Source organism: Kribbella sp. NPDC050459 (assembly GCF_040655315.1).
Taxonomy (GTDB): Bacteria; Actinomycetota; Actinomycetes; order Propionibacteriales; family Kribbellaceae; genus Kribbella.
In genome coordinates, this window is the sequence record NZ_JBFAJQ010000023.1 from 1 (window position 1) to 57,671 (window position 57,671).

52 protein-coding genes (1 of these 52 running past the window's edge) are annotated in these 57,671 nt (G+C 69.6%); 25 read left to right on the forward strand and 27 right to left on the reverse strand.

Annotation, left to right across the window (positions count from 1 at the left end):
- Positions 1-382: 382 nt before the first annotated feature.
- Complete coding sequence (locus AB0I12_RS41525) at positions 383-1,762, reverse strand: NAD(P)H-quinone dehydrogenase (protein WP_359941678.1); 1,380 nt, start codon at positions 1,760-1,762, stop codon at positions 383-385.
- 31 nt (positions 1,763-1,793) lie between these two features.
- Between AB0I12_RS41525 and AB0I12_RS41530 the strand changes: the two genes are divergently transcribed.
- Entirely contained in the window at positions 1,794-2,255 is a 462-nt protein-coding gene (locus AB0I12_RS41530; protein ID WP_359941681.1) for a gamma-glutamylcyclotransferase, read from the forward strand.
- Between the two features lie 9 nt (positions 2,256-2,264).
- On the forward strand, positions 2,265-3,914 hold the full coding sequence (locus AB0I12_RS41535; RefSeq protein ID WP_359941684.1) for a phospho-sugar mutase: 1,650 nt from the start codon (positions 2,265-2,267) through the stop codon (positions 3,912-3,914).
- A gap of 33 nt (positions 3,915-3,947) precedes the next feature.
- Here the strand turns inward: AB0I12_RS41535 and AB0I12_RS41540 are convergent, their stop codons facing one another.
- The 4 genes from AB0I12_RS41540 to AB0I12_RS41555 form a co-directional block, all read right to left on the reverse strand.
- Positions 3,948-4,397: a hypothetical protein gene (locus AB0I12_RS41540; protein WP_359941687.1), complete on the reverse strand. Its 450-nt coding sequence runs from the start codon at positions 4,395-4,397 to the stop codon at positions 3,948-3,950.
- 178 nt (positions 4,398-4,575) lie between these two features.
- Positions 4,576-5,544: a neutral zinc metallopeptidase gene (locus AB0I12_RS41545; RefSeq protein ID WP_359941690.1), complete on the reverse strand. Its 969-nt coding sequence runs from the start codon at positions 5,542-5,544 to the stop codon at positions 4,576-4,578.
- 114 nt (positions 5,545-5,658) lie between these two features.
- Complete coding sequence (locus tag AB0I12_RS41550) at positions 5,659-6,510, reverse strand: alpha/beta hydrolase-fold protein (RefSeq protein WP_359941693.1); 852 nt, start codon at positions 6,508-6,510, stop codon at positions 5,659-5,661.
- 47 nt (positions 6,511-6,557) lie between these two features.
- Positions 6,558-7,118, reverse strand: coding sequence for a PH domain-containing protein (locus AB0I12_RS41555; RefSeq protein WP_359941695.1), 561 nt, complete (start codon positions 7,116-7,118; stop codon positions 6,558-6,560).
- A gap of 58 nt (positions 7,119-7,176) precedes the next feature.
- On the opposite strand from AB0I12_RS41555, the gene deoC reads away from it, so the two are divergent.
- The 4 genes from deoC to AB0I12_RS41575 are packed head-to-tail and all read left to right on the forward strand — an operon-like array spanning position 7,177 to position 11,453.
- Positions 7,177-8,133, forward strand: a complete 957-nt coding sequence (deoC, locus tag AB0I12_RS41560) for a deoxyribose-phosphate aldolase (protein ID WP_355696380.1) — start codon at positions 7,177-7,179, stop codon at positions 8,131-8,133.
- Positions 8,134-8,138: 5 nt separating this feature from the next.
- Positions 8,139-9,575: an aldehyde dehydrogenase family protein gene (locus AB0I12_RS41565; protein WP_359941698.1), complete on the forward strand. Its 1,437-nt coding sequence runs from the start codon at positions 8,139-8,141 to the stop codon at positions 9,573-9,575.
- A complete protein-coding gene (locus tag AB0I12_RS41570; protein ID WP_359941701.1) occupies positions 9,565-10,437 on the forward strand; it encodes an aldehyde dehydrogenase family protein in 873 nt (290 codons plus the stop codon). The genes AB0I12_RS41565 and AB0I12_RS41570 overlap by 11 nt, the downstream gene beginning before the upstream one ends.
- Before the next feature lie 2 nt (positions 10,438-10,439).
- Positions 10,440-11,453, forward strand: a complete 1,014-nt coding sequence (locus AB0I12_RS41575; protein WP_359941702.1) for a S66 peptidase family protein — start codon at positions 10,440-10,442, stop codon at positions 11,451-11,453.
- Here the strand turns inward: AB0I12_RS41575 and AB0I12_RS41580 are convergent, their stop codons facing one another.
- Both AB0I12_RS41580 and AB0I12_RS41585 read right to left on the reverse strand, forming a co-directional pair.
- Positions 11,454-12,050, reverse strand: a complete 597-nt coding sequence (locus AB0I12_RS41580; protein WP_359941705.1) for a hypothetical protein — start codon at positions 12,048-12,050, stop codon at positions 11,454-11,456.
- A 17-nt stretch (positions 12,051-12,067) separates the two neighbouring features.
- On the reverse strand, positions 12,068-13,087 hold the full coding sequence (locus tag AB0I12_RS41585) for a serine/threonine-protein kinase (protein WP_359941708.1): 1,020 nt from the start codon (positions 13,085-13,087) through the stop codon (positions 12,068-12,070).
- A 160-nt stretch (positions 13,088-13,247) separates the two neighbouring features.
- Here AB0I12_RS41585 and AB0I12_RS41590 point away from each other — a divergent pair, with 160 nt between their 5' ends.
- Positions 13,248-13,787, forward strand: coding sequence for an RNA polymerase sigma factor (locus tag AB0I12_RS41590; RefSeq protein ID WP_359941710.1), 540 nt, complete (start codon positions 13,248-13,250; stop codon positions 13,785-13,787).
- A gap of 1 nt (position 13,788) precedes the next feature.
- Here the strand turns inward: AB0I12_RS41590 and pepN are convergent, their stop codons facing one another.
- The 3 genes from pepN to AB0I12_RS41605 are packed head-to-tail and all read right to left on the reverse strand — an operon-like array spanning position 13,789 to position 17,722.
- On the reverse strand, positions 13,789-16,230 hold the full coding sequence (gene pepN, locus AB0I12_RS41595; RefSeq protein WP_359941712.1) for an aminopeptidase N: 2,442 nt from the start codon (positions 16,228-16,230) through the stop codon (positions 13,789-13,791).
- Between the two features lie 10 nt (positions 16,231-16,240).
- Positions 16,241-16,633 (reverse strand): hypothetical protein, encoded by a 393-nt coding sequence (locus AB0I12_RS41600; RefSeq protein WP_359941715.1) that lies wholly within the window; start codon positions 16,631-16,633, stop codon positions 16,241-16,243.
- Positions 16,634-16,642: 9 nt separating this feature from the next.
- Entirely contained in the window at positions 16,643-17,722 is a 1,080-nt protein-coding gene (locus AB0I12_RS41605) for an NAD(P)/FAD-dependent oxidoreductase (RefSeq protein WP_359941718.1), read from the reverse strand.
- 68 nt (positions 17,723-17,790) lie between these two features.
- On the opposite strand from AB0I12_RS41605, the gene AB0I12_RS41610 reads away from it, so the two are divergent.
- Positions 17,791-18,486, forward strand: coding sequence for a TetR/AcrR family transcriptional regulator C-terminal domain-containing protein (locus tag AB0I12_RS41610; RefSeq protein ID WP_359941721.1), 696 nt, complete (start codon positions 17,791-17,793; stop codon positions 18,484-18,486).
- Here the strand turns inward: AB0I12_RS41610 and AB0I12_RS41615 are convergent.
- On the reverse strand, positions 18,483-19,358 hold the full coding sequence (locus AB0I12_RS41615; protein ID WP_359941724.1) for a LysR family transcriptional regulator: 876 nt from the start codon (positions 19,356-19,358) through the stop codon (positions 18,483-18,485). The two genes, AB0I12_RS41610 and AB0I12_RS41615, sit on opposite strands and share 4 nt — an antisense overlap.
- Before the next feature lie 82 nt (positions 19,359-19,440).
- On the opposite strand from AB0I12_RS41615, the gene AB0I12_RS41620 reads away from it, so the two are divergent.
- Complete coding sequence (locus AB0I12_RS41620; protein ID WP_359941727.1) at positions 19,441-20,184, forward strand: sulfite exporter TauE/SafE family protein; 744 nt, start codon at positions 19,441-19,443, stop codon at positions 20,182-20,184.
- On the forward strand, positions 20,181-20,438 hold the full coding sequence (locus AB0I12_RS41625; protein ID WP_359941730.1) for a hypothetical protein: 258 nt from the start codon (positions 20,181-20,183) through the stop codon (positions 20,436-20,438). Before AB0I12_RS41620 ends, AB0I12_RS41625 begins: the two co-directional genes overlap by 4 nt.
- Here the strand turns inward: AB0I12_RS41625 and AB0I12_RS41630 are convergent.
- The 6 genes from AB0I12_RS41630 to AB0I12_RS41655 are packed head-to-tail and all read right to left on the reverse strand — an operon-like array spanning position 20,422 to position 27,057.
- Positions 20,422-20,919, reverse strand: a complete 498-nt coding sequence (locus AB0I12_RS41630) for a DUF1232 domain-containing protein (RefSeq protein ID WP_359941733.1) — start codon at positions 20,917-20,919, stop codon at positions 20,422-20,424. The genes AB0I12_RS41625 and AB0I12_RS41630 overlap by 17 nt on opposite strands.
- A 31-nt stretch (positions 20,920-20,950) precedes the next feature.
- Positions 20,951-22,408 (reverse strand): xylulokinase, encoded by a 1,458-nt coding sequence (gene xylB / locus AB0I12_RS41635; protein WP_359941736.1) that lies wholly within the window; start codon positions 22,406-22,408, stop codon positions 20,951-20,953.
- Between the two features lie 10 nt (positions 22,409-22,418).
- A complete protein-coding gene (locus AB0I12_RS41640) occupies positions 22,419-23,879 on the reverse strand; it encodes a mannitol dehydrogenase family protein (protein WP_359941738.1) in 1,461 nt (486 codons plus the stop codon).
- On the reverse strand, positions 23,876-24,721 hold the full coding sequence (locus tag AB0I12_RS41645) for a carbohydrate ABC transporter permease (RefSeq protein WP_359941741.1): 846 nt from the start codon (positions 24,719-24,721) through the stop codon (positions 23,876-23,878). The genes AB0I12_RS41640 and AB0I12_RS41645 overlap by 4 nt, the downstream gene beginning before the upstream one ends.
- The gene (locus tag AB0I12_RS41650; RefSeq protein WP_359941744.1) at positions 24,718-25,680 is read right to left on the reverse strand and encodes a sugar ABC transporter permease; all 963 of its coding nucleotides are present in this window, start codon (positions 25,678-25,680) and stop codon (positions 24,718-24,720) included. Before AB0I12_RS41650 ends, AB0I12_RS41645 begins: the two co-directional genes overlap by 4 nt.
- 12 nt (positions 25,681-25,692) lie before the next feature.
- Positions 25,693-27,057, reverse strand: a complete 1,365-nt coding sequence (locus AB0I12_RS41655; protein WP_359941745.1) for a sugar ABC transporter substrate-binding protein — start codon at positions 27,055-27,057, stop codon at positions 25,693-25,695.
- 135 nt (positions 27,058-27,192) lie between these two features.
- Between AB0I12_RS41655 and AB0I12_RS41660 the strand changes: the two genes are divergently transcribed.
- Positions 27,193-28,140, forward strand: a complete 948-nt coding sequence (locus AB0I12_RS41660; protein ID WP_359941747.1) for a sugar-binding domain-containing protein — start codon at positions 27,193-27,195, stop codon at positions 28,138-28,140.
- 82 nt (positions 28,141-28,222) lie between these two features.
- A complete protein-coding gene (locus AB0I12_RS41665; protein WP_359941750.1) occupies positions 28,223-29,098 on the forward strand; it encodes a phosphotransferase in 876 nt (291 codons plus the stop codon).
- Here the strand turns inward: AB0I12_RS41665 and AB0I12_RS41670 are convergent.
- Positions 29,055-29,486 carry a hypothetical protein gene (locus tag AB0I12_RS41670; RefSeq protein ID WP_359941753.1) on the reverse strand — a complete coding sequence of 144 codons (432 nt, stop codon included), beginning with the start codon at positions 29,484-29,486 and terminating at the stop codon, positions 29,055-29,057. The two genes, AB0I12_RS41665 and AB0I12_RS41670, sit on opposite strands and share 44 nt — an antisense overlap.
- A 59-nt stretch (positions 29,487-29,545) precedes the next feature.
- Here AB0I12_RS41670 and AB0I12_RS41675 point away from each other — a divergent pair, with 59 nt between their 5' ends.
- Both AB0I12_RS41675 and AB0I12_RS41680 read left to right on the forward strand, forming a co-directional pair.
- Complete coding sequence (locus AB0I12_RS41675) at positions 29,546-30,145, forward strand: ATP-binding protein (RefSeq protein ID WP_359941755.1); 600 nt, start codon at positions 29,546-29,548, stop codon at positions 30,143-30,145.
- Positions 30,146-30,194: 49 nt separating this feature from the next.
- On the forward strand, positions 30,195-30,857 hold the full coding sequence (locus tag AB0I12_RS41680; protein ID WP_359941758.1) for a hypothetical protein: 663 nt from the start codon (positions 30,195-30,197) through the stop codon (positions 30,855-30,857).
- Between the two features lie 109 nt (positions 30,858-30,966).
- Here AB0I12_RS41680 and AB0I12_RS41685 read toward each other — a convergent pair whose 3' ends face one another.
- The 6 genes from AB0I12_RS41685 to AB0I12_RS41710 form a co-directional block, all read right to left on the reverse strand.
- Complete coding sequence (locus tag AB0I12_RS41685) at positions 30,967-32,244, reverse strand: thymidine phosphorylase (protein WP_359941761.1); 1,278 nt, start codon at positions 32,242-32,244, stop codon at positions 30,967-30,969.
- Entirely contained in the window at positions 32,244-32,651 is a 408-nt protein-coding gene (locus tag AB0I12_RS41690) for a cytidine deaminase (protein WP_359941764.1), read from the reverse strand. The genes AB0I12_RS41685 and AB0I12_RS41690 overlap by 1 nt, the downstream gene beginning before the upstream one ends.
- Positions 32,629-33,918: an ABC transporter permease gene (locus AB0I12_RS41695; protein WP_359941767.1), complete on the reverse strand. Its 1,290-nt coding sequence runs from the start codon at positions 33,916-33,918 to the stop codon at positions 32,629-32,631. Before AB0I12_RS41695 ends, AB0I12_RS41690 begins: the two co-directional genes overlap by 23 nt.
- Complete coding sequence (locus AB0I12_RS41700) at positions 33,915-35,111, reverse strand: ABC transporter permease (RefSeq protein ID WP_359941770.1); 1,197 nt, start codon at positions 35,109-35,111, stop codon at positions 33,915-33,917. The genes AB0I12_RS41695 and AB0I12_RS41700 overlap by 4 nt, the downstream gene beginning before the upstream one ends.
- Positions 35,111-36,661, reverse strand: a complete 1,551-nt coding sequence (locus AB0I12_RS41705; RefSeq protein ID WP_359941773.1) for an ABC transporter ATP-binding protein — start codon at positions 36,659-36,661, stop codon at positions 35,111-35,113. Before AB0I12_RS41705 ends, AB0I12_RS41700 begins: the two co-directional genes overlap by 1 nt.
- Positions 36,662-36,757: 96 nt before the next feature.
- Positions 36,758-37,834, reverse strand: a complete 1,077-nt coding sequence (locus AB0I12_RS41710) for a BMP family ABC transporter substrate-binding protein (RefSeq protein ID WP_355473744.1) — start codon at positions 37,832-37,834, stop codon at positions 36,758-36,760.
- Between the two features lie 298 nt (positions 37,835-38,132).
- Here AB0I12_RS41710 and AB0I12_RS41715 point away from each other — a divergent pair, with 298 nt between their 5' ends.
- Positions 38,133-39,314: an amidohydrolase gene (locus AB0I12_RS41715; protein WP_359941776.1), complete on the forward strand. Its 1,182-nt coding sequence runs from the start codon at positions 38,133-38,135 to the stop codon at positions 39,312-39,314.
- A gap of 196 nt (positions 39,315-39,510) precedes the next feature.
- Positions 39,511-40,302, forward strand: coding sequence for an alpha/beta hydrolase (locus AB0I12_RS41720; RefSeq protein ID WP_359941779.1), 792 nt, complete (start codon positions 39,511-39,513; stop codon positions 40,300-40,302).
- 12 nt (positions 40,303-40,314) lie between these two features.
- Here the strand turns inward: AB0I12_RS41720 and AB0I12_RS41725 are convergent, their stop codons facing one another.
- Both AB0I12_RS41725 and AB0I12_RS41730 read right to left on the reverse strand, forming a co-directional pair.
- Positions 40,315-41,097, reverse strand: coding sequence for a type IV toxin-antitoxin system AbiEi family antitoxin domain-containing protein (locus tag AB0I12_RS41725; protein WP_359941782.1), 783 nt, complete (start codon positions 41,095-41,097; stop codon positions 40,315-40,317).
- 812 nt (positions 41,098-41,909) lie between these two features.
- Positions 41,910-43,484: a methylmalonyl-CoA mutase family protein gene (locus AB0I12_RS41730; protein ID WP_359941785.1), complete on the reverse strand. Its 1,575-nt coding sequence runs from the start codon at positions 43,482-43,484 to the stop codon at positions 41,910-41,912.
- Positions 43,485-43,622: 138 nt separating this feature from the next.
- Between AB0I12_RS41730 and AB0I12_RS41735 the strand changes: the two genes are divergently transcribed.
- The 4 genes from AB0I12_RS41735 to AB0I12_RS41750 all read left to right on the forward strand — a co-directional run bounded on the left by AB0I12_RS41735 (position 43,623) and on the right by AB0I12_RS41750 (position 52,411).
- Entirely contained in the window at positions 43,623-46,721 is a 3,099-nt protein-coding gene (locus AB0I12_RS41735; protein WP_359941788.1) for a M14 family zinc carboxypeptidase, read from the forward strand.
- 195 nt (positions 46,722-46,916) lie between these two features.
- A complete protein-coding gene (locus AB0I12_RS41740; protein ID WP_359941791.1) occupies positions 46,917-48,041 on the forward strand; it encodes a glycosyltransferase family 1 protein in 1,125 nt (374 codons plus the stop codon).
- Complete coding sequence (locus AB0I12_RS41745; protein WP_359941793.1) at positions 48,038-49,237, forward strand: glycosyltransferase; 1,200 nt, start codon at positions 48,038-48,040, stop codon at positions 49,235-49,237. Before AB0I12_RS41740 ends, AB0I12_RS41745 begins: the two co-directional genes overlap by 4 nt.
- A 117-nt stretch (positions 49,238-49,354) precedes the next feature.
- Positions 49,355-52,411 carry a hypothetical protein gene (locus AB0I12_RS41750; RefSeq protein WP_359941795.1) on the forward strand — a complete coding sequence of 1,019 codons (3,057 nt, stop codon included), beginning with the start codon at positions 49,355-49,357 and terminating at the stop codon, positions 52,409-52,411.
- A 46-nt stretch (positions 52,412-52,457) separates the two neighbouring features.
- On the opposite strand, the gene AB0I12_RS41755 is transcribed toward AB0I12_RS41750, so the two are convergent.
- Positions 52,458-53,273 (reverse strand): MBL fold metallo-hydrolase, encoded by an 816-nt coding sequence (locus AB0I12_RS41755; RefSeq protein WP_359941797.1) that lies wholly within the window; start codon positions 53,271-53,273, stop codon positions 52,458-52,460.
- A gap of 223 nt (positions 53,274-53,496) precedes the next feature.
- Here AB0I12_RS41755 and sdhC point away from each other — a divergent pair, with 223 nt between their 5' ends.
- The 5 genes from sdhC to AB0I12_RS41780 form a co-directional block, all read left to right on the forward strand.
- The gene (gene sdhC / locus AB0I12_RS41760) at positions 53,497-53,874 is read left to right on the forward strand and encodes a succinate dehydrogenase, cytochrome b556 subunit (RefSeq protein ID WP_359941799.1); all 378 of its coding nucleotides are present in this window, start codon (positions 53,497-53,499) and stop codon (positions 53,872-53,874) included.
- Position 53,875: 1 nt separating this feature from the next.
- Positions 53,876-54,331, forward strand: a complete 456-nt coding sequence (locus AB0I12_RS41765) for a succinate dehydrogenase hydrophobic membrane anchor subunit (RefSeq protein ID WP_359941802.1) — start codon at positions 53,876-53,878, stop codon at positions 54,329-54,331.
- A gap of 8 nt (positions 54,332-54,339) precedes the next feature.
- Positions 54,340-56,082, forward strand: a complete 1,743-nt coding sequence (gene sdhA / locus AB0I12_RS41770) for a succinate dehydrogenase flavoprotein subunit (RefSeq protein WP_359941805.1) — start codon at positions 54,340-54,342, stop codon at positions 56,080-56,082.
- Positions 56,082-56,786 (forward strand): succinate dehydrogenase iron-sulfur subunit, encoded by a 705-nt coding sequence (locus tag AB0I12_RS41775; RefSeq protein WP_359941808.1) that lies wholly within the window; start codon positions 56,082-56,084, stop codon positions 56,784-56,786. The genes sdhA and AB0I12_RS41775 overlap by 1 nt, the downstream gene beginning before the upstream one ends.
- Before the next feature lie 74 nt (positions 56,787-56,860).
- Positions 56,861-57,671: the 5' portion of a hypothetical protein gene (locus AB0I12_RS41780; protein WP_359941811.1), read on the forward strand. Its footprint extends 356 nt past the window's final position; the window shows 811 of its 1,167 coding nt (coding positions 1-811); the start codon lies at positions 56,861-56,863; the stop codon falls past the right edge of the window.

Sequence of the window (57,671 nt, forward strand, 5' to 3'; positions counted from 1 at the left end):
CGCCTGGCGTGGCCCTCGCGTTCGACCGCGGACCGCGCTGGCACGGGACGGCGGCGGTGGTGCCGAAGTAGGCGGCGTCGGCGTACCAGGTGTGCAGGTCCAGGATGCGTTCCCAGCCGCATCCGGTGATCGCCGTAGCGGCCACCCGGGACCGGTGCCGAGACGCCGTTACGTCAGCACCAGCGTCAGCTGCCGTTACAACCCCAAGCTCGGCGGTCGTCCGGACACCTTCAGCTGGCCGTCCAGCACCTGAAGACCCGCCCGACCACTTCCCTACCGCGGTAGGTCGATGCCTACTCTGGTGCGCTGACTGTCGCTGGCCCGGCAAACCCGGCCACGCAGCCAACTCCCACTCTTTGCATTGTCTTTCCTTGTTCTCGCCTCAGTTTCTGAGGTGGAGTCTTCGGGCTGCTTCGGCTACTGAGCCGGAGATGGAGGGGTAGACGGTGAAGGACTGAGCCACCTGGTCGACGGTGAGGCGGGCGGCTACGGCCAGGGAGATGGGGTGGATGAGTTCGCTGGCGCGGGGGGCGACCACGACGCCGCCGACGACGATGCCGGTGTTGGGCAGGCAGAAGAGTTTGACGAAGCCGTCGCGGACACCCTGCATCTTGGCGCGGGCGTTGTCGGCGAGCGGGACCTTGACGACCAGGGCGGTGCTTCCTCCGGCGTCGACGACTGCCTGGGTCAGGCCGACGGTGGCGATCTCGGGCGCGGTGAAGACGTTCGCCGAGACGGTCGACTGGTCCAGCGGTGCGACGGCGTCGCCGAGCGCGTGCGCCATCGCGATCCGGCCTTGCATCGCGGCCACCGACGCCAGCATCAGGACGCCGGTGCAGTCGCCGGCCGCATAGACGCCGCGGGCGGTGGTCCGCGAGACCCGGTCGACCTGCACGAACCCGCCGTCGGTGAGCGACACGCCCGACTCGACGAGATTCATGTCGTCGGTGTTCGGCAGCGATCCGACCGCGAGCAGCGCATGCGACCCCTCGACCTTCCGGCCGTCGGTGAGCGTCACCACGACCCCGTCGCCCTGCCGCTTCACCGACTCGGCCCGCGACTTGCTCAGCACGGTCAGACCGCGCCGCTTGAACACGTCCTCCAGCACCGCTGCCGCGTCGGCGTCCTCGCCCGGCAGCACCCGGTCCCGGGACGACACCAGGACGACGTCGCTCCCGAGCGCGTCGTACGCGCTGGCGAACTCGGCGCCGGTCACACCCGACCCGACCACGATCAGCCGCTCGGGCAGCTCGGAGAGCTCGTAGACCTCCTCCCAGGTCAGGATCCGCTCGCCGTCCGGCTCGGAGCCCTTGAGCACGCGAGGCCTTGCACCAGTGGCGATCAGCACCACATCGGCGTCCAGCCGCTCGTCTCCGGCCACGACCTTCTCCGGGCCGTCCAGCCGGCCCCGGCCCTGGATCACCCGGACCTTGTCCCGGTCCAGCCGGCGGCTGATACCCGCCGACTGGGCGGCGGCCAGCGCCTTCACCCGTTTGTTGACGACGGAGAGATCGACACGCACGGAGTTCGCCGGATCGTCGTCCCCGTCGTCCAGCCGGACGCCGAGCTCGCCGGCCTCCTCGACCTCGGTCATCACTTCCGCCGTGGCGATCAGGGTCTTGCTCGGCACCGCGTCCGTGCGCACGCCGGAACCGCCGATCCCGTCGGAATCGACGACCGTCACCTCCGCCCCTAGCTGGGCGGCCGCACTGGCCGCTTCGTACCCGCCTGGACCGCCTCCGATGATCACAACTCGCGCCACGGGAGGCCATTCTTCCGTATCCTCTGATTCCGTGACCCTGTACGCCGCGTTTGCGTCGAATCTGGACCCGAACCTGATGGCCGAGCGGTGCCCGTACTCGCCCCTGCGCGGGACCGGCTGGATCACCGGCTGGCGCCTCACCTTCGGCGGCGAGGAGCTCGGTTGGGAGGGTGCGATGGCGACTGTGGTCGAGGACCCGGCCGACCCCGCCAACCAGGTCTTCGTGGCGCTGTACGACATCCATCCCAAGGACGTCGAGCGGCTCGACGAGTGGGAGTGGATCGACCAGGGCGTCTACCGCAAGATCCAGGTCCGGGTGCAGACCCTGGACGGCGAGCAGCTGGCCTGGATGTACGTGCTGAACGCCTACGAGGGCGGCCTGCCGTCGGCCCGCTACCTGGGCATCCTGGCCGAGGCCGCCGAGGCAGCCGGGGCCCCCGACGACTACGTGGCGGACCTCCGAACCCGGCCTTGTCAGTCGTCGGGTCACTAGAGTGCCCATGTGACCGATGATCTGAAGGCCGCCGCCGAAGCCTGGCTGAGCGAGGACCCCGACCCCGACACGCGCGCCGAGCTGCGGACGCTCCTGGACGCCGGAGCTCTGCCAGATTCCAACAGCGCCGCAGAGCTGGCCGACCGCTTCGCCGGCACCCTGGAGTTCGGTACGGCGGGTCTGCGCGGCGCCGTCGGCGCCGGGCCGAACCGGATGAACCGGGTCGTGGTGATCCGCGCCGCCGCCGGACTCGCGGCGTACCTGAAGGCGAAGGGCCTCACCGACGGCCCGGTCCTGATCGGGTACGACGCCCGCCACAAGTCCGACGTCTTCGCGCAGGACACCGCGGCAGTGATCCGGGGCGCCGGCCTGGACGCCGTCCTGCTGGACCGGCCGGCCCCGACACCAGTGGTCGCCTTCGGGATCAGGCATCTGCACGCGGTCGCCGGCGTGGTCGTGACCGCGTCCCACAATCCGCCGCAGGACAACGGCTACAAGGTCTATCTGGGGGACGGCTCGCAGATCGTGCCGCCGGCCGACGCCGAGATCGCGGCCGCCATCGCCGCGGTCGGCCCGCTGGCCGAGGTGCCGCGGGGCGACGACTGGCAGCTGGCCGGTGACGACCTGCTGAACGCGTACCTGGATCGGATCGCCGAGCTGGTGCCCGCCGACGCGCCGCGGGACCTGAACGTCGCCTACACGCCGCTGCACGGCGTCGGGCGGACCCTGGTCGAGGCAGCTGTCGCCCGTGCGGGGTTCGCCGTACCGCGGGTGGTCGCGTCGCAGGCCGACCCGGACCCGGACTTCCCGACCGTCTCGTTCCCGAACCCGGAGGAGCCAGGCGCGATCGACGCGGCGCTGGACCTGGCCCGCGAGATGAACGCAGACATCGCGGTGGCGAACGACCCGGACGCGGACCGCTGCGCGGTGGCGGTCCCGGACGCTGCGGCGGACGGGGGCTGGCGGATGCTTCGCGGCGACGAGCTGGGCAGCCTCCTCGGCGAGTTCCTGCTCCCGGGATCAGCCGGCGTCGCCGCGTGCTCGATCGTGTCGTCGTCGCTGCTCGGCAAGATCGCGGCCTCGTACGGCGTCCGGTACGTCGAGACGCTGACCGGGTTCAAGTGGATCGGGCGGGTGCCGGACCTGGTGTTCGGCTACGAGGAGGCGCTCGGGTACTGCGTGGACCCGGCGGCCGTGAAGGACAAGGACGGCGTGTCGACGCTGGTCCGGGTGCTGCAGCTGGCGGCGCAGGCGAAGGCGGCGGGGCGCACGCTGGTCGACCTGCTGGACGACCTTGCGGTCAAGCACGGGCTGCACGCGACCGACCAGCTGTCGGTGCGGGTCGACGACCTGTCGCTGATCGCGCAGGCGATGGACCGGCTGCGCGCGACACCGCCCACGACGCTCGGGTCGTACGCCGTCGAGCGGATCGACGACCTGAGCCAGGGGTCGGAGGCGCTGCCGCCGACGGACGGGCTGCGGTACACGCTGTCCGACGGCGCACGCGTGGTCGTGCGCCCGTCGGGTACGGAGCCCAAGCTGAAGTGCTACCTCGAGGTGGTCGTCCCGGTCACGACGGACGTCCCCTCGGCACGCGCTCAGGCGGCAACCGCGTTGGCAGCCGTCAAGACGGACCTGGCTGCCGCGGCAGGTATCTGACTCCGGAACACCTGGCGGGTGGTTCCGGGAGCCTCAGCGGGTGGCTGCGGCCGCTTCGGCCTGCTCGGCACGCAGAGAGCTCTGCAGCGAGGAGTGCAGGATGCGGAGCGTGCTTGTGGACTGCATCAGCGCGTCCCGCTCGTCCGGGTTCCGGTTCGCCAGCGCGGTGATGTCGTTGATGGCGGCCTCGATCCGGGCGATCCGGTCAGCGACCGAACCCTCTTGACTGCTGGCCTTACGGATCGCATCGGACGTGACCGTCCAGATGTCCTCCTTGTCGTTGGTCCTGCGGGACATGTCCACCATCTGGCTCAGCGCGGCGAGGTCGTGATCGACCTGGGTGCGCTCCACCGGCACCGTGATCCCCACGGTCGCCTGCCGCAGCCGGGTGACGTGCCCGGACAGCTCCGACCAGGTGGACCGCCCGCTCTTGATCTTGTCCAGCACCTTCGCGTACTCGGTGTTGAACTCGTCGTAGTTCACTGTCCTTGACTCCTGCCGTTCGACGCTCGACTCAGAACTCTAGGGCGTGCGCACCCGAAACAAGTAACCACACAATCGCAGATCGTGCAGGTGTCGCCAAAACGAAACAGCCGCCCGGTACGCCAACGCGTACCGGGCGGCTGAGTTACGTGCTGCGAGTCGTCAGCTCACGTCGCGATCAGGCGACGTAGGTGGACGAGGCGTTGAAGGTGTTGCAGTTGCCCGCGACGGTGTAGCTGTGCTTCGCGTTGAAGCCGGCGGTCACCCAGAACGCGTGGTTCTTCAGCGAACCGTGGTCCCGGACCCCGCCCGGCTGGTCGCCGCTGTTGGAGACGATCCAGTTGTACTGGGTCATGAAGCCGCCGCTGAACGGGTAGTTGCGCTTGTTCGCGCCGTCCACGGCACCGCCCAGGCAGGACGCCTGCAGCTCACGACGGCGGCTCTCCTCGAGCTGCGCGGCGTAGGTGCTGAAGGCGCGCTGACGCTGCCAGGACGCGCCCAGGATGCCGGTCAGCCACTGGACGTGGTGGCCGTACTCGTGGGACAGCGTGAAGGTGGCGTACGCCTGCGCGAACGTCGGGCTCTGGTTCCAGTAGTTGATGATCTGGTAGGCCGGGATGTAGATCCACGCCTTGCCGTTGTAACCGCAGAAGAACGCGGTGTCGGTGACGGCGCCGCAGTACGAGTTGACCGTCCGGCTGTTGTGGACGACCAGCGTCGGGGCGACCTTGTACGCCGCGCCGGCCTGCTTCAGCGGCAGCGCCCAGGACCCGTAGAGGCACTTGAACAGGTTGTTCTCGTACGCCACCACGCCGTTGAAGGTGCGCAGCGAGACGTTCAGCTGCTTGCAGCCCGACGACGGGATCGCGCCGGTCTTGTACAGACTGTTGTAGCGCACGACGTTCGTCAGCGACGACTTCGTGGTGAGGCCGTCACCAGCCGGCGGGTTGCCGATCGCGTACGCGACGCCGTCGACCGGCGGCGCGGTCGCGGCGACCGCCGTGGCGGCGGTGTTCGCGGTGTTCGCGGCGCTGGTGGCGCCAGAGTCCTGCGCAGCCTGGGCGTTCGGCATCACCGCGGCCGCGAAGCCGGCCAGGGCGCCGACCGTGGCCACGCCACGCAGGGTGTAGCGGGAGAGGTTGACCATGAGCTCCACTCTCGATGTGTGTCTGGGGACCTGTCGGACCAATCCTGAGGTGCACAGGGGTTCACTCGGGGCTGGACACGGGTTCGGACGCGGCGATTCGCGCCACAGTTCCACTCATCGGCCGACTTTTTCGCCCAGGAATCGCAGCTGGTCAGGCAGCATGCGCCGCCAGTAGCCGGGAGTGTGTACGCCGGCCTGTTGCCCGCCGGCCGCCTGCAGTTGTTCGCGGAGCTCCCGGGCGGCGTCGGCGAACGGGTCGTCCCGCCCGCAGTCGATGCGGACGGCAACGTCCCGGAAACCGCTCGGCCGGTCGAACACCTGACTGCGCTCGAAGTCCGCGGCGTCGTCGAACGCGCCGGGCTGTACGTCGGCGTACGTCCGCCACAGCGCCGGGCTGAGCGCGCCGACCGCGACCGCCCGCGAGGACGGCCCGACCCGCCGCTGCCAGTAGTGCAGAGCGACCCACAGCAACGCGCCGTACCCGCCCATCGACCAGCCGAGGACGCCGAACCTGCTGGTCCGCAGGCCGCGCCTGGCCAGCAGGGGAAGGAATTCCTGGTCGAGCATGAACCCCGGATCGTTGCCGTCGGCGCGGCGGTGCCAGTAGCTGTCCCGGCCGCCGTCGACGGTCGCCAGCGCGAACGGCGGCGTCCCCGCCTGGACCGCGGCGGTCAGGTAGCGGTCGATGCCGAGGTCATTGACCGCGGAGGTGTGATCGCCGCCGCGGCCGTGCAGGACGAGGACGACGGGCAGCTCGGCCGCCGCGTCGTACCCGTGCGGATAGAGGATGCTGTAGCCGACCTTCGTCCGGCGGCCGAACGAGTCGAAGCTGCCGGACACCGCCGGGCCCGCGGGGACGTCGGGGACGACGCCGTCCGGACCGGTGAGGCCGAGCAGGTCGTGCACCCGGGCCCGGCCGGGGACGACCCCGGTCTCCAGGGCGGCGACCGCGGCGACTCCCGTCACCCCTGCCGCGACTCCGGTTCGGAGCAACGCGCGACGGGTGAGCACGCTCAGCGGACCACGGCCGCCACGACGGCGATCACGGCCAGCGCTCCGAAGATCGCCAGCTCCGGCACCGCCCAGGTGTTCTCGATCTCGCCGCCGGACGTCGCGGCGTACTGCTCCTGGTGGGTCTCGATCCGGTTCACGACGAACTCGGCCTTGGAGATCGAGCTCTCCGCGTTGGCCTTGCGACTGCCGACCCGCTGCTTGCGGAGGTCGCGCATGACCAGCTGGACGCCGGGGGCGCGGAACCGGCCGCCGTCGACGTGCACCCGGAGGATGTCGGTCACGTCGACGCCGGTCACCTTCGACCACGGGATCCGGTGGTCGCGCAGGTGGTTACGCAGCAGCACGTTCTCCGGGCTGAGGGTGACCGAGGGGCGGATCAGGCCGACGTAGGCCAGCACCATGAACATCCCGATGATCGCGGACACCATCAGGCCGGTCGTGGTCCGCCACTCCAGCAGCACGTCGAGCAGGCCGAGCGCCCCGATCACCAGCACGATGGCCCCGGTGATCCGGTTCGACGCGGACAGGTACTGCTCGCTCTCGGGCGATTTCGACTTCACCCGCACAAAGTAACCGGCCCGCGGTACCGGCACTAGGATCGGCACTAGACTCCCAGGGGTGACCACACTCGACAGCGGCGTCGACACACTGGCCGACGTGACCTCGTCCGAGGACCGGCTGCGCCGGTTCCTGCTCGGGCTGCCGGGCGTCGACCAGGTCGGCGCGGAGGCCCGCGCCGCCACCCTGAGCACCCGGTCGATCAAGACCACCGCGAAGCAGTACGCGCTGGACCTGGCGATCCGGATGATCGACCTGACCACGCTCGAAGGCCAGGACACCCCCGGCAAGGTGCGGGCCCTGTGCGCCAAGGCGAAGCGGCCCGACCCGTCCGACCCGTCCACCCCGCAGGTGGCCGCGGTCTGTGTGTACCCGGACCTGGTCGCCACCGCGAAGCGGGAGCTGAACGGCTCCGGGATCAACGTCGCGAGTGTCGCCACCGCCTTCCCCAGCGGGCGATCCAGCCTCGCGATCAAGATCCAGGACACCAAGGACGCGGTGGCGGCCGGCGCCGACGAGGTCGACATGGTGATCGACCGCGGCGCCTTCCTGTCGGGCCGCTACGGGATGGTGTTCGACGAGATCGCCGCGATCCGCGAGGCGGCCGGCGACGCGCACCTGAAGGTGATCCTGGAGACCGGTGAGCTGGTCACCTACGACAACGTCCGGCGGGCGTCCTGGCTGGCGATGCTGGCCGGTGCGGACTTCATCAAGACCTCCACCGGCAAGGTGTCCCCCGCGGCCACGTTGCCGGTCACCCTGGTGATGCTGGAGGCGGTCCGCGACTACCACGAGACCACCGGCCTGCACATCGGCGTCAAGCCGGCCGGCGGGATCCGGACCGCGAAGGACGCGATCAAGTACCTGGTCACCGTCAACGAGACGGCCGGACCGGACTGGCTGGACCCGGAGCTCTTCCGCTTCGGCGCCTCCAGCCTGCTGAACGACCTGCTGATGCAACGCACCAAGCTGGCCACCGGGCACTACCCGGGCCCCGACTACTTCACCTTGGACTGACAGGCATGAGCAGATTCGAGTACGCACCCGCGCCCGAGTCGCGCGCGATCGTGGACATCAAGTCGTCGTACGGGCTGTTCGTCAACGGCCAGTTCGTCGAGGCGACCGACGGCAAGCCGTTCAAGACCGTTTCGCCGGCCTCCGAGGAGGTCCTGGCCGAGGTCAGCGAGGCCGGTCCCGCCGACGTCGACAAGGCGGTTCGCGCCGCCCGCAAGGCGTTCGACAAGGTCTGGGGCCCGATGAGCGGCAGGGACCGGGCGAAGTACCTGTTCCGGATCGCCCGGCTGATCCAGGAGCGTGCGCGTGAGCTCGCGGTGCTGGAGTCGCTGGACAACGGCAAGCCGATCCGCGAGTCCCGCGATGTCGACATCCCGTTGGTGGCCGCGCACTTCTTCTACTACGCGGGCTGGGCCGACAAGCTCGAGTACGCCGGTGTCGGCGACGACCCGCGGCCGTGGGGCGTCGCCGGTCAGGTGATCCCGTGGAACTTCCCGATGCTGATGCTGGCCTGGAAGATCGCGCCCGCGCTGGCGGCCGGCAACACCGTCGTGCTGAAGCCGGCCGAGACCACCCCGCTGACCGCGCTGGCGTTCGCGGAGATCTGTCAGCAGGCTGACCTGCCGCCGGGCGTGGTGAACATCGTCACCGGCGCCGGCCGCACCGGTCAGGCCCTGGTGGAGCACCCGGATGTCGACAAGGTCGCGTTCACCGGCTCCACCGAGGTCGGCCGGGCGATCGCGAAGTCGGTGGCCGGCACCCACAAGGCGGTCACGCTCGAGCTCGGCGGCAAGGCGGCGAACATCGTCTTCGAGGACGCGCCGATCGACCAGACGATCGAGGGCATCGTCAACGGCATCTTCTTCAACCAGGGCCACGTCTGCTGCGCGGGTTCGCGGCTGCTGGTCCAGGAGAGCGTGTACGACGAGGTGCTCGGCCGGCTGAAGCGCCGGATGGAGACGCTGCGGGTCGGCGACCCGCTGGACAAGAACACCGACATCGGCGCGATCAACTCGGCGGCCCAGCTGGCGAAGATTCGCGAGCTGTCGCAGATCGGCGAGGACGAGGGCGCCGAGCGCTGGTCGCCGGAGTGCGAGCTGCCGGCCAACGGCTACTGGTTCCCGCCGACGGTGTTCACCGGCGTCTCGCAGGCGCACCGGATCGCCCGCGAGGAGATCTTCGGCCCGGTGCTGTCGGTGCTGACCTTCCGTACCCCGGCCGAGGCGGTCGAGAAGGCGAACAACACCCCGTTCGGGCTGTCCGCCGGGATCTGGACCGAGAAGGGCTCCCGGATCCTCTGGATGGCCAACCAGCTGCGCGCCGGCGTGGTCTGGGCGAACACGTTCAACCGCTTCGACCCGGCGTCGCCGTTCGGCGGCTACAAGGAGTCGGGCTACGGCCGCGAGGGCGGTCGCCACGGTCTGGAGGCCTACCTTGCCCACTGAGACTCAGCGGCTCGAAGTGCGTAAGACCTACAAGCTGTACATCGGCGGCGCCTTCCCGCGCAGCGAATCCGGCCGGTCCTACGTCGTGTCCAATGCCAAGGGCAAGTTCCTCGCCAACGCGTCGCAGGCCTCCCGGAAGGACGCTCGCGACGCCGTGGTGGCGGCCCGCAAGGCGTTCGGCGGCTGGCACGCGCGGACGGCGTACAACCGCGGTCAGGTGCTCTACCGGATCGCCGAGGTGATGGAGGGCCGGCACCAGCAGTTCAGTGCCGAGGTCTCCGCGTCCGAAGGGTTGTCGATCTCCAAGGCCCGCGCGGTCGTGGACGCGGCGATCGACCGCTGGGTCTGGTACGCGGGCTGGGCCGACAAGCTCGCCCAGGTGGTCGGCTCCAGCAACCCGGTGGCCGGGCCGTACTTCGACTTCTCGTTGCCCGAGGCAACCGGCGTGGTCGCGGTGCTCGCGCCGCAGGATTCCAGCCTGCTCGGCCTGACCAGCGTGATCGCGCCCGCGATCGTGTCCGGCAACACGGTCGTCGCCGTCTCGTCGTTCGAGCGGCCGCTGCCGGCCGTCACGCTGGGCGAGGTGATGGCGACCTCCGACGTACCGGGCGGCGTGGTCAACATCCTCACCGGGTCGGCGTCCGAGATTGGGCCGTGGCTGGCGTCGCACCAGGACGTGAACGCGATCGACCTGTGCGGCATCGAGTCCGAGGACGAGGCCCGCGACCTGGAGATCGCCGCGGCCGGCAACCTCAAGCGGGTCCGCCGTCCCGCCGAGGAGGACTGGACCGCGGACCAGGGCCTGTCGCGCCTCACGCAGTACCTCGAACTGAAGACCGTCTGGCACCCGATCGGAGTCTGACAGTGCTGAAGCGTGGTGACCGGGTCGCGGTCGTCTCGCCGTCCGGTGGGTTGCCGGAGATCTTCCCGGGTCCGTACGAGCTCGGCCTGCGCCGGATGCGGGAGGACTTCGGGCTCGAGCCGGTCGAGTACCCGACCACCCGGAAGCTGCGGACCTCCCCCGCGGAGCGCGCCGCCGACCTGCACGCGGCCTGGTCGGACCCGTCGATCCGTGCGGTCTTCGCATCGATCGGCGGCTCCGACCAGCTCACCGTGCTGAAGCATCTGGACCCGGCGGTCTTCGCGGCCGATCCCAAGCCGTTCTTCGGGTACAGCGACAACACCAACCTGCTGAACTTCCTGTATTCGCTGGGCCTGCCGGGCTACTACGGCGGCAGCGTCATGGTGCAGTTCGGCCGCGGCGGCGCGATGCACCCGGACACCGAACGGGCGTTGCGTGCGGCGATCTTCGGCGGCGGCGAGTTCGAGCTGACACCTGCCGCGGGCTGGACCGACGTCGACCACGACTGGAGCGTCCCGGCGAACCTCGAGACCGAGCCGCCGTTGTTCCCCGGCACCGGCTGGACCTGGAGCGGCACGCGCGAGGTCACCGGGAAGCTCTGGGGCGGTTGCATCGAGATTCTCGACTGGCAACTCGCCGCGAACCGCTGGATGCAGCCGACCGAGTCGTACGGCGGGGTGCTGTTCGGTGAGACCAGCGAGGAGCTGCCGTCGTCGGAGCACGTCTACAGGATGCTCCGCAACCTCGGCGAACGCGGTCTGCTGGAACGCTTCGACGCGGTGCTCTGGGGGCGCCCGAAATCCCGGGCGCTGGATCGGACGATGACGCCGGAGCAGTCGGTCGCATACGTCGCCGACCAGTACATCGCCGTCGACCGCGCACTCGCGGAGTACAACCCGGACGCGGTGGTCGTGAAGGGCCTCGACATCGGTCACACCGACCCGATGCTCGTCCTCCCGTACGGCGGACCCGTGCGCGTCGACCCGGCCGCGCAGCGGATCACGGTCACCTACTGACTACCGCACTGCTGTGCGGGTCAGAGCCGGGTTCGGGTCCGGGTAGCAGGCGACCGGTGCGGATGTGGTGACGAACTTCCACTTGATCTTGGCCTGCAAGGTGAGGCCGGGGTCGTCGTAACTGGTGCCCTTGAGCTTGGTCTCGATGGTGGTGCCGGCGTGGCCGGACTTCAGGCGGACGCTCAGCGCCGGGAGTTCGTAGCTCGCGCCGCCCGGGATCGGACCGGCGACCTTGACGACCGCGGTGTTTCCCTCGAGCTGCACAGTGGGAGTGGAGTTGAGGCCGGAGCCGCCGGTGAGGCGGGCGCTGAGGTAGGACGAGTTCGCCGGCACCGGGATGCGCAGCGCGAGGTCGCGGACCTCCTTCAGCTTGAAGCCCTTCACCTCGCTCGGGAGGGTGCCGGGTTGCAGGTGGACGGCGACGGTGAAGCGCGAGTTGGCGGGGACGACGACCGGCGCCTGCGCGTCGACGGCCTGCCGGAGCGAGACGGTGTGCCGGCCGAACTTGGTGTCGGCGCGACAGGCATAAGTGGCGGCAGGCGGCGCTGCCGGGGTCAACAAGGCAAGAGTCACCGCAATACTGCAGTAAGTAGCCATGTGACTACTCTATGCAGTCACATCCCGAAGAGGAACCATCCGCCGACGCCTGCCGCGACGAACACCACGGGCAGCGCGAGGAGGAACCATGCGCGCCGCCGGCGCCGTCGCCGGACCGGCGGGTCGGCCGCGACGGTCGTGTCGGTCGTGTCGATGGCGTCGTCGGTGATCGTGGTCCGCTCGGAGGCCCGCAGCGGCGCCTCCTGCTCCAGCCGGTACGCCTCCGCCTCCAGGCGCTCGGCCAGCGTGTCCGCACGCTCCCAGCGGTCCGTTACGCGGTAGGCGAGCGTCCGCGCGAAGATGTCGTCGAGCTGCCCGACCGACTCGTGCAGCATTGGGCGCAGGCTCGGCGGCGGCAGGTCCGGGTCACGGTTCAGCACGTCGCCGATCGAGCCGGCGGAGTACGGCGGATGGCCGGTGACCAGTGCGTACGTGACCGCGCCGACCGCGTAGATGTCCGCGCGCTCGTCGAATCCGCCGTCACCGCGGCCCTGCTCGGGCGCCATGTACGACGGCGTACCGACGGCCTGGGTGAGTCCGGACGCCTCGGCGGCCCGTTTCGCCAGGCCGAGGTCGGCGAGCACGATCCGGTGCGTGCCGCCGCCGACCTCGTCGCCCGGCCGGAGCAGCAGGTTCGCCGGGGTGACGTCGCGGTGCACGACACCCTCACTGTGCAATGCGGCCACCGCGCGCGCCAGGTCCGCGCCCCACCAGAGCGCGTCCACCGCGTCGAGCGGCCCGCGCTTCAGGACATCCCCGATGGTGCCGCCGCCGACGTAGTCCATCACGAAGTACGGACGGCCGTCCGGGAGCTTGCCGAGGTCGAACACCCGGACCACGCGGTCGCTGGAGATCCGCCGCATCAGCCGCGCCTCGGACAGGAAGCGCTCGCGGACGTCGGCGCGCGACGCCCAGTTGTCCGCGAGCACCTTGACGGCGACTTCAACGTCCAGGTCGTCGTCGTACCCGCGCCAGACGGTCGCGAACGCGCCCGCGCCGATCTTGTCCCGTAACCGGTACCGCCCGATGACATCCATCCCGGCTATTGTCGGTCACAACCAAGCTCAAGAGGGGGAGCATGACGGTATTAATGCCACGCCTCCGGCGCGGCGGGTCATGGGGCTGGAACTCCCGGTCTTCCCTCGTCGCTCCGGTCGCTTCGCTCCCTCCGCTCCTCAGTCCAGACCGGGAGGCCCCATGACCGAGGAGTTGGAAGAACTCGCGGCTCGGGCTGCGGCCGGGGACCAGACGGTGCTTCCACAACTTCTTCAGGCCATCCGGCCGCAGGTGCAGCGCCGGGTGGCCAAGTTCCTGCCGTACCGGGAGGACGCCGAGGAGGCGGTCCAGGACACCCTGCTGCAGGTGGCGAACAAGGTGCACACCTTCAAGGGCACCGGGAGCTTCGCGGGCTGGGTGACGATCGTGGCCACCAACCAGGCGCGGCAGACCTACCGGTCGCTGAAGCGCCGCTCGGTCGAGCAGTCCGCCGAGGTGCTGCCGGAATCGGTCGACCCGCGGACCACCTCCGTCATCGCCGGGTCGCGGCTCGACCTCCTCGAGGCGCTGGAGGCCCTCGAGTCGAGTCACCCGCAGCTCGTCCAGCCGCTCGTCCTGCGCGACCTCGGCGCCCTGTCGTACGCCGAGATCGCCGATGAGCTGGACGTTCCGCTCGGCACCGTGAAGGCCCGGATCCACCAGGCCCGCAAGGCCGTCGCGGAACGTCTCACCGTCCGCTGACTCAGCCGAAGGTACGCCGTACCTCGACGGCGCGGCGCAGGTCGTCGAGGAAGTCCGCGGTCTGCCGGCGGATGCCGGACACCACGGACTCGTCCGCGATCAGGGCCTCGGCCGGGGCGATCAGCTCCGGGTCGACGCTGAAGCGCGGCGCGATGCGGTGAGCGGTGAGCCCGAGGACCATGCCGGACCGGATCTCGCCGGTGTGCGCGATGTCGGTGAAGTAGCGGCGCTCGTACGGCGCTGTCGCGGCGGCCTGGATCGGGTGCCAGAAACCCTCCGCCGCGGCGAGGAGTTCCTTCACGCCGACGGTCGGGTCGGTCATGATCCGCGTCCAGGCCGCTTCCTTGCCGTCGGGCAGCGCGGCGCGGCAGCGGGCCGCCTGGTTCACGCCTTCGGTGGAGCGGTCGCGTGCCAGTTCGGCGTCGATCTCCGCGGCGCCGTACGCCCCGAGCCGCACCAGCCGCAGGACGATCGCCCAGCGCAGGTCCGCGTCGATCTCCAACCCGTCCGGGCCGGCGGTGCCCTGCAACCAGGAGGTCAGCAGGCCGGCGTCGTCCGTGGTCGCGATCAGGCCCCGCACGGTCACCAGTTGCAGGCTGCTCCCCGGCGCGGTCCGCGCCAGCTTGTCGCGCAACGCGTCGGCCGCCACACCGTGGTACTCGTCGTAGTCCAGGTACCGCCCGAGCAGCCGGTTCTCGAGCCACTGCACGAGAGATCCGACCGCGATATCGCTCGTCTCCTGCGGAAGCGCCGCCACGAACAACTCGAGCGCCCGCCGCGGATCCAGCTCCGCATCCGCGACCGAGTCCCGCACCGAGTTCCACACCACCGCCCGCGTGGTCCCGTCGCCGATCGTCGGCAGCACCACCGGCAGATTGGCCAGACTGGTCGCGTCGAGCCGGACCTTCGCCCAGGTGTCGTCCTCGGCGTCCGGCACGACCACGGCGACATCGTTGCCTAACGCAACTTCGACCGAGCCTTCGTCGAGAACCACGTCGACCGGGGTCCCCGATCCGTCCGCGGCGTACCCGCCGACGCTCAGCTTGTGCAACCGCCGCGACTCGTCCGGGCTCGAACGGTGCAGTACGGCTCCGGCCGCCGTCCGCTCAGCGGAAATCGTGTCCAGCCCGGACGTCCGCAACCATTGGCCGGACCAAGCATCCAGGTCGCGCGCTCCAGCCTCGGTGAGCTTGTCGATGAACTCGGCCAGATCCGCGTTCCCGTACTCGTGCGCCTCCAGATGCGCGTTCACCCCCTTGAGGAACACGTCGTCGCCCAGGTACTTGGCGAGCTGCTTCAGCACCGCCGCGCCCTTCGCGTAGGAGATCCCGTCGAAGTCGTCGAGCGACTGCCGCGCATCCTTCAGACTGTCCGGCGCCACGGGATGGGTGGAGCTGGTCTGGTCCGTGTGCAGCCCCCACCACTTCCGCACGAACGCGAAGTCGGTCCAGTTGCCGGCGTAGCTGGTCGCGTCCTCCGACACCCGGTGCGCCATGTACTCGGCGAACGACTCGTTCAGCCACATGTCGTTCCACCACTTCATCGTGACCAGGTCGCCGAACCACATGTGCGCCATCTCGTGCACGACGATCCGGGCCCGGGTACTGCGCTCCGCCTCGGTCGCCTGCCCGCGGTACACGAGGCCGTCCGCGAACGTCACGCACCCGGGGTTCTCCATGGCGCCGAGGTTGAAGTCCGGCACGAACGCCTGCCAGTACTCGCCGAACGGGTACCGCTGCCGGAACAGCCGGTGATACTCGTCGAACGCCTCACGCGTGGTCCGGAACAGATCCTCGGCGTCGCGCTCGAGGTGCTCCTTCAACGACTGCCGGCAGGCAAGGCCGAGCGGGATCCCGTCGTGCTCGGAGCGGATCTGGTGGTACGGCCCGGCCACGACCGTGACGAAGTACGTCGACAGCGGCTTGGTCTCGGCGAGCGCCCACTCGCCGGGCGCGGTGCGGGTGGCGGCGCCGTTGCCGAGGACCACCCAGTCCTCGGGGCACTTCACGGTCACGGTGTACGGCGCTTTGAGGTCGGGCTGGTCGAAGCACGGGAAGTACCGCGGCGCGGACTCCAGCGAGGACATGCCGTACGTATAGACGCGGCCGTCCGCGGCATCGACGGACCGGACGAGGCCCTCGCCGTCGGCGGAGTACTTCAGCTCCGCGGTGACCACGAGCTCGTTCTCCGCCTGGAGGTCGCTCAACGGATACCGGCCGCCGTCCAGCAGCAGCGGGTCCAGGACCTGCCCGTTGAGCTCGACGCCGAGCAGCCGCTCGGGTTTCACGTCCACCCAGCTGCCGGCGCTCGTCGCCCCGAACCGGATCCGGCTGGTCGTCACGAACGTGTCCCCGGCGCCGGTCAGGTCGAACGCAATCTCGTACGACCGTAGGGCCAGGTCTGCCGCCCGTTGCCGGGCCTCTTCAACTGTCAGCGCGCGCATGCACAGCACGCTATCCCGCCGCGCCGGTTGCCCTCCTCCGCGCGGTGTCTGCTGCCAGCGAAGCAACCGCGCGGATCTGTTCGTCCGTCGTCCGCTCCAGCACTCCCGAGAGCAGCTCGGCGTCGTCGGGCTCGGCCAACGTCGTCAGTACATTCAGGGCGCTCAGGTGGTCGAAGCCGGCCTTGATGTCCTCGCTCGCCTCCACCGGCGGTCGGGACAGGATCTCGAGCGCGACCTGGCGGACGTCGCCGGCCAGCGGTTCGAGCGGGTTGCCGCCGCTCAACCGCGTGTACGCCGCGGCCACCTGGTACATGTTCAGCGCCCGGCAGACGGTCGGCACGTTGGGGCTGTGCAGCAACGCGTCGAACGCCTGCAGGGGGATGCCGACCTCGTCCGCACTCATGCCTGAAGGCTAGTCGGCGGGCTCGGGTGTGAAGAACCGCAGTACCTTCTCGCCGGCGTCCGGGCCGGTCAGCAGCTCGGCGGCCGCTGCCGAGCGGCGCGCGGTCTCGGCGGCGCGAGCGAACATGGCCGGCTCGTATTCGTCGAGCGCCGCCTCCACGTCACCTGGGTGCGCCGCGATGGCCCGGGCGAGTTCGGCGCCGTCGAGCATGGCGTGATTCGCCCCCTCGCCGACCGGTGGCATCAGATGGGCGGCGTCACCGAGCAGCGTGACGCCTGGCCGGCGCGGCCACGTCAGACCGATCGGCAGGACGGACAGCGGACGCACCACGAACGGCTCATCGCACGCAGCGAGCAGTCGCTGGAACTGCGGCGCCCAACCGTCGAGCAGTTCGCCGACCGCGGGCGGATCGAAGTCGGGCGGGCCCTGCAGCGAGACCCCGACCGTGATGGTGCCGTTCCCGTTGCGTTGCGCGGCGAGCCGCCGATCCGGCCCGAAGGCCCAGAAGTTGCCCCGGCCGACCATGGCCGCCAGCTCGGGCTGGGTGCGGTCGGCGTCGTGGATCGCGCTCAGGATCGAGATGCTGCCGGTGTGCTCGGGCCGGACGTCGGTCAGCAGCGGGCGGACACGCGAGTTGGCACCGTCGGCGCCGACGAGCAGGTCGCAGGTCGCCGTACTGCCGTCGGCGAAGTGCAGGGTGTGGCCGTCGGCGTGCTGGAACGCGCTGCCCCAGCGGACGGTGCCCGCCGGCAGCGATCGCAGCAGCAGGTCCCGCAGGTCGGCACGGTCGATCTCCGGCCGCGCCATCGGCGCGTCGTCGGGGGTGTCCTCCTGGAGCAGCAGGGCACCCGTGAAGTCGAACATGCGCATGTCCTGCCCCTCGCGGCGGGCGTGGCGCAAGAACTCCTGCTCCAAACCGGCCGCGCGCAGGGCGGCCTGGCCGGTGTCGGTGTGCAGGTCGAGCATGCTGCCCTGGTCGCGGGCGTCGCGCGAGGCGTCCCGCTCGTACACCACCGCGGCGATGCCGTGGACGTGCAGCACCCGGGCGAGCGTGAGTCCACCAGGACCCCCGCCGATGATCGCGATCATGCTTCTCCTCTCGATACACCGTATGAGTCGATACACTGTATCGACAAAGCCAGTGTATCGTTCACCGCGTGCCGAACGAATCCGTGATCTGGGAACGGCCGGAGCCTCCCGAGCGACAGGCCCCGAGCCCGCTCAGCCGGGAGCGGATCGTCCGCGCCGCCATCACACTCGCGGACGCGGACGGCCTGGACGCCGTGTCGCTGCGGAAGGTCGCCGCCGCGCTCGACGCCGGCCCGATGCGCCTCTACCGGTACGTCGACACCAAGGACGAGTTGCTCGCGCTGATGGCCGACGCGGTGTACGCCGAGATCCCCGCGCCCACCGGATCGACAGCGGGCGACGTCCTGCGCTCGATCGCCCACGGGATCCGCGACGCCGCCCTACGGCATGAGTGGTTCGCGGACCTGCACGGCGGCCGGCCACACCTCGGTCCGGCGACCCTGGCCCACGCCGAGGCGTGCCACGCCGCGCTGCACGCATCCGGCGTGGACGACCTCGACGCGAGGGCCGGCGCGATGGAGACGCTGAGCGTCTACCTGGTCGGCGCCGTCCGCAAGGAAGTCGCGGAGCGCCGCGCCGAGCGGGCGAGTGGGCTGGACAAAGAGCAATGGCAGCACACGTTCGGGCCGTACCTCCAGCGAATGCTTGCCACCGGCCACTATCCGCGGCTGGGCGAGTCGGTCCGCGGCGCCCGGCACCTGACCGCGTCCGAGGTGTTCGAGCTCGGCCTGGACTACCTCGTCGAAGGCATGGCGTCGCGCTAGCCGTCCGCCGCCGCGTGCAGGTGGGACGCGAGCAGGTGGGTGGCTTCCGGTGCGTCGGCGGCGTAGCACAGCAGATGGGCCCGGCGTGACCAGGAATCCTGGAGCGGGCAGATTTCCGCGGCGGCCGTGGCGTTCACGGCTCGGCGCGGTACGACGGCGAGCCCGGCGCCGGCGGTGGCGAGCGTGATCAAGGCGTGCAGGGTCGGCACCAGCGTTCGGTAGCGCGGGGCCGGCGCGTGCGGGCCGAGGCGGTCGTCCATCCACTGGCTGAGCGGCGAGTGCCGGTCGAGACCGACGAGCGGATGCTCGGCCACCTCGGCGTACGCGATCGAGGCCCGCCCGGCGAGGATGCCGCCGGCCTGCCCGATCACCACCAGCGAGTCGTCGGCCAGCGGTTCGGTCCGAAGCTGGGTCGGCTCGTCGTCGAGGATCACGCCGAGATCCGCCTCGCCGGCCGCGAGCAGGCGGACGCTGCGGATCGTCCGGCGCTCGCTCACGTTCACGTCGTACTCCGGATGGTCGCGGAGGAACGTGGCCAGTGCGAGCGGGACCAGCTGGTGCATCGCGGACCCGCCCGCGACCAGGCGGATCGGCGCCGCGCGCGACCCGGCGTACGACGCGACCGCACTGTCCAGCCGGATCGTCTCGGCGAGCACCTCACGGGCGTGCCGGGCGAGCGTGGCGCCGGCGGGCGTCAGCCGGACGCCGCGTCGCTCGCGCACCAGCAGCGGTACGCCGGCCTGCGCTTCGAGTGCTCTGACCCGCGCACTGGCCGAAGGCAGACTGAGGTGCATCAGGCGCGCGCCGCCGGTGATCGAGCCTTCCACCGCGACGTGGGTGAACAGCCGGAGATCGTCCAGGTCGTACCGCATGTCATTAGCCTACGTCTCTGACTAAGGCTGGCTATGGGGATCGCGCATTGTGGAGTGCGCGCCGGACCCGGATCCTCGAAGGGTGCTGCTGATCCTCCTGGCCGGTGTCGCCGCCGGCGCGCTCAACGCCGTCGGCGGTGGCGGGAGCTTCGTAGCACTGGCTGCCCTGGTGGCCGCCGGCATGCCGCCGGTCACCGCGAACGCGACCACGACCGTCGCCCTGCTGCCCGGGAACGCGACCAGCGCGTGGGTCTACCGGCGAGAGATCGAGGGACTCACCCAGCCGTCGCCTGCCCGGCTCACCCTCGCCAGCGTCGCCGGCGGGGCGATCGGAGCGGGCTTGCTGCTGTTGCTGCCGTCGGCCTCTTTCGACGCGGCGGTCCCCTGGCTGCTGGCGTTCGCGACAGTCGTTCTCGCGTTCGGCAAGCATCTGACGGCCGCGCTGCGACTCGGGCGACCCGGCCCGGCCGCGATCCTGGCCGGCCAGTTCCTGCTGGCGATCTACGGCGGGTACTTCGGCGGCGCGGTCGGCCTGATGATGCTCGCGTTCTGGACCGCGACGACATCGCTCGACCCGGCGCGCGGCAACCCGCTGCGGGTCATCCAGGTCGCGGCGGTCTACCTGACCGCGGCGGTGATCTTCGTGTTCGCGGCCGACGTACTCGCGCAGCCGCTGCATCTGGTCGCTCTGCTGGCGGGCGCAGTGCTCGGCGGGTACGGCGGGGCGCATGTCGTCCGCCGGCTGCCACCGACGATGCTCCGCGGGCTGGTCCTCGGTACGGCGGTCCTGATGACCGGCCTGTTCTTCGTCCGGGCGTTCGGATGAATCGGGCGCAGCTGGCCATGGCGTACCAGGCCTGCGAGGTCGCGGACCTGGCGGCCGCGGCGGTCGGGCTGGACGATCCGGTGGAGGCGGCTGCCCAGGCGGCGCGGGTCCTCGCGGCTGCTCGGCAACTGGTCGCCGCCGCGGACCGGCTCGGCTCGTGCGAGCCGCCCGCGGATCCGCTGCAACGCTTCGCCTACGAGTACCCGGAGGAAGCCGCCGGGGACGTGGCCGACTGGGTCAGGCGCCGCCTGTAGACCGGCGACCGCTCGGCGACTGGTGCGGGAGTTGCTCGCGCTCCTTGCGCAGATACAGGCCCGCTGCGGTCGACACGCTGGTGAGCAGCCAGACCGCGACCCCCGCGTCGTCGGTGACGCCAATGATCGGCAGCAGGTCCGGCAGGATGTCGATGGGCGACACCAGGTACACGAGCGCGAGCACCCACAGGAACGTCCGGCTCTTCGGCAGATCGGCGTACGTCCCTCGGCGGACGTCCCGGAGCAGCCGCGGCAGCGCCTTCGCCCGGTCGAACACAGTGCCGACCGGGACCGGCTCGCCGTTCGCGATCTTCCGCCGCCGGACCGCGCGCCGGCGCAGCACGCCCAGCACACCGACCACGGCACCGATGACGAGCAACCCGATCCCGACCGCGACGGCGGGCAGCCCGACGACGTCATCGTCGCGGACCAGCAACGTCAGCAGCCCGATCAGCCCGAGCACCGCACCGAAATACACCATCAGTCCACTGTAGACGTCAGCACGTGACGAACTACTGGTTGTAGGGCTGGGACAGGAGGGTGCGGGTGTTGCCGAGGACCTGGGCGTAGTTGGCCCGGATGGCGGGCGCGTCGACGGTGATCGCGGGCTCGGGTTTGCCGACCGGAACCTGCCAGGTGGGCGGGGTGGCCGCGCCGGACAGGGCCCAGGCCGCCTGCCGGGCGGCGCCGAGGGCGACGTACTCGGCCGGCTCCGGGAGGACGACCTCCGCGCCGAGCAGGGCCGGGGCGAGAGCCTGTACGGCGCGGGAGCGGGCGCCGCCGCCGAGGAGCAGGACGCGCTGCACCGGGAGGCCCTGGTCGCGGAGCGCGTCGACGGCGTCGGCGAGACCGCACAGCAGGCCCTCGACCGCGGCGCGGGCCATCGTCGCGGGCTGCATGGTCGCCCGGGTGAGGCCGTAGATCAGGCCGGTCGAGTGCGGCAGGTCCGGCGTCCGTTCGCCGTCCAGGAACGGCAGCAGGACCAGTCCGTCGCTGCCCGGCGAGCTGATCGCGGCCTCGTCGAAGGCCGGCAGCTCCAGGCCGAGCATCTGGGCGGTCGCGGACATCACGCGGGCCGCGTTGAGCGTGCAGACCAGCGGCAGGTACTCACCGGTGGCGTCCGCGAAGCCGGCCACGAGACCGGTCGGGTCCGCGGTCGGGTGGGCGGAGCGCGCGAACGCCGTACCGCTGGTGCCGAGGGAGACCGCGACGTCGCCGGGCAGGAGGTCGAGGCCGAGCGCGGCCGCGGCGTTGTCACCGGTGCCGGCCGCGATCGCCGCACCGAAGGCCGTCTGCCCGACGATCTCCGCCGGGCCCGCCACGCGCGGGAGAGCCAGCTGGCGACCGAAGGCGAGCTCCACCAGGTCGGTCCGGTAGCCGTTGGTGGTCGGCGACCACCAACCGGTCCCGGAAGCATCCCCACGGTCCGTGGTGATCCCGTCGATCCCGGACCGGTCCGCCGCCAGCCGGTGCGTCATCCAGTCGTGCGGCAGCACGACCGCGGCAGCCCGCCGCACGGCCTCCCGCCGCAGAGCAGCATCCGCGCCGGCCTCGCGGGCGGCTTCGTCTCTGAGCCAGCGCAGTTTGGTGACGGTGAAAGACGGGACCGGGACGGAGCCGACGGCCTCGGCCCACGCCTGGGCGCCGCCGAGCTCGGCGATCAGTTCCGTGGTGGCGTCGGCGGAGCTGGTGTCGTTCCACAGGACGGCCGGGTGGACGACCTCACCGGCGTCGTCGAGCAGGACCATGCCGTGCTGCTGGCCGCCGATCGCGATCGCCTCGACCCCGTCGAGCAGCCCGTCGGAAGCGATCTCCCACGCCTTCCACCACTCGGCCGGGTCGACCTGGGTGGCGTCCGGGTGCGGCGCCCGTCCCTCGCGGACGACCTCTCCGGTCTCGGCGTCGCACACCAGAACCTTGGTGGCCTGGGTGGAGCAGTCCACCCCGGCCACCAGCCTCAGCTCAGTCATGGATCACAGACTAGAGCGCTTCCACCGTCGCCCGCGCACCGATCTCGTGCAGCGATCGCAGCGCGGCCTTGTACGGCGTCACGAACCGCTCGTCCGACGCCAGGTCGCCGAACAGGTCCGGATCCGCGATGAACACCAGCGGATCCTCCCGGTTGTGCTGCGCCCGGTCGACCAGCTTGTCGCGCAACCGGTCGACGACCTCGATCGGCTGCCCCTGCTCGTCGACACCCTCGGCGTACCGGGCCCAGGACGCGACCACGAGCACCGACCGCTTGATCTCGCGGCCCGCCGCGAGCTGCTCGCGCACCACCGGCAGCAGCCACTTCGGGATCCGGTCCGAGCTCTCCGCGCACAGCCGCGCCAGAGTGTCGCGGACCTCGGGGTTCGCGAACCGCTCGATCAGCTGGTGCTTGTAGCGGTCGAGGTCGACCCCGGGCACCGGCGGCAGCGTCGGCGTCCCTTCGTGGTCCATGTACCCGAGCAGGAAGTCGACGTACAGCTTGTCCTGGCACACCTCGTGCGCGTACCGGTAGCCGTCCAGGTAGCCGAGGTAGCACAGCGCCTGATGCGAGGCGTTCAGGAGTCGCAGCTTCATGAACTCGTACGGCTCGACGTCCTCGACGATCTGGACGCCGACGTCCTCGTACGGCGGCCGCACGCCGCCGAAGTCGTCCTCGAGCACCCACTGCGTGAACGGCTCGCATACCACCGGCCAGCCGTCCTCGATCCCGAACCGCTCGGCCAGCGCCGCCCGGTCCGCGTCGGCGGTGACCGGCGTGATCCGGTCGACCATGCAGTTCGGGAACCGCACCTCGTTCTCCAGGAAGTCCGCCGTCGACGGATCCTTCAGCCGCGCGAACGCGGCGATCATCTTGCGCGCGACGTGCCCGTTGCCGGGGATGTTGTCGCACGACATCACGGTGAACGGCGGTACGCCGGCCTCCCGGCGCCGGCGCAGCGCCTCGACGATGAACCCGAACGCGCTGCCGGGCGTCGCCCCCGGCTCCAGGTCGGCCTCCAGCCCCGCGGTGTCGAGCTCGCCGGTCACCTGGTTGACGTGGTACCCGCCCTCGGTGATCGTCAGCGACACGATCCGGGTCGCCGGATCCACCATCCGCGCCAGCACGGCTTCCGGATCGTCCGGCGCGAACAGGTACCCCACGATCGACCCGACCACCCGAGGCTCGAGGGTCCCGTCCGGATGCTTGACGACCAGTGTGTAGAGACAGTCCTGGGCGGCCATCACCTCGGCCATCCGCCGGTCGTTCGGCAGCACCCCGACGCCGACGATCCCCCAGTCCAGCGCCTTCCCTTCGGTCATCAGCCGATCCAGGTACATCGCCTGATGCGCGCGATGGAATCCACCGACCCCGAAGTGCACGATCCCGGGCGTCACCGCCGTACGGTCGTACGACGGCACCGGAATGTCATTGCCCACGGCATCGAGGCCGGCAGCAGCCAGTGCGGTCACTTGACCGCCCCCAGCGACAGACCCTGGACGAGCTTGTCCTGGGCGGCGAACCCGGCGATCAGCACCGGCAGCGACACCACGATGGACGCGGCACAGACTTTGGCGAGGAACAATCCTTGGCTGGTCACGAACCCAGTCAAGAACACCGGCGCCGTCTGCGCCACCGTGCCGGTCAGCACGCGGGCGAACAGCAGCTCGTTCCAGCTGAAGATGAAGCAGATCAGCGCCGCCGACGCGATCCCCGGCGTGACCACCGGCGCCACCACGGACCGCAGTGTCCGGGTCAGCGACGCGCCGTCGACCGAGGCCGCCTCGAGGATCTCCACCGGCACCTCGGACAGGAAGCTGCGCAGCATCCAGACCGCGATCGGCAGGTTCATCGAGGTGTAGAGGATGATCAGCAGCCAGATGTTGTCCAGGAAGTGGACCGACTGCGCGAACAGGTAGATCGGCAGCAGGCCGGCCACCACCGGCAGCATCTTCGTGGACAGGAAGAAGAACAGCACGTCGGTCCACTTCTTCACCGGCCGGATCGACAGCGCGTACGCCGCCGGGAACGCGAGCAGGATGACCAGCGCCGTGGACAGGATGCTCGCGGTCAGCGAGTTCAGGATCGATGGCCACGGCCCGGTGTCGAAGAATGCCCGGTAGCCGTCCAGAGTCAGCGGCGCCGCGACGTCCGGCGGGTTCTTCGCCGCGTCCTCCTCGGAGTGGAACGAGGTCAGCAGCATCCACAGCACCGGCAGCACGAACAGGATGCCCACGATCCATGCCAGCCCGCTCAAGGCCCAGCCGCCGCCACGGCGCTGATGCCCCTTCACCATCGTGATCGACGAACTCATCGACCGGTCTCCTCTCGGAACAGCGTGGACACCGACCGGAGCGCGAGCGTCGCGATCACGATCGTGCCGATCACCACGATCACGCCCGCCGCCGAGGCGCGGCCGTAGTCGTGCGCGGTGTAGAACGTCTGGTAGATCGTGTACGGCAGGTTCGCCGTACCGAGACCGCCGGAGGTGATCGTGAAGACCGCGTCGAAGTTCTGCACGACGTAGATCGAGCCGAGCAGCGCGGACAGCTCCAGGTACTGCCGCAGGTGCGGCAGCGTCATGTAGCGGAAGATCTCCCACTGGTTCGCGCCGTCGATCCCGGCCGCCTCGATCACGTCCAGCGGCCGGCTCTGCAGCCCGGCCAGCAGGATCAGCATCATGAACGGCGTCCACTGCCAGACCAGCGCGAAGATGATCGACCACAGCGGCTGGTTGCTGATCCAGTCCGGCTGCGGCGCGTTCTCGCCGAACAACCACTTCAGCACGCCGTTGAACAGGCCGTACGTCGGGTTGTAGAGCGCGTGCTTCCACAGCAGCGCGGCGGCCACCGGGACGACCAGGAACGGCGTGATCATCATCGTCCGGACCGCGCCCCGGCCACGGAACTTGCGGTCCAGCAGCAGCGCGATCAGCAGCCCGAGCACCAGGCTGATCAGCACGACGCCGGCGGTCAGCACGATCGTCACCCAGATCGCGTGCCGGGTGTTGGCGTCGGTGAGCACGCGGCGGAAGTTGTCGATCCCGGCGAAGCCGCGCTCGTCGGGGTAGTACGCGTTCCAGTCCATGAAGGACACGACGATCGTGACCAGGAACGGCAGCTGCGTCACGATGATCATGAACACCAGCGCGGGCAGCAACGGGCCGCGCCGGGCCCAGTCGCCGGTCTTGCGCAGTATCGTGCCCTCGGAGCCGGGTGGCGCGGCGCGGCGCGCGGGCTTCACCGCGGTGTCAGGCTTGGCGTCGACGGACATTGGCCCCACCCTTCACTTCGCTTGCCGCGAGCGGTACCGCTCGGCGACGTCGTCGGCGAGCTCCTGCCCGCGTTTCAGTGCCTCGTCGACGCTCATCCGCCCGGCGATCGCCGAGCTCACGTCCTGGCTGACCTGGGTGCCGAGATCCGGAAACTCCGGGATGTCGACGAACTGGATCCCCGGCGCCGGCCGCGGCTGGACGCCGGGGTCGGTCGGGTCCGCGTTCTCGATCGCGCTCTTGGTCGGCTCCGCGAACGCCGCGGCCTCCTTGACGTACTCCGGGATCTCGTACGTCGACGCGCGCTTGCCGGCCGGGACGTTGGACCAGCCAACCTTCTCGCCGACGAGCTTCTCGTAGTCCTTGCCGGACGCCCAGGAGATGAACTTCCAGGCGTTGTCCTTCTTCTTCGACGCCTCCTGGATGCCCCAGGCCCACGCGTACAGCCAGCCGGAGCTGTCGGTCTTCACGACCGGCGCCGGCGCGTAGCCCATCTTGCCCTTCACCGGCGAGTTCGGCGCCTCGAGCGAACCGGCCGCCGACGTCGCGTCGTACCACATCGCGACGTTGCTCTGGATGGTGTTGTTCAGGCACTCGGTGAAGCCGGCCTGCGGCGCGCCGGCCTCGCCGTGCGCGCGGACCAGGTCGACATAGAACTTGGTCGCCTCGGTGAACTCCGGCGCGTCGACCTTGGCCTGCCAGTCCTGGGTGAACCAGGTGCCGCCGAAGGTGTTCACGACCGTGGTGAGCGGGGCGAACAGCTGGCCCCAGCCGGGCTGGCCGCGCAGGCAGATGCCGCGCATCCCCGGCTGCGCGTTGTCGACCTTGGCCGCGATGTCCGCGACCTCCTGCCAGGTCGGCTTCGCCGGCATCGTCACACCCTTGGCCGCCAGGATGTCCTTGCGATACATCAGGAACGACGACTCGCCGTAGAACGGCTCGCCGTAGATCTTGCCGTCCTCCGCTGTCATCGACTGGGTCATCGGCTTGAGCACGTCGTCCTGGTCGAACGACGCGTCCTGGCCGATGTAGTCCGACAACGGCGCGATCCACTTGCTCTTGGCGTAGATCGGGATCTCGAAGTTGCTGACCGACGCCACGTCGTACTGACCGGCCTGGCTGGAGAACTCCTGGCTGATCTTGTCCCGGACGTCGTTCTCCGGCAGCACGGTGAAGTTCACCTTGATGCCGGTCTGCTTGGTGAAGTTGTCGGCGGTGAGCTTCTGCAGATCGACCATCTGCGGGTTGTTCACCATCAGGACGTTGATGCTGTCCTCACCACCGCCGCCGGCTCCGCCTCCCCAGCCCGCACAGCCGCTGACCGCGGTCACCAGGACCGCGACCCCGGCCGCTCCGATGCGTTTGCGCCTACTCAGCACATCTGCCTCCGCTCATTTGAGCACGCCTCCGCTCACACAATGAGTGAACCGGGAAGGGCTTGACCTGTCAAGGGTCTGTGCAACACTTGGGGACACGTGTGCTCATATGAGCGGGCTAGGGATGGGGGAGCGCTGATGGAGACGTTCGGGCCGGCACAGCTGGTGCTGACCGCGTCGATCGCCCGGCGGTACTACGTCGACGGGCGGTCGAAGGTGGAGATCGCGGACGAGTTCCGGCTCAGCCGGTTCAAAGTCGCGCGCTTGCTCGACCAGGCGCGCAGCAGTGGGCTGGTGCGGATCGAGATCAGCCACCCCGGCGCGATCGACCTCGATCTGTCGGCGCGGCTGCAGGAGGCCCTCGGGCTGCGCCGCGCGATCGTCGTGGACACCCCCGAGGTCGACGAGCCCGCCCTCCGTACCCAGCTGGGCAAGGCGGCGGCCGATCTGCTCACCGAGATCGTGACGCCCGAAGACGTGCTCGGGCTGGCGTGGGCGCGAGCGGTGACCGCGATGACCGAGCAGCTGACATCGCTCGCGCCGGTCCCCGTCGTCCAGCTGACGGGGGCGCTGACCCGCCCGGACGTCGAGGCGAACTCGGTCGAGCTCGTCCGGCACACCGCCCGGCTGTCGGGCGGACCGGCGTACCTGTTCTACGCGCCGCTCGTCGTGCCGGACGCCGCGACGGCGCGGGCGTTGCGGCAGCAGCCCGAGGTCGCGGAGGCGATCAGCCATTTCGACTCGGTGTCGAAGGCGGTCGTCGGGCTCGGGTCGTGGGCGGCCGGGCAGTCGACGCTGTACGACGCGATGGACGAGAAGGCCTGTGAACAGTTGGAGCGCCGCGGCGTCGTGGCGGACATCTCGGGCGTCTTCGTGGACGCGGACGGCGCACCGGTGCAGAGCCGGGTGACCGACCGGGTGATCGCCATCAACGCCGAGCAGATGGACAAGATCGACGAGGTGATCGCGATCCCGTACGGCCTGGCCAAGGTGGCGGCGGTGCGAGCCGCCGTCCGCAGCGGGCTGGTGAACGCGATCGTTACCCACGCACCCCTGGCGAAGGCCCTGCTGGAGCCGTCAAACTGACCCGCGATGCTGAGGACGTCTGGCGACCCCGCGCCTACTGCGCGGCACTCGGCGGGCGCCTCGCTGCACTGGAGGAAAGGTGATGATGGATCCGCATCGTGACCTTCCCTCCAGCACACCGAGGCACTCCGCCGAGCACCTGCTCGCTACGGCGCGGGGTCGCCAGAAGCCCTCTGCTGCTGAGGTCGAGCTGGTCGGAGGTACGGCGAACCGCGGGTTGGTGGTGCGGGTCGGGGATACCGTCCGGCGGCCGCTCCGCGCCAGCAGTACGGCGACGCACGCGCTGCTGCAGCATCTGGAGAGCACCGGCTTCAAGGGTGCGCCGGCGTTCCTCGGCATCGACGCGCAGGGGCGGGAGGTGCTCTCGTACCTGCCCGGGGAGACGGTGACACCGCCGTACCCCTCCTGGTCGATGACGGACGAGGCGCTCGACAGTGTGGCCCAGCTGCTGCGGGCGTACCACGAGGCCGTCGCGAGCTTCCGGCCGACCGGCCCGGAGTGGGCGGAGCCGGTGCCGGCGAGCTACGTCACCGGGTTGATCAGCCACAACGACCCGAACCTCGACAACGTCGTGTTCCGGGACGGGCGCGCGGTCGCGCTCATCGACTTCGACCTGGCCGGCCCCGGCTCGGCGCTGTGGGACGTCGCCACCGCGGTCCGCCTGTGGGCGCCGCTGCGCCCCGACGTGGACATCCACGACGTACGACGGGGTCGCTCGCTGACCCGCCTGCGCCGCTTCGCCGACACGTACGGCCTCACGGACAGCGACCGCCACCGGCTGGTCGACGCGGCCGCCGACAACCACGTCTGGTGCATGGACTACGTCCGTCGCGGCTCCGAGGCCGGGCACCCGTGGTTCCGCCAACGCTGGACCACCGGAGAAGCCGAACTGACCGACCGCACCAACCGATGGTTCAAGCAGTCGGAGGCCGCACTCCGTCAGGCTCTTCTGGATTGAGCTCCCGCTCCGCCTCGTCCCGCCCCTCGTAGTACTTCTCCTGCATCCGCTTCACCCACGGCGGGATGAGAGCCGTCACGATGCTCGGAAAGGTGCCCCACTCCTGGCCCACCGCGTACACCACGAACTCGGCAACGACCAGTGCGATGACGACGATCCAGCCTTCGCGGCAGATTCGAGGCCCCTGGTCGGACATCAGCCCCCGCCGCGTGATCGCTCCGATGCCGAACATCACCCCGATCAGCGCGAACACGGTCGCCCGCGCGATCAAGTACCACTGGTCGGCACCGGCGAACCGGCTGTCCCCGCGAAGAATCATCACCGCGGCGCCAACACCCCCGACCGCGAACAGCGCGTAGAACGCGGCCCCCAGCTTCATCTTCGGCATACCCGATTATCGCAGGGCGCGATTGGCTGTTACTGCAGGAAGTGGAAGACAATAAGCCGGTGCGTTCACGGGTGGTGCTGCTGGCGGGGCCGTCCGGCGCGGGGAAGTCGCGCCTGGCGGAGCAGGTCGGCCTGCCCGTCGTCCGGCTGGACGACTTCTACCGCGACGGCGACGACGAGGCGATGCCGCGGTCGCCGCTCGGCATCGTCGACTGGGACGACCCGCGGTCCTGGGACGGCGACCGCGCGGTCGCGGCCCTGGAGCAGCTGTGTACGACGGGGACCGCCGACCTCCCGATCTACGACATCGCCGCGGACGGCACCGTCGGTCACCGGCCGGTCACCACCGGCGGTTCTCCGCTGCTGGTTGCCGAAGGCATCTTCGCCGACCGGATCACCGGCGCGCTCCGCGAGCGCGACCTGCTCGCCACCGCGATCTGCGTCTACCACCACCGGGTGGTCACATTCGTCCGGCGGTTGCAGCGGGACCTCCGCGAGCACCGCAAACCGCCGCTGACCCTGCTCCGGCGCGGCCTGCTGCTGTTGCGCGACGACCCGCAGGTGGTCCGCCGCTGCGTTGCCGCGGGATGCGATCCGCTGCACCCGAAGGCGGCCAGGGCCCGGATCGAGACGCTGCTCATCGAAGCGACCTCCCGCTAGCACGCGGCTGTTCGCCTGAAGTTCACCAACTTCTGTTGGTATCGGTGCCGTGAGACGGAATGCGTCAGGCGTCGCCGTGGTAGTGACCGCCGTCCTGCTGGGCGTGACCGCCTGCGGGAGTGAGGACGGCGCATCGGCGAGCGCTGCCCAGACCCCGGCCGCGAAGCATTCGGCGCTCTCCGGATCGGCAGGCAAGACCGCGAAGAGCACGCTCGCCTCCCTGGCCGCGCTCCCCCGTGGGTACGTCGCCGACGCCCGCAACGCGCCCGGCCCGTTCACCGCCACGGCGTACCTGAGCACCTGGTCGGCCGATCCGGCGCTGGACCGCGCGCTGCTGCTCAACGCGAGCTTCGTCGAGGGCTACCGGGCGAGCCGGCTCAGCCCGGACAAGAAGAAGCGCTACACCGTGCAGCTGTTCAAGACCGGCTCGGCAGCCAAGGCGAAGGCTTTGCAGCAAGGCCTGTGGAACCAGGACGTCCACGACCACCCGTTCACGATCCCGAACGCGCTCTCCGACGCCCGGATCGAGTACGACGGCAGCACGGACCAGTCGATCGCGATCGCCGAGGCCAGCCTGGCGGTCGGGGCCGTGGTCGTCGAGCTCACCGTCCGCGAATCCGGCGCCCTGGGCACCAGCCTCACCCCGGACACCGCCCTCATCACCGCCATGACGAAAGAACAGCACACCCGCCTGACGGCAACGACCAGCTAGCTCCTCCGCCTCCCAACGCGCGACCGGATATCCCCTCGTGTTGGGGGTTCTTCGCTCGCACACCAACGAAGAACCCCCAAGAACAGGGGATATCCGTTCGAGTTGCAGGTCAGGCGGTGATGCGGTCCAGGATCAGTGGACCGTGCTCGTACGACTCGGCGACCTCCACGGCGTCCGCCAGGGACTCGAGGGCGCGCTCGATGCGGCTGGGGTCGTCGGTGTGCAGGGTCAGGAGCGGCTGCCCCTCGGAGACCTGGTCCCCCGGCTTGGCGTGCATCTCCACACCTGCCACCGCCGACACCGGGTCCTCCTTGCGCGCCCGCCCCGCACCGAGGCGCCACGCCGCGACCCCGACCGCGAGCGCGTCGAGCTTGGACAGTACGCCGGACGCCGGCGCGGGTACGACGTGCTGCTCGGGAGCGACCGGGAGCTCGGCCGACGGGTCACCGCCCTGCGCCGAGATCATCGCGCGCCAAGCGTCCATCGCCGTACCGTCGCGCAGCTTCTCGGCCGGGTCGACACCGGTGACACCGGCCGCGGCCAGCATCTCGTTGGCCAGCGCGACGGTGAGCTCGACCACGTCGGCCGGACCGCCGCCCGCGAGCACCTCGACCGATTCGCGAACCTCCAGGGCGTTTCCGGCGGTCAGTCCCAGCGGGACGGACATGTCGGTGAGCAGGGCAACGGTCTTCACACCCGCGTCGGTGCCCAGCGCAACCATCGTCTCGGCCAGCTCCCGAGCGTCCAACAGGTGTTTCATGAACGCGCCGGAGCCAACCTTCACGTCCAGCACCAGAGCACCGGTGCCCTCCGCGATCTTCTTGCTCATGATCGAGCTGGCGATCAGCGGGATCGCTTCGACGGTGCCGGTCACGTCGCGCAGCGCGTACAGCTTCTTGTCCGCGGGCGCCAGACCGTCACCGGCCGCGCAGATCACCGCGCCGACCTCCTCGAGCTGCCGCATCAGCTCGTCGTTCGACAGCGCGGCCCGCCAGCCGGGGATCGACTCCAGCTTGTCGAGCGTGCCGCCGGTGTGCCCGAGACCGCGGCCGGACAGCTGCGGCACGGCGACGCCGCAGGCCGCCACCAACGGGGCCAGCGGCAACGTGATCTTGTCGCCGACGCCGCCGGTCGAGTGCTTGTCAGCGGTCGGCCGGGTCAGCGTGCCGAAGTCCATCCGCTCGCCGGACGCGATCATCGCCGCGGTCCAGCGGGCGATCTCGCGCCGGTTCATCCCGTTCAGCAGGATCGCCATCGCCAGCGCGGACATCTGCTCGTCGGCGACGTCGCCCTTGGTGTAGGCGTCGATCACCCAGTCGATCTGCCCGTCGCTCAGCTCGCCCTTGTCCCGCTTGGCCCGGATGACATCCACCGCGTCGAAACTCATTACTCCTCCAGAAACTCGGGCCCGAACGCGTCCGGCAGCAGCTCGCGCAGCGGCCGGACCCCGGTCGCGGTCTCGATCAGCAGCCCCGGACCGCCGTTCTCGTGCAGTAGCTGCCGGCATCGTCCGCACGGCGTCAGCAGATGCTCGTGCCGGTCCACACAGGTGAAGGCGACCAGCCGGCCGCCCCCGGTCCGGTGCAGGTCCGACACCAGCCCGCACTCGGCACACAACGTCAACCCGTACGAGGCGTTCTCCACGTTGCATCCGGCAACGATCCGCCCGTCGTCGACGTACGCCGCCGCGCCCACCGGGAAGTGCGAGTACGGCGCGTACGCGCGGTGCATCAGGTCGACGGCAACCGCGCGCAACGCCGGCCAGTCGACCTCACTCGGTGACGTAGGGCTCACCGTCGGCCTTCGGTGCTCTGACCCGGCCCACCAGCCCGGCCACCGCGATGATCGTCGCCAGGTACGGCGCCATCAGCAGCAGCTCGCCGGGGATCGGCGTCTGGATGATCTGCAGCTGGGACTGCAACTGGGTCGCGAAACCGAAGAACAGCGCCGCGACCATCGCACCGATCGGGTGCCAGCGGCCCATGATCAGCGCGGCCAGCGCGATGAACCCGTTGCCCGCGGTCATCTCCTTGCTGAACGAACCGGCGTACCCCACGGTGAAGAACGCGCCGCCCAGCCCGGCCAGGACACCGGCCGCGAGCACCGCGGAGTACCGGATCCGCTTGACCTTGATACCGACCGTGTCGGCCGCCTTCGGGTGCTCGCCGACCGCCCGGATCCGCAGGCCCCAGCGGGTCTGGAAGAGCACGAACGTGACGACCGCGACCGCGAGATACGTCAGGTACACCAGGATGGTCTGGTTGAACAGGATCGGCCCGATGAACGGGATGTCGGCCAGCCCCGGGATCTTCACCGCCGACAGCACGGCCGGCGTGTTCAGCTTCTCGGCCTGCGGCTGCATGAACTGGTCGAACAGGAAGCCGGTGATACCGGTCGCGAACACCACCAGGACGACACCGAGCACGACCTGGTTGACCAGGTACTTGATCGAGAACACCGCCAGCAGCCACGCCATCACCACACCGCTGGCCGCCGCCGCGATCAGCGCCGCGGCGGAGCTGTTCGTCGTACTCGACACCAGCGCCGCGGTGAAGGCGCCGACCAGGAACTGGCCCTCGATCGCGATGTTGATGACACCGGCCCGCTCACACATCACCCCGGCGAGCGCCCCGAGGATCAGCGGCGTCGCGAAGTTCAGCGTGCCCTGGAACTGGTTGGCCAGCGGGAAGGTCTTGCCCGCGGCCGCCCAGCACAGGAAGGCGCCGATGAAGCAGATCCCGAGCAGAGCCGCCAGATAACCGGAGTACGACTGCGGGACCCGGCGCAGCAGGTAGGCGCCCGCCGCGATCACACCGAGGATCCCGAGAACCAGCGCGGTGAACTGGGCGGGGATGCCGAGCAGGTTGTTCTGCAGATCGCCGGACACCAGCTGGAAGGTCGCCTTGCCGCCCTTGGTGAACACCGCCAGGCCGAGCCCGATCAGCGCGAACACCAGCATCACGCCGCCGACCCGCAGCCGGCGGGTCCGGTCGGCCGGGGCCTCGATGGCCTGCGGCTTCGGTGCGGCCGCGGGAACCGCGTCCGGGGTGGTCTCGCTCATCCGTTCCAGCCTTTCGCGAGCACTGCGCCGGCGCCGCGTTCCTTCGGCAGGAACCGGAAGATCGAGCGCACCAGCGCCGGGGCCGCGACGAACAGCACGATCACGGCCTGCAGGACAGTGGTCAGGGTCAGCGGTGTCTGCGTGACCAGCTGCATCTGCAGACCGCCCGCGTTCAGCGCGCCGAAGAGCAGGCCGGCCAGCACGGTGCCGAGCGGCGTACCGCGGCCGAGCAGCGCGACCGTGATCGCGTCGAACCCGACCGAGGCCGCGACCCCGTCGGTCAGCGGCAGGTCGGTGCCGAGCACCTGCTGGGTCCCGGCCAGACCGGCGAGCGCGCCGGCCACGACCATCGCGATCACGTACGCGCGGCCGACCGACATACCGGCCGTCCGGGAGGCGTCCGCGTTCGCGCCGACCGCCCGCAGTTCGAAGCCGATCGTCGACCGGTTCAGCAGCCACCAGACGAAGACCGCGGCGAGCAGCGCCAGGAAGAACCCGATGTGCAGCCGGGTGCCGCCGATCTGCGGGTACTGCGCGTTCGCGTCGACGATCGGGGAGATCGGGTCGGTCCGCCCCGGCCGCCGGAACGCCGACGTGGTCAGCAGCCAGGCGAGCAGATAGATCGCGACGTAGTTCAGCATGATCGTCACGATCACCTCGTGCGCGCCGGTCCGGGCCTTCAGCAGGCCGACCACACCGCCCCAGAGCGCACCCCCGATCAGGCCGGCGACGATCGCGACGATCAGATGCAGCACCGGCGGCAGGTGCCAGGCGAAACCGACGTACGCCGCGAGGATCGCGCCCATGATCAGCTGGCCCTGGGCGCCGATGTTGAACAGCCCGGTACGGAACGCCAGTGAGACCGCGAGGCCGCCGCAGATCAGCGGTGTTGCCTGGGTCAACGACTCGCTGATCGCCGTCCAGCTGCCGAACGCGCCGACCGCGAGCGCCTTGTACGCCTCGCCGACCGCACTCAGCGCGGCCGAGACGGTGTCCATCGGCGCGGCCCCGAAGTACTTGACCGTCGCCTGCACCTGGTCGTCGCCGACGATGATCAGGATCGCCCCGACCAGCAGGGCCAGCACGATCGCGCTCAGCGAGACCAGGCCCTGGACCGCCCAGTTCGGCAGGCCGGACGCTCGCGGCTCCTTCGCGGGCGCGGGCGCCGGCGCAACCTCTGTCTCAGTGCTCATCAGATGGTTCCCAGGGTCGTCGGGTGTTCGATCGCCTCGTCGTGCGCCTGCGTCTTCGAGGCGCCGGCCATCATCAGGCCCAGCTCGTCGCGCGGCGTATCGGACGGTACGACGCCGACCACCTTGCCGCGGTACATCACCGCGATCCGGTCCGCCAGCGCGGCGATCTCGTCGAGCTCGGTGGACACGATCAGCACCGCCGTCCCCCGGTCGCGCTCCTCCACGATCCGGCCGTGCAGGAACTCGATCGAGCCGACGTCCACGCCGCGGGTCGGCTGCGAGGCGACCAGCAGCCGCAGCGGCCGGGACAGCTCGCGGGCCAGCACGACCTTCTGCTGGTTGCCGCCGGACAGCGACGACACCGGCAGGTCGATGCCCTGAGTGCGGATGTCGAACTCCTCCACCCGGGCCTGCGCGTTCTTCTCGATCTCGTCGGTGCGCAGCGCCAGCCCGTTGCCGAACGGCGGCTTGCGGAACAGGTCGAGGACCAGGTTCTCGGCCACCGAGAACGAGTCCACGAAGCCGTCGTGCCAACGGTCCTCGGGGACGTACCCGATGCCCGCGTCGAGTCGATGCCGGGTGCTCCGGCCGGTCAGGTCCTGCCCGTCCAGCGAAATCTTCCCGGCCGCGATCGGGGTCAGGCCGAGCAGCGCCTCGGCGAGCTCGGTCTGACCGTTGCCCTGGACACCGGCCACCGCGAGGATCTCGCCGGCCCGCACCTCGAGGTCGACGTCGTCGACGGCGGTGAACCCGCGCTCGTCGATCACGGTCAGCCCCTCGACCCGCAGGACGGCGTCCTTCGGCGCGGCGGGCTCCTTGTCCACCACCAGGTCGACCGCGCGGCCGACCATCAGCTCGGCGAGTTCCTCCTCGGACGCGGACGGCTCGGCCTGACCGACCACCTTGCCGCGGCGGATCACGGTGATCTTGTCCGCGATCGCCTTGACCTCTTTGAGCTTGTGGGTGATGAAGACGATCGAGGTGCCGTTCTCCTTGAGCTGGCGCATCACGCCGATCAGCTCGTCGATCTCGGCCGGGGTGAGCACCGCTGTCGGCTCGTCCAGGATCAGCACGCTGGCGTCGTTGACGAGCGCCTTGATGATCTCCACCCGCTGCTGCACGCCGACCGGGATGTCCTCGACCAGCGCCTCGGGGTCGACCTCGAAGCCGTACCGGTCGGACAGCTCGGTGACCAGCGCGTGCGCCTTCTTGCGGTCCAGGACGCCGCCGGCCCGGGTGTTCTCGCGGCCGAGCATGATGTTCTCCGCGACGGTGAACACCGGGACCAGCATGAAGTGCTGGTGCACCATGCCGATCCCGTGCTTGATCGCGTCGCTCGGCGAGGTGATCTTGACCTTCGCGCCGTCGATCACGATCTCGCCCGAGTCGGGCTGCAGCAGGCCGTACAGCATGTTCATCAGCGTGCTCTTGCCGGCGCCGTTCTCACCGAGCAGGCAGTGGATCTCCCCCGGCTCGATGACCAGGTCGATGTGGTCGTTGGCGACCAGCGAGCCGAAGCTCTTGGTCAGACCGGAAAGCTCGAGGTGCATCGGGCAGCCTCCCCTTCAGACGGCGAGCCAGGAAGGCGCGACCTGTGGGTCTGCTGCCTTCCTGGCTCGCACCGTACTACGCAAGTGCGTCGTGGTTCAGGAGGCCTTCGGCTGAACCTTCGACTGGACGGTGATCTTTCCGCTGATGATGTCGGCCTTGATCTGCTCGAGCTCCGACTTCACGTCGGCCGGGATCTTGCTGTCGAACTCGTGGAACGGCGCCAGCGCCGTACCGTTGTTCTGCAGCGTGCCGGTGAACTGGGTGTTGTCGAACTTGTTGTCGACGACCGAGACGACCGCATCCTTCACGGCCACGTCCATGCCCTTCTCGACGCTGCTCAGCAGCACCGAGCAGTACTCCGCGGCGCTGATGCAACCGTCGGTGTCGACCCAGATCGCGTTCACCTTGCCGTTGCTGGCCTTGGCCGCCTGCAGACCGCCCAGACCGGACGGGCCGGCCACCGGGAAGATCACGTCGGCGCCCTGGGTGATCAGGTTCTGCGCGTTGTTCTGGCCCTTGGCCTTGTCCTCGAAGTCACCGGTGAACAGACCCGCCTGCTTGGCGTCGTCCCAGCCCAGGACCTGGACGTTCTTGCCCTTCTGCTGGTTGTAGTAGCGCACGCCCTCGGCGAAGCCGTCCATGAAGATGGTCACGGTCGGGATCTTCAGACCGCCGAAGGTGCCGACCTTGCCGGACTTCGACATCGCGGCGGCCAGGTAACCGGCCTGGAAGCTGGACTGCGCGGTGTTGAACAGCAGCGGCTTCAGGTTCGGGATCGGCTTGGCCGGGGCCGAGTCGACGATCGCGAACTTGATGTTCGGGTTGGCCGTGGCCGCCTTCTCGGTGGCGTCCTCGAGCTTGAAGCCGACGGCGACGATGACGTTGCACTTGGCGTTGACCATCGCGGTCATGTTGGTCGGGTAGTCGTTGTCAGACTTCGACTCGGCCTTGACCTCGGTCAGGCCCTTCTCCTTCACCGCGTCCTGCAGGCCCTTGTACGAGGTCTGGTTGAACGACTTGTCGTCGAAACCCCCCGAGTCGGAGACCATGCAGGCCTTGAAGTCCTTGTTGGCGCTGCCGCCTGCGTTGTCCTCGGTCGGCTTGCTGCCACAAGCGGCGACGGCAAGCGTCACCACGCCCACGATCGCCGTTCCCCGCACGTACTTCTTCACCGGACGTCTCCTTCGTCGACCAGATTCTTTTGCTGCCGCACGCCTTCCCCCACGTGCCGCATCCGCAGACTATAGGGCGACCGCCGTCCTTCTTTGAACGTCAAGCAGGCCTCGATACCGGAAAGTGACCGGCGTTTGCGTCACATTTCGACAACTTCTCCGGTGCGCTCACCCGGTGCTGCCTGGACGTCACGGTGCGCACGCTCCGTGGTTGCGCTCACCGTCCGTGGCCGTGACGGACGGTGACGACCGGGGAGCGCCCCGTCGGGCGGTGGTTGCGGGATGAAACAATCGCGGGATGAGTCATCAGTTGCTGGTCGCGGACGTCCTGGCGCGCGTCGAAGCGGTGCGCGAGGACATGGTCGAGGTACGGCGCGACCTGCACGCGCACCCGGAGCTCGGGTGGCACGAGGTGCGGACGACCGAGCTGCTCGAGAAGCGGCTCGTCGACGCCGGCCTGTCGCCGCGGGTGCTGCCGACCGGCACCGGGCTGATCTGCGACATCGGCTCCGGCGACACCTGCGTCGCGCTGCGGGCCGACATCGACGCGCTGCCGGTGTCGGGCGGCGTGGACGCACCCTGGCGGTCGACCGTCGACGGTGTCGCCCATGCCTGCGGCCACGATGTTCACACCGCGGCCCTTCTCGGTACGGCGCTGGTGCTGGCCGGGATGGCGCGCGACGGGCAGCTGGACCGGCGGGTCCGGGTGATCTTCCAGCCGGCCGAGGAGGTCATGCCGGGCGGCGCGCTCGGTGTGATCGCGGCCGGCGGGCTGGACGGCGTACGCCGGATCTACGGCCTGCACTGCGATCCGCGACTCGAGGTCGGTCAGGTCGGCCTGCGCATCGGTGCGCTGACCGCCGCCGCCGACAAGCTCCTGGTCCGGCTCACCGGCCCCGGCGGCCACACCTCACGGCCGCACCTGACCGCGGACCTCGTCTACGCGCTCGCGACCCTGGTCACCGAACTGCCCGCCGCACTCTCCCGCCGGGTCGACCCGCGCGCCGGCATGTCACTCGTCTGGGGCCGCATCACCTCCGGCTCCGCCGCCAACGCGATCCCGTCCCGCGGCGAGGCCGAAGGCACCCTGCGCTGCCTCGACGTCGCCGCCTGGCGCCTGGCCGACGAGCTCATCCCGTCCCTCGCGGCGCAGATCGTCGAGCCGTACGGCGTCGAGGTCGACACCGAGGTCACCCACGGCGTACCGCCGGTGATGAACGACGCGATCGCGATCAACATCCTGCAGAACGCCGTCCACCAGACCCTGGGCACCGGCGCCAGCGCCCCCACCGACCAGAGCCTCGGCGGCGAAGATTTCGCCTGGTACCTGGAACACGTCCCCGGCGCCATGGCCCGCCTCGGCGTCCGCCCACCCACCCAGCAAACCGCCGCCGACCTCCACACCCCCGGCTTCGCCCCTTCCGAAGAATCCATCACCATAGGCACCACAATCCTCACCGCCGCCGCCTTACTGGACTGAGATCTCCTACCGCCTCCGGCGGGGCGCGCGTCCCCTGCCCACGCCGCACTGCACCGACGGCACGAGCTGCGGCTGGGCGTAAAGGAACGGACACCACCTCGCGTCGGCCATCGGCTGCGGTGATCCGCGCGCATCGAAGACCTGCGTCGACCTGGCCCAGTGCCTGAGCGGGCGTGGTGCGCTAATGTCCGCAAGCATGTTCGACGTGCGAGGTAGGGCGGCGCATCTGGCGTGGTACCGGACCGATGAGGCGATCGCCGATGTCGCGTTCCTCCACGGCTTCTCGGACTCCGCGCAGTGCTGGGAACCACTGCTCAACGAGATGCCCGGGATCCACGCGCTCGCGATCGACGCGCGTGGGCATGGTGAGTCCGGGCTCCCGGAGGAACCCTTCCGCTACACCGCCCTCCGCGACGACGCCGCCCTCGTACTCTCGAGCCGGCCACGCGACGGCGGAGTGGTCGTCGTCGGCCACTCGATGGGCGCGATGTCGGCCGCGTACCTGGCCGCAGCAAGGCCCGACCTGGTCCGCGCAGTCGTACTGGAGGACCCGCCGACCGGCGGCGCGGATGCCCACCAGCAGGACGAACCCTGGTCCGAGCCACCCTGGCTCACCGAGATCCGAGCCCTGGACCTGCCGTCGCGGATCGCGCAAGGCCACGCCAACGACCCCGACTGGCCCAACGACGAACTCGAACCCTGGGCCATCTCGAAGGCCCAACTCATCCCGCACATGTTCGACCTGCCGTACCAGGACCCGGTCCCACTGACAGACCTGCTCGCCCAGATCACCTGCCCCGTCCTCCTCATCCACGGCGACACCGAACGCGGCTCCTTGATCTCCACCGAGTACGCCGAACGCTGCGCCCAAGCAGCCGCCGGCAACTTCAACGCCACACACATCCCCCACGCCGGCCACTCCGTACGCCGCGACAACCGCCCGCAATACCTCGCAGCCCTCACCGCATTCCTGAACCACCACAGCTGAACCCCTCGGCGGCTATTGCCAGGATCGCTGGTCTGGTTCCCAGGCTTCACTGGTGCGATGGGCGGCGAAGTGCTCGGCCACGGCCTGGCATATGAGGTCTTGGAATTGAGGCGTGCGGAGCAGCTCCTCCTGCAATTCCGGGGCCATCAGCTCCAGGAGCCAGGTGTCCGGGCGGAAGCCAGTTGCTTTGAGCGCTGCCCGAAGCAGCGCGTTGCCACTGGGAGCTCTAAACCGGGCGGCTGCCGGCTCGAGTACCTCCACCAGGGCCGCTGCAACGACCCCCTTGGAGGCGACAGCATCTCGTACGGCGACGGCCAGGTGATCGAAATCGATGCCGCCTGTGGCCAGATCTCCGACGGTGCGAGCGACAGTGGTCACCGGAAAGCCATCGACCCAGGTGACGTCGTCCTCCGGCAGATCACGCTTGCGGTACCGCGTGTCGGGTTGCGTGGTCTGCCTGCGCACCGCGGTGGTGAACTCGTACTTTGCAGGCAGCAGATCACCTATCCCATGTACGGCTGCCGCGGACTCACCAGACACCACAGCCAGCGCCTGCTTACCCGCCGGCCGACTGCCGGTCGACAACCAGGCCGCCCGCACACCTTGCAGCGGGCCGGTGTCGGCCGAGGGCAACGCGTAGACGCCGTGCCGGACACGCTGAACCGTGCCGCGGCTGACGAGGCGAGAGAGCTGCATCTTGGACACGCCTGCCTCGTGCGCCTGCGCGGTAGTCACCAGACCCCATTGGCTGGAACCGAGAAGCTCCAACGACTCCAGAACATCCAAGGTTCGCACGAGTCTCACCTCCGATGCTCTGATAGTAACGTCCTAGAAGTTACTTTTCGAGTCGATATGACCTATCACTTTCTTTGAAGGTAACATCACGTGCTTGTCACATTGGGGCGGGCTCCCAGTGGCGGCTCATCAGTTGAAGGCGATCCTCAGCTGGAACAACAAGCAGCACGTCGCAACCACGGGCAACCTGCCTCCAACGACTTCGTCTGACGCGCACCCGTGCCGTCAAGCACAGGAACTCGCTCCAGCTCGCCGGCCGCCGGGCCAGACTTCCCGAGCCCCTGCAAGCACTACGCACCATGAAGGTCAGCTCTCGTGTACTTACCGCCGACGACGGCCGGCGGTTGACTCCGGCGAAGCGACGCCCTAGCTCCGTCACACCACATTCCCGGGTGCCGCGGCCCTCCAGCAACAGCACGCGATCCGCACCCGCCGAAGGCGGCAGAAAGACAGTCGCCGCGAAGCGGTGACCTTTACCGCCGCACTACATTCTCCGCGCGCCGCTGTCCGGCGGCGCGACGCCGTGTGCACGCCGCCGAATGCGGCCAACGGGCAACCGCCGCGAAGCGGTGACCTTCACCCGTCGCACCAGATTCCCCGGCACGGGCAGCACTCCGGCCGACACCACCGTCGCGCACCCCGCCGAAGGCGGCAGAAAGACAGCCGCCGCGAAGCGGTGACCTTCACCCGCCGCACCACAGTCTCTGGCGCCGCAGCACTCCGCAACACGCGTGATCTGCACCCGCCGGAGGCGGCAGAAGGCAGCCGCCGCGACGCGGTGTCCTTTGGGCGGTGGCCGTCCAGGTGTTGGTTCAGAAGGTGTCGGCGGGGACGTATACGCCCCATACGTCTCTGAGGGTGTTGCAGACCTCGCCTACGGTGGCTCGGGCTTTCAGGGCTTGTTTCATGGGGTAGAGGCAGTTGTCGTTGCCCTGGGCAGCTTTCTTCAGGGCGGCCAGCGCCTCGTCGACGGCGGACTGGTTGCGGGTTGCGCGGAGGGTGGCGAGGCGGTCGACCTGCTGGGCCTCGATGGCGGGGTCGACGCGGAGCGGTTCGTACGGCTCTTCCTCGGCGATCTTGAACTTGTTCATGCCGACGACGACGCGTTCGACGGAGTCGATCTGCTGGGCGATCTGGTACGCCGAGCGCTCGATCTCCTGTTTCTGGAAGCCCTTCTCGATCGCGGCGACCGCACCGCCGTACTCCTCGACCTGGTCCATCAGCTCGACCGCGGCGGCCTCGACCTCGTCGGTGAGCGACTCGACGACGTACGAGCCGGCGAACGGGTCGACCGTCGCCGTCACGTCGGTCTCATAGGCCAGGACCTGTTGAGTGCGAAGCGCAAGCCGAGCGGCTTTCTCAGTGGGCAGCGCGATCGCCTCGTCGTACGAGTTCGTGTGCAGCGACTGGGTCCCGCCGAGCACGGCCGCCAGGCCCTGGATCGCGACCCGCACGAGGTTGACCTCGGGCTGCTGCGCGGTCAGCTGTACGCCGGCCGTCTGCGTGTGGAACCGAAGCATCAGCGACTTGGGATTCCGGGCGCCGAACTCGTCCTGCATCACCCGCGCCCAGATCCGCCGCGCCGCGCGGAACTTCGCGACCTCCTCGAGGAACGTCGTCCGCGCGACGAAGAAGAACGACAGCCGCGGCGCGAACTCGTCGACGTCCAGCCCGGACGCGACCGCGGCCCGGACGTACTCGATCCCGTTCGCGAGCGTGAACGCGATCTCCTGCGCGGGCGTCGCGCCGGCCTCGGCCATGTGGTAGCCGGAGATCGAGATCGTGTTCCAGCGCGGCAGCTCCGCCTGGCAGTACGCGAAGATGTCGCTGATCAGCCGCAGCGACTCCTTCGGCGGGTAGATGTAGGTGCCACGGGCGATGTACTCCTTCAGTACGTCGTTCTGGATCGTCCCGGTGAGCTTGTCCCCGGAGACGCCCTGTTCCTCGGCCACCAGCTGGTACAGCAGGAGCAGCACGGATCCCGGCGCGTTGATCGTCATCGAGGTGGACACCTGGTCCAGCGGGATCTTGTCGAACAGCACCCGCATGTCGTCGATCGAGTCGATCGCCACCCCGACCTTGCCGACCTCGCCGTGCGCGATCGGGGCGTCGGAGTCGTACCCCATCTGGGTCGGCAGGTCGAACGCGACCGACAGGCCCATCGTCCCGTGGTCGATCAGCTGGTGGTACCGCTGGTTCGACTCGGCCGCGGTGCCGAAACCGGCGTACTGCCGCATCGTCCACGGCCGCTGGGTGTACATCGTCGGGTACACGCCGCGGGTGTACGGGTACTGCCCCGGCTCGCCGAGCTTGGCCGCCGGGTCGAACCCGTCCAGCGGTCCGTACACCGGCGCGAACTCGAACCCCGACTCGCTGCGATGACTCATCCCCCAACGGTATTCCGAACCAGCACCGCACTGGTATGCACCACCGGGTGAGATCGAGCACGCGCGCTGAGCTGTTGACTCGTGACGTGGGTCACATCAGGCTGCCGCCATATGCACCGTCGACCGGGGAGGGGCGACATGCGGAGAACTTCTGTTTTCATCGCGGTACTGGCCGTCGTAGCGGGGGGACTGGCCGTGGGGCAGGCGGCGACAGCGGCGCCGGCGCCAGGGGGTGACGGGCTCGAGGTGTACGTCGGGGACCTGAACGCCCAGCAGTTGCAGAAGGTCGTGGACGCCGGCGTCGACCGGGCCGACCTCGCCACCGGGAAGGGCGCCGGCGGCACCACGAGGGTCGAGGTCGTCATCTCGGAGCGGCAGGCGGCGAAGCTCCGTTCGGACGGCGTCGATCTGAAGGTCAAGAAAGTGAAGGGACACACCGCCAGCGAGGAGGCCGCACGGCTCGCGGCGGCCGGCCCGACGGTGTTCCGCCCGTACAGCGGGGCCGGCGGACTGCTCGAAGAGCTGACCCAGACGGCGGCCGCGAATCCCGGGTTGGCCAAACTCGTCACGATCGGTACGACGGTGCAGGGCAAGCCGATCGTCGCCGTCAAGGTCACCAAGGACGCACGCCTCGTCACCGACGGCTCCAGGCCCTCGGTGCTGTACTCCGGCACCCAGCACGCGCGGGAGTGGATCACGCCCGAGATGGTGCGCCGGTTGATGCACTACGTCATCGACGGGTACGGCCAGAACGCCGAGACCACGAAGATGCTGAACACCACAGAGCTCTGGTTCCTGCCGGTGGCCAACCCCGACGGCTACGACTACACGTTCGTCGGCGACCGGCTGTGGAGGAAGAACCTGCGCGACAACAACAACGACGGCCAGATCGCTCCCGGCGACGGCGTCGACCTGAACCGCAACCTGGCAACCAAGTGGGGTTACGACAACGAGGGATCGTCACCTGACCCGAGCAGCGACACCTACCGCGGTCCGTCCCCAGGCTCCGAGCCGGAGTCGAAGGCTCTCGACCAGCTGTTCCAAAGGGTCCGTTTCACCGAGCTGATCAACTACCACTCCGCCGCCGAGCTCCTGCTGTACGGCGTGGGCTGGCAAGTGAGCACGCCATCGCCGGACGACGTGATCGCCGAGGCAATGGCCGGCGACGACGCGAATCCCGCCGTACCGGGCTACGACCCGGACATCTCGGCCGAGCTGTACACGACCAACGGCGAGACCGACGGCCATGTGACGGACACGTACGGGACGATGGCGTTCACGCCGGAGATGTCGACCTGCCAGACCGTGTCGGCCGCGAACCCGAACGACCAGTGGCTGCCCGAGGACTGTGTCAGCGTCTTCAGCTTCCCCGACGACGAGGCGCTGATCCAGGCCGAGTTCACCAAGAACATCCCGTTCGCGCTGTCGGTCGCGAAGTCGGCGCACGACCCGGACGACCCGGTCTCGGTGGTCGGCAAGAAGGCCGCCGACCTGGTGGCCGACCCGTTCACGGTCTCGTACGGCACCACCCAGCCGGTCGCCGTGATCGCCAAGCGGGCGTTGAAGAACCTGCGCATCAACTACCGGATCAACGGCGGCGACGCGATCGACGACAAGGTCGCGGAGTGGAAGGGCGGCGAGCGGTACGGCGACACCGGCGACCGCTACTACGCCGAGTTCCGCGGCACCGTACGCCGTACCAAGCCCGGCGACTCCGTCGAGGTGTGGTTCACCGGCAACAAGCAGGGAACCGGAGCCGTCTCCAGCCAGCACTTCACGTACCACGTGGCCAGTGACATCGGTGGACAGGTCCTGATCCTGGCCGCGGAGGACGTCACCGGCGCCAGCCCGGCGCAAGGACTGACGACAGCTCGCTACGCCTCTAGCTACGCCGCTGCGCTCACCGCGGCCGGAGTCACTTCGGACGTGTACGACGTGGACGCCAACAGCCGGACCGCTCCGCATCCGCTGGGCGTGCTGTCGCACTACAAGGCCGTGGTGTGGGAGACCGGCAACGACATCATCACGCGCAAGGTCGGCCAGCCGGGAGGTACGGCGGCCGAACTCGCGCTCGACCTGGAGCTGTCGGTCCGCGACTACCTCAACGAGGGCGGCAAGCTGCTGTACACGGGCAAGTACGCCGGCTTCGCCAGCAACCAGGACGGCGCCTACTACTACAACCCGTTCGAGGAACAGCAGGGCGAGTGCACCACACCGCAGGCGTACCCGTGTCTGCCGTTGCTGAACGACTTCGAGCAGTACTGGCTCGGCGCGTACTCCCAGGTCGACAACAGCGGCAGCGACAGCAACGGGACCCCGTTCCCGATCACCGGGACGTCCGGCGCCTTCAACGGGTTCGCCGGGACACTCAACGGCGGCGACTCGGCCAACAACCAGGACCACACCAACGCGTATGTCCTGACGTCGAGTGTGTTGCCGGCGGCCCAGTTCCCGCAGTTCGCGAGCTCGGCGCCGCTGAAGTGGCAGCGGCCCGGCGGTGCGCCGTTCGAGCCGTTCACGGGCACGCACTACGTCTACAGCCAGCGCGCGGACGTCAGCTACAAGCGGCTGACGCGGACGGTGGATCTGACCAGCGTGACCGCCAGCACCCAGCCGTCCCTGTCGTTCAAGTTCTCCTACAACACCGAGGCGGACTGGGACTACGTCTTCGTCGAGGCCCACACCGTCGGACAGGACGACTGGACCACGCTCCCGGACCTGAACGGCCACACGTCGCAGGACACCGGCCAGAGCTGCCCGGCCGGTTGGGTGGCACTGCATCCACAGCTCGGGCATTACCAGGGCTCGGACTGCTCACCGACCGGCACCACCGGAAGCTGGAACGCGGCAACGGGTTCCAGCGCGGGTTGGCAGGACTGGAAGGTCGATCTCGCGCCGTACGCCGGGCATCAGGTCGAACTCTCGATCAGCTACGTCAGTGACTGGAGCACCCAGGGCCTCGGCACCTTCGTCGACGACACCACGGTCACGGCCGGCACGACCGTGACGACGTCGTTCGAGACCGACCTCGGCGGCTGGACCGTCGCCGGTCCGCCACCTGGCTCGGCGGCGAACCCGAACGACTGGATCCGTACCACGACCGCCTTCGTCGAGGGTGCCGGTGTGACCACACCGGACACGGTGTACCTCGGCTTCGGCGCCGAAGGCCTGACCACGCAGGCGATGCGCACCGACCTCGTCCAGCGGTCGATGGCACACCTGTTCGGCACGCCGTAACCGGATTCGTCGGCAGGGCGGTCAACCGGCCGCCCTGCCGACGAACGGATCCCCAGAGTTCGCGTGCGACTAACCCAGCACATCTCGGTGGCAACCTGAAGGACACTTCAAGGCCCTGCAGCCGTCGCCAGGGCATCGACGCGGTGTCACGAGAGCGTCGCCCAGGGTTCATGGTCGGTGAGGAACCTTCGAGATGTGCGAATCGTGATGGTGGCCGAGACCTTCCTGCCGCAGATCAACGGCGTGGCGAACACGGCTCGCCACGTCGCCGACCGGCTGCGTGCCCGCGGGCACGAGCTGCTGATCATCGCCCCCGGGCCGGGCCCCGACAGCTACGGCGACGTCCCGGTCCTGCGCGCCCGGAGCTTCCGGACGCCGGGGTACAAGGAGTACCCGGTCGGCCTGCCGGACCCGTCGATCGAGCGGGCGATGGCCGAGTTCCGGCCGGATCTGGTGCATCTCGCCTCGCCGTTCATCATCGGCGCGTACGGGCTGCGCGCCGCCCGCAGGCTCGGCGTACCGACGATCGCGATCTTCCAGACCGACATCGCCGGCTTCGCCCGCCAGTACCCCTGGTACGCCGCCGCCGACCGCGGCATCTGGCGCTGGGTGAGCCGCACACACTCCCGCGCCGACCGCACCCTCGCGCCGTCGACCTCGGCCGTCGACGCGTTGGTCCAGCGCGGCGTACCGCGGGTGCACCGCTGGGGCCGCGGCGTGAACCTCGACCTGTTCGATCCGTCGAACCGCGACGAGCAGTGGCGCCGGGAGATCTCCCCGGACGGCAAGCCGATCGTCGGGTACGTCGGCCGGCTGGCGGCCGAGAAGAAGGTCCGGCGGCTCGCGGAGCTGACCGGCCTGGACTGCCGGATCGTGGTCGTCGGCGACGGGCCGGACCGCGCCGCCCTGGAGCACGCGTTGCCGACGGCAACCTTCCTCGGGATGCGCCGCTGCGCCGACCTGGCGTCGATCTTCGCCGGCCTGGACGTGTTCGTGCACACCGGCGAGCACGAGACGTTCTGCCAGACGATCCAGGAGGCGCAAGCCTCCGGTGTCGCGACCGTCGGCCCGGCCGCCGGCGGTCCGCTCGACCTCATCCACCCCGGCGAGAACGGCCTGCTCTTCGAGCCCGGCAAGCCCGGGTCGCTCCGGTCCGCGGTGAAGACCCTGCTCGACCACCCGTCAGCCCGCGGCCGGATGGCGGTCAACGGCCTGCACCGCGTCCAGTCCCGCACCTGGCCCGCGGTCGTCGACGACCTGGTCGATCGGCACTACGCCGAGGTGCTCCGCGACGCAGCCGCCGTACGGCGGGTTGCATGAGCGGCCTGCGGATCGCCCAGCTGGCCAACTTCGTCGGGCCGACGTCCGGCGGGATGCGGACCGCGATCGAGCACATCGGCCGGGGGTACGCCGAGGCCGGCGCCGAGCGGATCGTGATCACGCCGGGCGAGCGGGACTCCGTCGTCGAGACCGAGCTCGGCACGATCGTCCGGGTGAAGGCGCCGAAGGTGAGCGGCGGGTACCGGCTGATCACCACGCCGTGGACCGTGATCGACGTCCTCAAGCGCTTCGGGCCCACCACGGTGGAGATCTCCGACAAATCGACGCTGCTCCCGGTCGCGCGCTGGGCCCGCAAGAACGACATCGGCACGGTGCTGTTCAGCCACGAGCGCCTCGACGCGATGCTCGCCCTCGGCGCGGCGCGTCCCGGTCAGCTCGGCGGCAACGACGTACTCCGGCCCGGCCGGATGCTCGGCGTCGGGACGCAGTGGTGGGGCGCGGACGGCGTGAAGTACAGCCAGCTCGGGATGGTCGCCACGGTCGCCGCGTTGTACAAGATCCTCGGCCGCACGTACGACGCCGTGGTGGTCACCTCGCGCTACGCGGCCGCCGAGTTCGACGAGGTGACGACCCCGCTGGTCCGGATCCCGCTCGGCGTCGACCTCGACACGTTCCACCCGTCACTGGGTTCGCCTACGGACGACGGCGTCCTCAAACTCGTCCACGCCGGGCGGCTGTCCCGCGAGAAGAGCCCGCACCTCGCGGTCGCCACCGCCGCCGAACTGCACCGCCGCGGCGTGAACGTCCGGATGGACGTCTACGGCACCGGCCCGCACCTCGACGAGCTGATCGAGATCGCCGGCGACGCCCCGGTCACGTTCCACGGCTACGTCGACGGCCGCCGTACTCTCGCCAAGCATCTCGCCGAGGCCGACATCGCCCTGTCCGTCTGCCCCGGCGAAACCTTCGGCCTGGCCGTTCTCGAAGCCCTCGCCGCCGGCACCCCGGTGGTCACCGCCAACACCGGCGGCGCCCGCGAACTGGTCGACGAATCCTGCGGCCGCTGGGCCCCCGCCAACCCGAACGCCCTCGCGGACGCCGTCCTGGCCCTCGCCGACCACCCCAACCGCCGCCAGGCCGCCCGCCACCGCGCCGAGCTCTACACCTGGCAAACCTGCGTCACCCGCATGCTCACCCTCCACCACCGCCTGGCCCAGAGCCGCCTCGCCGCCTGATTGCACAAAGCTGCAACTACTCCCGGGGAACTTGCGGTCCGGACCGCTTTCGCGATACCTGTTCCCTCTCGCCGGTGTTACTCGGGGTGCGCCGGATTCCCCTGCCCTGGAGATTCGATGCGTCGCGCCCGCAAACCCGCCCTACTCCGCGCTGCCCTGGCCACAGCCCTGGCAGCCATCACCATCCCCTTCATCGCCCACGCCGCCTTCGGCGAAGACACCGCCACGACGCCTACTGCCCAGGTCTTCCCGACCCGCACCGGCATCGGTGTCACCTGGGACAGCGTCGGCGCCACGACGTACCGGGTCGAACGCAAACAAGCCGCCGACTGGCAGGACGTCAGCGGCTCGTTGCCCGATGCGACCACCACGTGGGTCGACGACACCATCGCACCCGGCTCCACCGCGGACTACCGCGTGGTCGCCACCGACGACACCGACACGACCAGCCCCGCGGTCACCGCGACCCGCGTCGCGGAGGCGCCGGTGGTCGGGGACATCGACGTACTCGCCCTCGACGCGAATCGGAGCGGAGGGGAAACCTGGCTGCGCGACGAGACGGCCGGTCCGGTCACCGCGTCGGGCCCTGCCGGCGGCTCGCGGACCCTGACGGCTGGCTCGCTCAAGATCAGGATCCCGGCGTTCTTCGCCGGACCGGGGTACTACGGTCTGCAATCACAATCGGCGATCACGGTGACCCAGGGCACGCAGAGCTGCGACTCGTCGACGACCGTGCACGTTACGGCGGTCACCTATACGGCCGACGGACAGCTCGAGACGCTCGCCGCCTCAGTCGCGATCAGCACCTGCACCGGCGCCAAGCCGATCGGCTGGCTCGAGGTCCGCTACCGGAGCGCAGTCGGCTACAGCCTGCTGTCGATCGCGCCGGACAAGCTGGAGTTCGGCCGCGTCATGGTCGGCACCCCGAAGAGCTTGCCGCTCACGCTTACCAACACCGGCACTGAGCCGGTGGGGCTCGGCAACATGTCCCTCAGCTCACAGAGCACCGCGGTCTGGAAGCTGGATCGCGACGATTGCTGGACCCTGCCCGCGGGTGCGTCGTGCACGGTGAATCTGACCTTCGATCCGATCGGCACGTATGGCTACGGGGACTTCACCGACACCCTGTTGCTCGCGCAGTCCAGCAACGTCCAGCCACGCACAGTCCGCCTGACAGGCACCTCGATCTCCCTGCCCAAGGCGCCCGAGTGGCTCGGCGTCGTGCCGACGTACTCGGGTTTGGTGCTGGACTGGCCGACCTGGAAGGTCTCCGGCGGCACACCTGTCCGTGCGTACGTCGTCCACCGCTACCTCAACGGCGTCGAGACGACCCAGCAGGTCGCGGCGGACCCGGCAGCGGGCGACCGGACCACGCTCACGGAGCCCGACCCGAAACCAGGCACGCAGTACGCGCTGTCCGTGATCAACGATGTCGGCGAAGGACCGGCGACCGCGCCGAAGACGGCGACCCGGGCTACTGACCAGCTCGCCGTGACGATTGGCAGGCCCGATACAGAGCTCGCCACATCGACGCTCTCGGGGTACGTCGTACCGCTACCGCAGGACTCCAACTCCGTCACGCCCAAGGAGTCGCTCACGGCCGCGCCGGGTGGCCGGGCGCTCGCGTACGTCACGACCGATACCGAGCAGATCCTCTGGACCCGGCTTGTCGCCCCCGGCCAACTCGGCGTACCGGCCAAGTTGTTGACGTCCACGGCGCCGATCACCCATCTCTCCTGGTCCCCGGACGGCTCGCGGATCGCGTTCCAGTCGCCGGAGAACGGGACGCCCTGCGTGTACGTCGTACCAGCGGCAGGTGGCGCACCGGTGAAGATCGCCTGCGACGTGACCAGCCCGAGCTGGATGCCCGACGCGTACACCCTGATCGTCTCGGACCGCCGGTTCGACGGTGACGACCGGTTCGCCCGGATCAAGGCGACGCCCGGCGGCACCCGGATCGCTACGCTGCCGGCGCCGACAGCTGCCGCGGACGGCGCGCCGGTCCGGGTCTCGCCCAACGGCAACCAGGTCGCCTTCGGCTCCGGGTCCGACGTCAAGCTGACCGACTTCTCTTCGCAGACGATCACGGTGACCAGGACCTTGGACTCGAGGGTCCGGTCGATCGACTGGAGCCCGGACGGGCGGTCGCTGCTGGCATTGAGCGACGGGAACAAGCTCACCAGCATCACTCCGAGCACCCACGGAGGTGTCGAACTCGACACCAACACCACCGCCCCACGCGTGGACATCGCCCGGCAGCGACTCGGTCCGGTGATCGCGCCGACTCCGGAGATCGTCGGACCGCAGACCTCGATCCCGTTCGACAGCTCCGCGCTGCTCCCGGGCACAAAGTTCATCTGCTCCGTCACCCTCTACGTACCGGCGGCACCGTGTACCTCGCCGTACCAGGTAAGCGGCCTGCGCCCCGGCGAAGCCGACGTGGTGATCGCCGCGACCGAGCCGGACGGAAGGGTCACCACGGCTCGCCGGACGCTGACGGTAGACGCGATCGGACCGATAGCCCGAGTGACGGGACCGGCGTACCAGTCGTCGGTCGCGGCGACGGCGAAGGTGACCGTGACGGCCACGGATCCGACCAACGTGGCGCCTGCGATCGGCGTGGCGTCGTACGACGTGCGGTACCGGCGGGCGACGTCCGCGGGCGCGTACAGCGCGTACGTCCAGCCGTGGACCGGGATCACGGCGACCTCGGTGGACGTCTCGGTGGCGGCCGGGTACGAGTACTGCTTCTCGGTGCGGGGCAAGGACAAGCTCGGGAACGTCGGCGACTGGAGTGCGGAGCGGTGCTTCTCGCGGCCACTGGACGACCGGTCGATGGCGATGGCAACGACCGGGTGGGCTCGTGGGACGTCGTCGAAGTTCTACTTCGGGACGGATACGCAGACGACGGCGTCTGGGAAGGCGTTGACGCGGACCGTGCAGGGTAAGCGGTTCTTCCTGATCGCGACCCGGTGCCCGACGTGCGGGGCGGTCGCGGTGTACGCCGGCAACAAGCTGCTGACCACAGTCAACCTGGCCTACCCGACGACGCACTACCAGGTCGTTCTCGGGCTGCCGGTGCAGAGCACGCTGTTCAGCGGGACGCTGACTGTGCGGACCGTCACCAGCGGCAAGATCGTGCAGATCGACGGGCTCGCGGTCGGTCGCACCTGAGCAAGTGAGCCGGACGCCCGCGGCAAGGCGGGCGTCCGGCTCCGGCTCAGGTCAGGTGGTCGTAGTCGCCGCGGACCCAGGCGGCGTGCCGGTCGGCGGAGCGGCGGACTACTGCTTTGGCGTCGACCGGGATGACCGAGCCGAAGTTGTTGTAGAGGCGGTCGTAGGAGAACGGGTCCAGGGAGCGGGCGACCCGGTCGACGACGGCGCCGGACAGCGGGATGCGGTTCGGGTAGCTGCGCATGAAGCTGACCGAGGTGCGGTCCGGGTTGGCGAAGATGGTGTCGCCGGACAGGATCACTCCCTTGCCGTCGGCACCGTTCGCCCAGTGCACGACCGCGCTGCCGGGGAAGTGGCCGCCGGGCTGGATCAAGGTCACTCCGGGTAGCGGGTTGAGCTCCCCGGACCAGGTGCGGATCACCGGGTCCTTCCGTGCGACCCACTCCTGGTCCGCCTCCGCCACGTACACCGGTACGTCGCCGAGGCGGTGGCTCCACTCGACCTGGACGCCGTACATGTGCGGGTGGCTGGCGACGATCGCTACCACGTCGCCGAGCGCGCGGACGCGGCCGACGGCGTCGTCGTCCAGGTACCCGATCGGGTCCCAGAGCAGGCTGCCCTCGGCGGTTGTCACCAGCATCGACTGCTGCCCGATTCCGACCGGCGGCTTCGAGCGGACGCCGTACAGGCCCGGCTCGACCTCGTCGATGGTGACCTCGGTGCCGGCCGCGGCCAGCTCCTCGAGCGTGGTCCAGTGCTGGCCGTCGGCGGGCACCCACTGCCGCTCGTCGGCACAGATCGCGCACACCTCGACCTGCTCCGAGTGCTCCACCGCACACGTCGCACAGATCCAGAAACTCACCGTAACTCTCCCCTCTCAGCGGAAGCCGCCAGTGTTTTCGTTCAAGCTCAGTTGAAGTCAAGGGCATCGAAGGGCCATCGTCGAGGGCCACTCCGGGCCCGGGTCGGTGGGCCACCGACGCGACCGATCTCACACCTGTCAGGACATTTCGGGGTCAGCGGCGGGACTAGCATCGAATCGGCCTGGATTCCGCCAGGCTCGGGAGCTCCGATCGGAGGACGGTTTGCCCAGCAAACCAGCCGGCACGCTCTACCGCGGCCGGGAGGGCATGTGGTCATGGGTCGCGCACCGGATCACCGGTGTCGGGATCTTCTTCTTCCTGCTGGTGCACGTGCTGGACACCGCGCTGGTCCGGGTGTCGCCGGAGGCCTACAACGAGGTCATCGGCACCTACAAGAACCCGGTCGTCGGCCTGCTCGAGGTCGGCCTGGTGGCGGCGATCCTGTTCCACGCCTTCAACGGCATCCGGCTGATCCTGGTGGACTTCTGGGCCAAGGGCCCGCGCTACCAGCGGCAGCTGATGATCGGCGTCGGCGTCGGTTGGGTCGTCCTGTTCGTCCCGTTCGTCATCCGCCATCTGACCCACGTGTTCGGAGGCTGAGATGAGTGACATCGCGGCTCCCCGGTCCAGCAGCCGCTCCAGGAGTCTGAAGGGCGGCGGCCGGAACCGCTCCGGCCAGACCAACTTCGAGCTGTACAGCTGGCTGTTCATGCGGCTGTCCGGGCTCGCGCTGGTGATCCTGGTGCTCGGCCACCTGTTCGTGAACCTGATGCTCGGCGGCGGCATCACCGCGCTCGACTTCGGTTTCGTGGCCGGCAAGTGGGCCAACCCGCTGTGGCAGGTCTGGGATCTGCTGATGCTCTGGCTGGCCATGCTGCACGGCACGAACGGGCTGCGCACGATCGTCAACGACTACGCCGAGAAGGACCAGACCCGGTTCTGGCTGAAGGCCCTGCTGGTCACGGCCGCGATCGTGATCGTGGTCCTCGGCACCCTGGTGATCTTCACCTTCGACCCCTGCCTCGACCCCAACAGCACGTTGTCGGTCTGCAAGTAAAGGAAGTCATGCAGGTCCATCAGTACGACGTCATCATCGTCGGCGCGGGCGGCGCGGGAATGCGCGCGGCTCTCGAGTCCAGCAAGCGCACCCGCACCGCCGTACTCACCAAGCTCTACCCGACCCGGTCGCACACCGGCGCGGCCCAGGGCGGCATGTGCGCCGCGCTGGCCAACGTCGAGGAGGACAACTGGGAGTGGCACACCTTCGACACGGTCAAGGGCGGCGACTTCCTGGTCGACCAGGACGCGGCCGAGGTGATGTGCCGCGAGGCCGTCGACGCGGTTCTCGACCTGGAGAAGATGGGCCTGCCGTTCAACCGGACGGCCGAGGGCAAGATCGACCAGCGGTTCTTCGGCGGTCACACCCGCAACCACGGTGAGGCCGTGGTCCGGCGGTCCTGCTTCGCCGCGGACCGGACCGGCCACATGATCCTGCAGACGCTGTACCAGCAGTGCATCAAGCAGAACGTCGAGTTCTTCAACGAGTACTACGTCCTCGACCTGCTGATGACCGACGGCAAGGCGAGCGGCGTGGTCGCGTACGAGCTGGCCACCGGCGAGCTGCACGTGTTCTCCGCCAAGTCGGTGATCTTCGCGTCCGGCGGTTTCGGCAAGGTCTTCCGTACGACGTCCAACGCGCACACGCTCACTGGCGACGGCATGGGCATCGTGTGGCGCAAGGGCCTGCCGTTGGAGGACATGGAGTTCTTCCAGTTCCACCCGACCGGTCTCGCGGGGCTCGGCGTCCTGCTGTCGGAGGCGGCCCGCGGTGAGGGCGGCATTCTGCGGAACAAGGACAACGAGCGCTTCATGGAGCGCTACGCCCCGACCGTGAAGGACCTGGCGCCGCGGGACATGGTCGCCCGCGCGATGGCGAACGAGGTCCGCGAGGGCCGCGGCTGCGGCCCGGACGGCGCGTACGTGATGCTCGACCTGACCCACCTGGAGCCCGCGCACATCGACGCGAAGCTGCCGGACATCACCGAGTTCGCCCGCACGTACCTGGGTGTGGAGCCGTACACCGAGCAGATCCCGGTGTTCCCGACCGCGCACTACGCGATGGGCGGCATCCCGACCAACATCAAGGGCGAGGCGCTGGCCAACAACGACGACGTGATCCCCGGCCTGTACGCCGCGGGTGAGGTCGCCTGCGTGTCCGTGCACGGTGCGAACCGCCTGGGCACCAACTCGCTGCTGGACATCAACGTCTTCGGCCGCCGCGCCGGGATCGCCGCCGCGGAGTACGCCGAGACCGCGTCCTTCGAGGAGCTGCCGGACGACCCGTCGGCGTACGTCGTGGAGCTGGTCGAGGGTCTGCGGACCTCGGCCGGCGAGGAGCGGATCGCCGCGATCCGGGCCGACCTGCAGGCCACGATGGACCTGAACGCGCAGGTGTACCGCACCGAGGGCTCGCTGAAGCAGGCGCTGGTCGACATCGAGGCGCTCAAGGAGCGGTTCAAGAGCGTCGGCGTCCAGGACAAGGGCAAGCGGTTCAACACCGACCTGCTGGAGGCCGTCGAGCTGGGCTTCCTGATCGACCTGGCCGAGGTGCTCGTGGTGTCCGCGCTGGCCCGCAAGGAGTCCCGCGGCGGGCACTTCCGCGAGGACTACGACAAGCGCGACGACGTCAACTTCATGCGGCACACGATGGCATACCGCGACGTCGATGCCGAGGGCAACGTCAACATCCGGCTCGACTACAAGCCGGTCGTGCAGACCCGCTACAAGCCGATGGAGCGCAAGTACTGATGGACGTCAAGGTCAAGATCCTCCGGTACAACCCCGAGGTCGTCGACGAGGCCGAGTGGAAGACGTACTCCGTCACGCTGCAGCCGACCGACCGGGTGCTGGACGCGCTGCACAAGATCAAGTGGGAGCAGGACGGGACGCTGACGTTCCGGCGGTCCTGCGCGCACGGTGTCTGCGGCTCGGACGCGATGCGGATCAACGGCCGCAACCGGCTCGCCTGCAAGACCCTGATCAAGGACCTGAACCCGGAGAAGGAGATCACCGTCGAGCCCATCAAGGGCCTCGCGGTGCTCAAGGACCTGGTCGTCGACATGGACCCGTTCTTCGAGGCGTACCGCTCGGTGATGCCGTTCCTGGTCACCAGCGGTCACGAGCCGACCCGGGAGCGGATCCAGTCGCAGGCCGACCGGGACCGGTTCGACGACACCACGAAGTGCATCCTCTGTGCGGCGTGTACGACGTCCTGCCCGGTGTTCTGGTCCGACGGGCAGTACTTCGGCCCGCAGGCGATCGTCGGCGCGCACCGGTTCATCTTCGACAGCCGTGACGAGGGCACCGAGCAGCGGCTGGAGATCCTGAACGACAAGGAAGGCGTCTGGCGCTGCCGGACCACCTTCAACTGCACCGACGCCTGCCCGCGCGGTATCGAGGTCACCAAGGCGATCCAGGAAGTGAAGCGGGCACTCATCTTCCGCCGAGTGTGAGGGTGGGCCTCTCCTCGCGTAAGATTCCTCCGCCGACCTGACCCGCCTCGCCGGGGACATCTCTGCCTTGGGGGGTGACTGTGGAGCCGCGCCTGCGGGAACTTTCCGACCGCTACTACCGTCGCCTGGCGGAGGTGCTGGAGCGCTGCGGCCTACCCCGCAGCATGCCGCCGTTCCTCGTCCTCGGGGTGCTCGCGGCGACGGCCTCGATCGTTCTCGCGGTCGTGCACCTGGCGTCCCACCGGTCCGCGTCCGACGGGCCGATCGCGATCGCACCGGCCGCCGCCGGGCGGTCCGGCAGCTCGGTGGTGAACTCCGAACGGGCCCAGGTGCTGTCGGTCACGATGGTCACCCGGAACCGCTGGGCGGCCGGCTGGTCGGACTGCACCAGCGGCCCGAACTGCCGGTACGCCGCCGTCATCGACCGCGACGGCTCCCGGGCCGTCGCCCCCGAGTGGCCGGTTCCGTATGCGACGCTCCGGGCCGGCAAGGAGGCGATCGCAGTCGCACCGCCGCTCGAGGGCACGCTGACCGGCGCCGCGACGATGATGTTCCGGCTGACGTACGACGGGCCGGTGCTGACCCGGCTCCGGTACCGGTTGCCGACCTCGACGTTCGACGAGGACGAGATCCTCACCGACCGGATCGTGCCAGGGGCGATCGTCGTGGTGAACCCGCAGGAGTCCTCGGTCCGGCTGCTCAAGACCCGGGGCACCCGGTCGCCGGTCTGCGACGACAGCGGCCGCTGCTGGATCCTGAGCGGGATCGGCCGGACGGACATGCTCTGGACCGACGACGGCGGTCGCACCTGGGGCTCGCGGGCACTCGACAGCCACAACCAGCTCGGCCGGCTCGCGGTCAGCCCCGACGGGCGCACGCTGCTGA

Excerpts from the sequence above, each read along its gene's own strand:
- xylB (WP_359941736.1), bottom strand. The coding sequence starts at position 22,408 with ATGACTGAGCTGAGGCTGGTGGCCGGGGTGGACTGCTCCACCCAGGCC.
- AB0I12_RS41665 (WP_359941750.1), top strand. The coding sequence starts at position 28,223 with ATGATGGATCCGCATCGTGACCTTCCCTCCAGCACACCGAGGCACTCC.
- AB0I12_RS41645 (WP_359941741.1), bottom strand. The coding sequence starts at position 24,721 with ATGAGTTCGTCGATCACGATGGTGAAGGGGCATCAGCGCCGTGGCGGC.
- AB0I12_RS41625 (WP_359941730.1), top strand. The coding sequence starts at position 20,181 with ATGAATCGGGCGCAGCTGGCCATGGCGTACCAGGCCTGCGAGGTCGCG.
- AB0I12_RS41615 (WP_359941724.1), bottom strand. The coding sequence starts at position 19,358 with ATGCGGTACGACCTGGACGATCTCCGGCTGTTCACCCACGTCGCGGTG.
- sdhA (WP_359941805.1), top strand. The coding sequence starts at position 54,340 with ATGCAGGTCCATCAGTACGACGTCATCATCGTCGGCGCGGGCGGCGCG.
- AB0I12_RS41765 (WP_359941802.1), top strand. The coding sequence starts at position 53,876 with ATGAGTGACATCGCGGCTCCCCGGTCCAGCAGCCGCTCCAGGAGTCTG.
- AB0I12_RS41605 (WP_359941718.1), bottom strand. The coding sequence starts at position 17,722 with ATGATCGCGATCATCGGCGGGGGTCCTGGTGGACTCACGCTCGCCCGG.
- AB0I12_RS41590 (WP_359941710.1), top strand. The coding sequence starts at position 13,248 with ATGACCGAGGAGTTGGAAGAACTCGCGGCTCGGGCTGCGGCCGGGGAC.
- AB0I12_RS41695 (WP_359941767.1), bottom strand. The coding sequence starts at position 33,918 with ATGAGCGAGACCACCCCGGACGCGGTTCCCGCGGCCGCACCGAAGCCG.
- AB0I12_RS41670 (WP_359941753.1), bottom strand. The coding sequence starts at position 29,486 with ATGCCGAAGATGAAGCTGGGGGCCGCGTTCTACGCGCTGTTCGCGGTC.
- AB0I12_RS41580 (WP_359941705.1), bottom strand. The coding sequence starts at position 12,050 with ATGGCTACTTACTGCAGTATTGCGGTGACTCTTGCCTTGTTGACCCCG.
- AB0I12_RS41650 (WP_359941744.1), bottom strand. The coding sequence starts at position 25,680 with ATGTCCGTCGACGCCAAGCCTGACACCGCGGTGAAGCCCGCGCGCCGC.
- AB0I12_RS41735 (WP_359941788.1), top strand. The coding sequence starts at position 43,623 with ATGCGGAGAACTTCTGTTTTCATCGCGGTACTGGCCGTCGTAGCGGGG.
- AB0I12_RS41565 (WP_359941698.1), top strand. The coding sequence starts at position 8,139 with ATGAGCAGATTCGAGTACGCACCCGCGCCCGAGTCGCGCGCGATCGTG.
- AB0I12_RS41545 (WP_359941690.1), bottom strand. The coding sequence starts at position 5,544 with ATGGTCAACCTCTCCCGCTACACCCTGCGTGGCGTGGCCACGGTCGGC.
- AB0I12_RS41720 (WP_359941779.1), top strand. The coding sequence starts at position 39,511 with ATGTTCGACGTGCGAGGTAGGGCGGCGCATCTGGCGTGGTACCGGACC.
- AB0I12_RS41745 (WP_359941793.1), top strand. The coding sequence starts at position 48,038 with ATGAGCGGCCTGCGGATCGCCCAGCTGGCCAACTTCGTCGGGCCGACG.
- pepN (WP_359941712.1), bottom strand. The coding sequence starts at position 16,230 with ATGCGCGCGCTGACAGTTGAAGAGGCCCGGCAACGGGCGGCAGACCTG.
- AB0I12_RS41715 (WP_359941776.1), top strand. The coding sequence starts at position 38,133 with ATGAGTCATCAGTTGCTGGTCGCGGACGTCCTGGCGCGCGTCGAAGCG.
- AB0I12_RS41660 (WP_359941747.1), top strand. The coding sequence starts at position 27,193 with ATGGAGACGTTCGGGCCGGCACAGCTGGTGCTGACCGCGTCGATCGCC.
- AB0I12_RS41585 (WP_359941708.1), bottom strand. The coding sequence starts at position 13,087 with ATGGATGTCATCGGGCGGTACCGGTTACGGGACAAGATCGGCGCGGGC.
- AB0I12_RS41600 (WP_359941715.1), bottom strand. The coding sequence starts at position 16,633 with ATGAGTGCGGACGAGGTCGGCATCCCCCTGCAGGCGTTCGACGCGTTG.
- AB0I12_RS41685 (WP_359941761.1), bottom strand. The coding sequence starts at position 32,244 with ATGAGTTTCGACGCGGTGGATGTCATCCGGGCCAAGCGGGACAAGGGC.
- AB0I12_RS41700 (WP_359941770.1), bottom strand. The coding sequence starts at position 35,111 with ATGAGCACTGAGACAGAGGTTGCGCCGGCGCCCGCGCCCGCGAAGGAG.
- AB0I12_RS41705 (WP_359941773.1), bottom strand. The coding sequence starts at position 36,661 with ATGCACCTCGAGCTTTCCGGTCTGACCAAGAGCTTCGGCTCGCTGGTC.
- AB0I12_RS41630 (WP_359941733.1), bottom strand. The coding sequence starts at position 20,919 with ATGGTGTATTTCGGTGCGGTGCTCGGGCTGATCGGGCTGCTGACGTTG.
- AB0I12_RS41775 (WP_359941808.1), top strand. The coding sequence starts at position 56,082 with ATGGACGTCAAGGTCAAGATCCTCCGGTACAACCCCGAGGTCGTCGAC.
- AB0I12_RS41750 (WP_359941795.1), top strand. The coding sequence starts at position 49,355 with ATGCGTCGCGCCCGCAAACCCGCCCTACTCCGCGCTGCCCTGGCCACA.
- AB0I12_RS41730 (WP_359941785.1), bottom strand. The coding sequence starts at position 43,484 with ATGAGTCATCGCAGCGAGTCGGGGTTCGAGTTCGCGCCGGTGTACGGA.